Below are 56002 nucleotides of genomic sequence, written 5' to 3' on the forward strand. Positions count from 1 at the left end.
ACCGCATGGCAAGCAACTCGTTGCTGGAGTGTTTCGTCTACGCGCGCTCTGCGGCGGCCGACATCGTCGCCAAGCTGCCCGAGATCGCTCAGCCGCAAGACTTGCCGGCGTGGGACGCAAGCCAGGTTACCGACTCGGATGAAGACGTGATCATCGCGCACAACTGGGACGAGTTGCGGCGCTTCATGTGGGACTACGTCGGCATCGTGCGCACCAACAAACGGCTGCAGCGCGCGCAGCATCGGGTTCGGCTGCTGCTGGACGAGATCGACGAGTTTTACAGTAACTATAAGGTCAGCCGTGACCTGATCGAGCTGCGCAATCTGGCGCAAGTGGCCGAGCTGATGATTGCTTCAGCCATGGCGCGCAAGGAAAGTCGGGGCCTGCATTACACGCTCGATTACCCAGACATGCTGCCCGAAGCCGTCGACACTATTCTGGCGCCGCCCACCTACGTCGGCTGAACTTCAAGCGAAGACGCAGGCGCCGGTGCAAATCCGGCGCCATGGCGTCAGCCGGAATGCAGACACTTCGTACCCATCTGCGCGCCAGCCAATCCCCGCTCGTCATGCGGAACCTGAGCAGTACGATAGCCGGCAGCGCCATGCTGTCCGGCCGTAACTGCACCGGTTGCCATCCGCCGTGCGCATTCCACAGTTGCCAGCCAGAACCGTCACGCCGCAAGCGGGTGAAAGCATGTTCATCATTTAGCAGAATCGATCGCCGAAAGTGGCCAGCACCGTGCAACAGGCACAGTAAAACGCCGACCGTTCTGGCCCACGCCGGGATTTGAAGGAGAAGGATGGAAATCAGTGCCAGCAACTGGGCACCGAGATATGCCGTCAGCAGTGCTCGGGAGCGCTGCCAACGGCATTCGAAACGGTCATTTCGGCTGGACACGGTCCAGAATCATGCGAACCATGCGCTGCAGTTCGGGATCTTCCGATTCCCCGCGCTGCATGAACCAGACGAACATGTCCTGGTCTTCGCAGGTCAGCAGGCGGACATAGAGCGCGCGATCAACGTCATTGAGCGATGGATAGACTTCTCGGACAAACGGTACCAGCAGTACATCCAGCTCGAGCATGCCGCGGCGGCTGTGCCAAAAGAGGCGATTGAGTTCAACATCTTCGACCATGGGGCGCTCCTCAAATTTGCCGGCGAGTATACAGGCCAGTGCTCCCGAGGCGCATCCGCAGTTAGTCGCAGCGTTTTACGCAGTGTCTAAACCTGCCTTGCATATACCCATAAACGAGACAGAGCACTATGATGGTGCCCCAGACTTCTACCCACGCGATGACTCATGGCCGATTCAGCTTTTTTCTGCCCACTCTCCCACGAAGGTGTGCTTGCCGTTCGCGGCGTAGACGCCAGCAAATTCCTTCAAGGCCAACTGACCTGCAACCTGGATTACCTGAGCGAAGCCAAGGCCACGCTCGGCGCCCGGTGCACGCAGAAAGGCCGCATGCAGTCCAGCTTCCGCATTCTGCTGGAAGGCGATGGCGTGCTGCTGGCGATGGCCAGTGAACTGATCGAAGCGCAGCTGCTGGACTTGAAAAAATACGCGGTTTTCTCCAAATCTAAATTGACCGACGAGAGCGCATCCTGGGTACGTTTCGGCCTGAGCCACGGTGACGCAGCGCTGGCCAGCCTCGGTCTGGAACTGCCACAGGACACGGACTCTGTCGTGCGGGCCAACGATCTGATTGCCATCCGAGTCTCCCCTGCCCGCGCCGAGCTGTGGGTTCGTGCAGAACAGGCGGACGACATTCGCAACCTTCTGGCCGCACAGCTGCCAGAAGGTTCGCTGAACGACTGGTTGCTGGGCCAGATTCGCGCTGGCATCGGCCAGGTATTCGGCCAGACCCGAGAAGAATTCATCCCGCAGATGATCAACCTGCAGGCCGTGGGTGGCGTCAGCTTCAAGAAAGGCTGCTACACCGGCCAGGAAATCGTCGCGCGGATGCAGTATCTGGGCAAACTCAAGCGCCGCCTGTACCGCCTGACTCTGGCAGACAACGGTGTGCCGGAACCAGGCATTGAGCTGTTTTCTCCTGTTCACGCGAGCTCCGCAGGCAATGTCGTGCTCGCGGCCCGGACGGGGAGCGGAGTCGAACTGCTTGCGGTCCTGCAGGCCGACGCGGTTGAAAACGGCAATATTCGCCTCGGTAACCCTGAAGGCCAGGCCTTGCTACTGAGCGAACTGCCCTACACGCTTGATGCCAAGCTTGAAACCCAGCGTTGAGCCTTGGTTGAACGAGCGATTCAGACGTCAGCGTAGTTGCTTGCACCCCTCCCTTGTTCAAGGCTGGGGCGCAGGCCGGAATGCACTATCCAGAGATTCGATATGAGCAGCATGGCTGACGAAGTGCAGAGGGACCTTATCAAGGCGATCGACCGGGACGCCCTGTTTCTGCCAACGCTCCCTGAAGTGGCACTGAAAATTCGCCTGGCCGCGGAAGATTCGGAAATCACTATCGCAGCCCTGAGCAAGGTCATTGGCAGTGACACTGCGCTCTCTGCGCGCCTGATCAAAGTGGTGAACAGCCCGTTGTTGCGGCCGAACTTCGAAGTCAGTGACGTGCTGACCGCCGTTCGCCGTCTCGGCGTGAACTACAGCTGCAACCTGGCGATCGGTCTGGTGGTGGAGCAGATGTTCCACGCCAAGTCCGACGTGATCGAAACCAAGATGCGCGACATCTGGAAGCTGAGCCTGCAAGTTGCCGGTGTCAGCAGCCTGCTGAGCTTGCGCCGTGGCCACCTGAAAGCCGACAAGGCGACGCTGGCGGGGCTTATTCACCTGATCGGCGTGCTGCCGATCCTGACCTACGCCGAAGACAATTTCGAGTTGCTGGCCGATCCGATCAGCCTTAACCATGTGATCGAGCGCATTCACCCGATCATCGGCGAGCGTCTGCTGCGTTCGTGGGATTTCCCCGAGGCGCTGGCGATCGTTCCCAAACAGTTCCAGAACTTCAGCCGGGTTTCCGAGCAGGCGGATTATGTGGATCTGGTTCAAGTCGCAACAGTGCATGTGCACGAGGCGACTGGCCGCCCGTATCCGAACCTTGAGGTGCAGGCGATCCCTGCGGTCGCTCAGTTGGGGCTGAACATGGCGGAAGGATCGTTGATCAGCGAGATGAATGAGGCAATGACGCTGTTGTACTGACGTCAGACAGCGCCGGATTCCAGCGGGACGAAGGTCACCCTGACCCTCAGCCCCCGTTCTACGCCGTCATGCAAGGTGATCCTGGCCAGATGCGCGCGGCAGATTTCGCCGACAATCGCCAACCCGAGCCCCGAGCCAGTGCTTTGCTGGTTACGCCGATAGAAACGCTCGAACACTCTGTCACGCTCATGCAGCGGAATGCCGGGCCCGTCGTCTTCGACTTCCAGCACGCAGGGCGAATGCACCCGCAGCACCACGTTGCCGCCGGGAGGGGTGTGCGCCAGGGCGTTGTCCACCAGATTGCTCAGCAACTCGTTGAGCAATGTCGGCTCGCCGCGCATCCAGATCGGCTCCTCGGCTTCAAGCGCCAATGCCACACCACGAGCATGGGCCAGGGGCGCCATGGCCATCCCAAGCTCGCGCGCCAGTTGGCTGAGATCAAGCCGTTCTGCCCCGCCTTCGGCAATCGCCCGGGCGCCGTTTTCGATACGGGCCAAGGACAGTAGTTGATTGGCCAGATGAGTCAGTTTGTCAGTCCCCAGGGCGGCACTTTCCAGGGTGCTGCGCCAGGCAGCCGGTTCCGAATCGCGCAGGCCCAACTCGACCCGCGCCTTGAGCGCCGCCAACGGAGTACGCAGCTCATGGGCCGCATCGGCAATGAACTGCGCCTGACGCTCGAACTGCACCCGCAGGCGCTCGGTAAAGTGGTTGAGCGAGCTGACCAAAGGGCGCAGTTCGTGCTGCACCTCGACCATCGGCAATGGACGCAGGTCGTCCGGCTGACGCTCTTCCACCGCCGTACGCAAACGGTCCAGGGGCCGCAGCGCGGCACTCACGGTGAACCACACCAACAACAGCGCGCCACTGCCGAGCATGCCCAGACGCAGCAAGGTATCGGCCATCAGGCCTCGGGCCATGCTCACACGCTGTTCTTCAGTCTCAGCAACACGAATCTCGGCGATACCGTTCATGTTTGGCTCGCTGACGGCCTTGAGCAGGCTGACGACACGAACATCCTGGCCTTGATATCGAGCACTATAAAACTTTGCCAACGCAGGATAATCGTCGGTGCGCGGGGTGTTTGGCGGGGGCGCAGGCAGGTTTTCGTAACCGGAAATCAGCTTATGGTTGATGTCGTTGACCTGGTAGTAGATACGCCCTGCGCTGTCGTAGGCGAAGGTGTCGAGCGCCACGTAAGGCACGTCGGCGCTGAGGGTACCGTCACGCTCGGAGAGCCCGGCAGCGATGGTCCTCGCCGACGCCAGCAAGGTGCGGTCGTAGGCGGTATCGGCGGCCTCACGGCCATTCCAGTAAGCACTCATGCCGCTGGCGATCATCAGCACCACCAGCAGCAGCCCCAGATTCCACAGCAGGCGCCAGCGCAGGCTGTTTTCCGCTGAGGGGATCGGGTTAAGCATCACGGCTTTCCAGCAAGTAGCCCAGACCACGGAACGTCACGATAGCGATCGGGTGCCCGTCGAGTTTCTTGCGCAGTCGATGCACATAGATTTCGATGGCGTCGGCACTGGCCTCTTCGTCCAGCCCGAAGACCTGCGACGCCAACTGCTCCTTGCTCATCACCCGGCCGGGACGGGCGATCAGCGCCTCAAGCACCGCTTGCTCGCGGGAAGTCAGGGTCAGTACCTCGTCCCCCAGACTGAAACGTCGCGTGTCCAGATCGTAAACCAGCACGCCACAGCGTTGTTGTCGCTCGCCACCCAGCACACTGCGCCGCAACAGCGCCTTGACCCGCGCCTCCAGCTCCGACAGTTCGAAGGGTTTTGCCAGATAATCGTCGGCGCCCAGGTTCAGGCCGTGGACCCGGTCCTTGACGTCGCTGCGAGCGGTCAACATCAACACAGGGGTGTTCTTGCCCCGAGCGCGCAGACGCGCCAGAACTTCGAAACCGTCCATGCGTGGCAAGCCGACATCGAGAATCGCCACCGCGTATTCTTCGCTCCCCAGCGCCAGATCGGCTGCCACGCCATCGTGCAGGACATCAACGGTCAACCCGCTGCCCTTGAGCGCCAGCGCGACGCTTTCAGCCAGTTGCAGATGGTCTTCGACGAGCAGGACACGCATCGATTTCTCCCGATTGAGGCGTTTGGTGGGGGCGGAGTTTACAGGCGCAACGCCGTCTGTGAAGGCCTGAAACAATTCGAAAACAGCCAGCATGCGTCGATGTTGTGCTGGCGACAGCTTTATGAAAGGTAGTTGAAAGGTTGATGAAAGCTTCGCTGATTAGGATCCGGTTACGACTTGTTACGGCTGCGTCCCGCGCAGCGCCAGTGACACCCCTGGGTCGTGACGAAAAACGCCTCGATGCGTTTTCAACAATAAAAACAATATCGGAGTCATCGGTGATGTCCTCACTGCAATCCTCGGCCACCGTGCCGTCTGAATCCCGTCCTGTTTTCTGTTCGCCTCGCACCCTCGCTGCGCGGTGCATCGTCACGTCCCCGTTCCCGATCACTACCCGTTCAAGACGCCGTCGAACCATTGCCTGAACCAACACCTGAACGCACTTAAAAACAACAACTCCGTCGGAGACTGACCATGAACCTATCGTTGCGCCGTATCAGCGTCGCTGCCAGTTGCATGCTGGTGGCCACTCAATTGTGGGCCGCAGAACCCAACCGTCCTGAATGTATCGCCCCGGCCTCCCCCGGCGGCGGTTTCGACCTGACCTGCAAACTGGCGCAAAGCGCGCTGGTCAACGAGAAGATTCTGACCAAACCGATGCGCGTGACCTACATGCCGGGCGGCGTCGGTGCGGTGGCCTATAACGCGGTCGTCGCTCAGCGGCCGGCGGATGCGGGCACGTTGGTCGCCTGGTCCAGCGGTTCGTTGCTGAACCTGGCGCAAGGCAAGTTCGGTCGTTTCGATGAAAACGCCGTGCGCTGGCTGGCGGCCGTCGGCACCAGTTATGGCGCCATCGCGGTCAAGGCAGACTCCCCTTACAAGAGCCTCGACGATCTCGTCAAAGCCCTGAAGGCCGACCCGAGCAAAGTGGTCATCGGCTCCGGCGGCACCGTCGGCAGCCAGGACTGGATGCAGACTGCGCTGATCGCCAAGGCAGCCGGCATCAACCCGCGCGACCTGCGTTACGTGGCGCTGGAAGGCGGCGGTGAAATTGCCACCGCCTTGCTTGGCGGTCACATCCAAGTGGGCTCAACCGACATTTCCGACTCCATGCCGCACATCCTCAGCGGCGACATGCGTCTGCTGGCAGTGTTCTCCGAACAGCGTCTGGACGAGCCGGAAATGAAAAACATCCCGACTGCCAAAGAGCAAGGCTACGACATCGTCTGGCCGGTGGTTCGTGGCTTCTATCTGGGGCCGAAGGTCAGCGACGAGGATTACAACTGGTGGAAAGCGGCCTTCGACAAGCTGCTGGCTTCGGAAGACTTCGCCAAGTTGCGTGATCAGCGCGAGCTGTTCCCGTTCGCCATGACCGGCGAGGAGCTGGACAAGTACGTGAAGACCCGCGTGGCTGAATACAAAGTGCTGGCCAAGGAATTCGGCCTGATTCAGTAATCGAACTCGATTGATTGACTGAGGGTTGCGCCGCCTGCGCGGTGGCGCCACCCGGGAGTTTTCCATGGTCTTGCAACGAATTTTTGCCTTTGTGCTGCTGATGGTCTGCATCGGCCTGGCACTGATGGCATGGCCTTATCAGGCCCCCTTTTCTTACGAACCCGTCGGGCCGCGCGCCTTTCCGCTGCTGATGCTGGCGCTGATGGGCATCTCGCTGCTGTACATGGTGTTTCGGCCGACGCCGATCAAGCATTCCGAAGACGAGCCGCCACTGGACCGTCCGACGCTGATCAAGATTGCGGTCTGCACCGGGCTGCTGCTGATTTTTGCCGGCCTGTTCGAACCCCTCGGCTTCGTGCTGAGCAGCATCCTGATCGGCATCCCCATGGCACGCCTGTATGGCGGTCGCTGGCTGCCGAGCATCGTCATCATCACCCTGATGAGCATCGGTTTGTACCTGCTCTTCGACAAAGTGATGGATGTGCCTCTGCCCCTCGGCCTGCTCGACGTTCTGGAGAAATGATATGGATACTCTCGGCTATCTCGGCCAGGGATTCGGCGTCGCACTGACCCCGTACAACCTGGTCACTGCCCTTTCCGGCACTCTGATCGGCACCATCGTCGGCTTGCTGCCGGGCCTGGGCCCGATCAATGGCGTGGCGCTGCTGATCCCTATCGCTTTTGCCCTCGGCCTGCCGCCCGAATCAGCACTGATTCTGTTGGCTGCGGTTTATCTGGGTTGCGAGTACGGCGGGCGCATCAGCTCGATCCTGCTCAATATTCCGGGCGAAGCCTCCACCGTGATGACCACCCTGGATGGCTACCCGATGGCCCGTCAGGGTCTGGCGGGTGTCGCGCTGTCATTGTCGGCGTGGAGTTCGTTCATCGGCGCGCTGATCGCGACCTGCGGCATGGTGCTGTTCGCCCCGTTGCTCGCCAAGTGGGCGATTGCCTTCGGGCCTGCGGAATACTTCGTTTTGATGGTGTTCGCCATCGTCTGCCTCGGCGGCATGGCCGGAGATCGACCACTGAAGACGTTCATTGCAGCGTTGATCGGCCTTTTCCTGTCGAGCATCGGCATCGATGCCAACAGCGGTGTGTATCGCTTCACCGGCGACAATATTCACCTGGCTGACGGCATTCAGTTCGTGGTGCTGGTACTGGGCCTGTTCTCCATCAGCGAAATCCTGCTGTTGCTGGAGAAGACCCATCACGGTCAGGAAGCGGTAAAAGCCACCGGTCGCATGATGTTCAACGTCAAGGAAGCCAGTGCGGTATTCGTCGTCAACCTGCGTTGCGGTGTGATGGGCTTCATCATGGGCGTGTTGCCGGGTGCAGGCGCTACACTGGCCAGCGCCGTTGCCTACATGACCGAGAAACGCATCGCCGGTAAGGATGGCAAATTCGGACAAGGCGATATGCGTGGCCTGGCTGCGCCGGAAACGGCCATCGGCGGTGCCGCCTGTGGCGCACTGGTGCCGATGTTGACGCTGGGTGTACCGGGCTCGGGCACCACCGCCGTGATGATCGGCGCACTGTCGCTGTACAACATCACACCGGGGCCACTGCTGTTTCAGCAGCAACCGGATCTGGTCTGGGGCCTGATTGCCTCGCTGTTCGTGGCCAACGTCATGCTGGTGATCCTGAACATTCCGATGATTCGTGTTTTCACGCGGATTCTGGCCGTGCCGAACTGGGCGTTGGTGCCCGTGATTGCGATCATTACCGGGATCGGCGTCTATGCGGTTCACGCCACTACATTCGACCTGTTCCTGATGGTCGGCATCGGCATCTTCGGTTACATCCTGCGCAAGCTGGACTTCCCCCTGTCGCCGATTCTGCTGGGCTTCATCCTCGGTGGATTGATGGAACAAAACCTGCGTCGCGCACTGTCGATCTCCAACGGTTCGCTGGACATCCTCTGGTCGAGCCCGATCACACTGGGCGTATGGGTTCTGACCGTGATCATGCTGGCCTTCCCATTGCTGCGCATCTGGCGTAAGCGTGCACAGCGTCGTGATCTGGCGAATGTCTGATCGGCCCTACAAAACATGGTGGGGAACACCGCTGGTCGGCCTGCTGGGCGGATACCTCGCCAGTCAGGTCGGCTGGCCATTGCCCTGGATGGTCGGCTCGTTGCTGGCGATCATCCTGGTGCGCTGCCTGACCCCCTGGCAGCTGGCTGAAATCCCCGGCGGCCGCAAATGCGGCCAATGGGTGGTCGGCATCGGTATCGGCCTGCATTTCACTCCCGTGGTCATCGAACAAGTCCTGTCGCATTTCGGCCTGATCTTCATCGGCGCTCTGGTCACCAGCGTTTCCAGTGTGGTCGGCGTGTGGCTGATGCTGCGCACCGGAGAAGACCGCGCCACGGCGTTTTTCTCCAGCATGCCCGGCGGTTCGGGGGAAATGGTCAATCTCGGCGCACGTAACGGCGCCATCCTCAGCAACGTTGCAGCCGGCCAAAGCCTGCGCGTCCTGGCGGTGGTGTTGTGCGTTCCGGCGATTTTCAAATACCTGATGGGCAACGGCGCCCCGCCCTCTCACGCAACCCTCGTCGACTGGACGTGGCTGGCGTTGCTGTTTCCGCTGGGGGCTCTTGTCGCCTGGCTCTGGCAGCGGATGAAACAGCCCAACCCGTGGCTGTTCGGGCCGTTACTGGTCAGTGCAGTGATCAGCGTCAGTTTCGATCTGCACATCGGCCTGCCCAACGGCGGCAGTCAGATGGGGCAATGGCTGATCGGCAGCGGACTGGGCTGCCACTTCAATCGTGCGTTTTTTCGCCGTGCGCCGTCGTTCATTGGCCGAACGCTCGTGGGTACGGCGCTGACCATGAGTATCGCGGCGCTGTGCGCGTTGGCGTTGAGCACAGCGACCCATCTGGACCTGCGCTCGCTGACATTGGGCATGATGCCCGGTGGGATTGCGGAGATGAGCCTGACGGCCGAGGTGTTGCAGCTGTCGGTGCCATTGGTGACGGCGATGCAGGTGATGCGGTTGTTGTTCGTGCTGTTTCTGGCGGAGCCGTTGTTCAGGTACTGGAATCGGCAGCCTGCTACCTGAGCACACCAGGCTTTATTGTGGGGGCCACAATACCAATGCCATCCCCTGTAGCAGCACGGCCGGGCGGCTACAGGGGGTATCTGTCTTTCACAGAAGCATGTTCACTATTCAGTTCAGACTTGCGCTGGCAGCCGCCATTCAATCGGGGCGATGCCGTTTTCCTGCAGAAACTTGTTGGCCATGCCGAAATGCCCGCAGCCCAGAAAGCCCTTGTAGGCCGACAACGGCGACGGGTGCACGGAGGTCAGGATTTTGTGCTTGGTCGCATCGATGAGTTTTTTCTTGCTCTGCGCGTGAGCGCCCCACAGCAGAAACACCAGATGCGGCTGATGGGCGCTGACGGTTTCAATGATCCTGTCGGTGAAATGCTGCCAGCCCTTTCCGGCGTGTGACGCGGCGTTGGCGCGTTCGACGGTCAGCGTGGTGTTCAACATCAGCACGCCCTGATCGGCCCAGGACTGCAAATAGCCGTGGTTGGGAATGTCGATGTTCAGGTCGCGCTTCAGTTCTTTATAGATGTTGACCAGCGACGGCGGAGCGGGCACGCCGGGCTGCACCGAGAAACACAGGCCGTGCGCCTGATTCGGGCCGTGGTACGGGTCTTGACCCAGGATGACCACTTTCACGTTATCCAGCGGCGTTGAATTCAGCGCATTGAAAATCAACGGACCCGGCGGATAGATTTCCTTGCCCGCCGCATGCTCCTGGCGCAGGAACTCGCGCAGCTCACCCATGTAGGGCTTCTCGAATTCTTCGCGCAGCGCCTCTTTCCAGCTGGGCTCCAGTTTGATGCGGTCGTCGTTGGTCATGATGCATTCCGGCAGAAACAATGCGCGGACTTTAGGGGCTGTTGCCAATTATTTCCAGCGCAGTGCGTCCGGGCTTTCCTACACTCCTCTGCATCACCTGAGTGCAACTTCCCGGCATTCGAGGGACTCACAGCCTTGATGGATGCCCCGTACCACGAACAAGAGGTCACGATGAATCTGCAATTCGAAGAGCTCACCGGAACCGACGGAGCCCGGCTGGGCATTGCCACGCTGGACGCGGAAAAATCTCTGAACGCACTCTCCCTGCCGATGATTCTGGCGTTGCAAGACCGCCTGGACGCCTGGGCCAGCGACCCGCAGATCGTCTGCGTGCTGCTGCGCGGCAATGGCGAGAAGGCATTTTGTGCGGGCGGCGACGTGCGCGCGTTGGTCGAGGCCGGCCGCGGCAAGCCCGGAAAGGTCCCAGCCCTGGCCGCGCAATTCTTTGCCGCCGAATATCGGCTGGATTACACGCTGCACACCTACCCCAAACCGCTGATCTGCTGGGGGCATGGGTATGTACTTGGCGGTGGCATGGGGCTGCTGCAAGGCGCCAGCATTCGGGTGGTCACACCCAGCAGCCGGCTGGCGATGCCGGAAATCAACATCGGCCTTTATCCCGACGTCGGCGCCAGCTGGTTCCTGTCGCGGCTGCCGGGCAAGCTGGGGCTGTTTCTGGGCTTGACCGGATCGCACATCAACGGCCGTGATGCGCTGGATCTGGACCTTGCGGACCGTTTCCTGCTGGACGGCCAGCAAGAGGAAATGATTGATCGCCTGCTGCAACTCAATTGGCAGGAACAGACCGCCGTGCAGCTCAACAGCCTGTTCAAGGCGCTCCAGCAGGAGGCCGTGGGGCAACTGCCTGCCGCGCAGTGGCTGCCGCGTCGTCAGCAGATCGATGAACTGCTGGATGTCGCCGACGCCGCGTGCGCGTGGAATGCGCTCAAGCATCAACTGCATTCGAACGACGCTCTGCTGGCCAAGGCTGCGAAGACCCTGACCGAAGGCTGCCCGATGACCGCGCAACTGGTGTGGGAGCAGATCGAGCGGGCCCGGCACATGTCCTTGGCCGAAGTGTTTCAGATGGAGTACTGCATGAGCCTCAATTGCTGCCGGCACCCGGAGTTCGGCGAGGGTGTGCGGGCGCGTTTGATCGACAAGGATCACACGCCGCACTGGCACTGGCAGGACATCGCGAGCATTCCATTGGCCGTGATTGACGCGCACTTTGAAAAGGCCTGGGAAGGACGCCATCCACTGGCGGATCTGTCGGGATATTGATTTTTCTGACACCACCACACCTGTTGGCGTGTGTCCGTGAGATCAGGTGATACCGATAAAAAAACGGCGCTCCTGAGAGCGCCGTTTTCGTGTCGGCTTATCGGTTGCCGCCGCCGGGACCACCGTGGCCGCCTCGGCCGAAGTTGCCGTCCTGACGGAAGTTGCCTCCGCCAGAAGGTCTGCCCGGTGCGGGGCCACCGCCACCTCCTCCGCCACCGTGATTGCCATTCCAGCCAGGGCCGGGACCACCACCACCCGGTCTTGGCCCTTGGGGCGGTGGGCGATAACCATGGTCGCCACCACCGCCACCATTCCAGTGACCTCCACCGCCGCCGTAGCCGGGCCGCCCGTAACCAGGGCCGCCATAGCCTGGCCGTCCACCGCCGTATCCAGGCCCATAGTAACGCGGTGGCGGCGCGTAGTATCGGGGTGGTGAATAGTAGCGTGGCGCCGAGTAATAACGTGGGGAGGAGTAGTAAACCGAGGAGCCGCCATAAAAGCCGGTCGGCCCTACCGGGCGATAGCTGTCATACACGTATCCGCTGCTGTAGCCGCTGCTGTAGACCGGCTGCGTGTAAGTCTCAGATTCGTAATAGCCTCCGTAACATCCGGCGAGAGACAACGTCATCAATAAGGTGAGCAAGCTTCGTCGATACATGGCGGCCTCCTGGACCGCGATAGAGCTCGAACCAGCGGCGCTGGTCGGCGTTCCCGAAATTGCCGAGAACGTAACGTCAGACTGCAAAATCGCCTCCGAGTGCCCCAGCCCAAGCCTCAGCCGCCAGACGGCGCCCCGCAACAGTGCACATTGCTCGTCAACAAAAATCGCTGTTTACGTCGCACCCCAGACCGCACAAGGCCCGCAGCGACTTGGCACAACTCTCGCTTAACAAACCCCGTGCAGGAGTCAACTCAGGTTCGCGGCACCACAATTTGCAATAGCTGACTAGGGTTCCGGCTCGTTTGAAAAAGCGAGTGGCTGGTCCGAGAGTCGGCGACCTCCAGTAGAGGTTACACGGCGGGATAAAAGCCCGGGAGACAGGACACCAGTGGTGTCGCCGTACTCCTGACCGCCCCTTTTCGCTACTGGAGGTATTCAATGAAAAAGTCCCGTCTGGCCGGTCTGTTCACCGCTGGCCTCATCGCCGCTCTAAGCCTCTGCGCGACCGCCGCCCCGAAGAAAGATTTCAATGTCTGCTGGACCATCTACGCCGGCTGGATGCCGTGGGAATACGCCGGCACTCAAGGCATCGTCGACAAGTGGGCGAAGAAGTACAACATCAACATCAAGGTCACCCAGCTCAACGACTACGTCGAGTCGATCAACCAGTACACCGCTGGCCAGTTCGACGGCTGCACCATGACCAACATGGACGCCCTGACCATCCCGGCAGCGGGCGGTGTGGAAAGCACGGCGCTGGTGGTCAGTGACTTCTCCAACGGCAACGACGGCATCGTCATCAAGGGCGAGGGCAAGAAAGTCACCGACCTCAAGGGCATGGACGTCAATCTGGTCGAGTTGTCGGTCTCCCACTACCTGCTGGCCCGCGCGCTGGATTCGGTCGACCTGACCGAGAAAGACCTGAAAGTCGTCAACACCTCCGACGCCGACATCGCCGCCGCCTTCAACACCAGCGAAGTCAAAGCCGTGACCACCTGGAACCCGATGCTCTCGGAGATCAAGGCCAAGCCCGGCGTTACCGAAGTGTTCGACTCCAGCAAGATCCCCGGCGAGATCATGGACATGATGGTGGTCAACACCCAGACCCTCAAGGACAACCCTGCGCTGGGCAAGGCACTGACCGGCGCCTGGTTTGAAGTGGTCGCGCTGATGAACGCCAAATCCGCTGAATCGACCAAAGCCCTGGAACACATGGCCCAGGCCTCGGGTACCGATCTGGCTGGTTTCAAGTCGCAACTGGACACGACCAAGCTGTTCGCCACGCCGAAAGAAGCGCTCGAATTCGCCAACAGCAAGCAGCTGCCGAGCACCATGCGCAAGGTTGCTGACTTCTCCTTCGAACACGGCCTGCTGGGCGAAGGCGCCAAGGACTCCAGCGCCGTCGGCATGAGCTTCGCCAACAGCGTGACTGAAGGCGACAAGAGCAACCTCAAGCTGCACTTCGACCCGAGCTACGTGCAGATGGCCGCTGACGGCAAGTTGTAAATCCCGCTTTCGATAGGTCACTGCCATGCGCCTGATAAACCGCCGCCCGGATCGCGCCAGCCGATTGATTCTGGTGATCCTGCCGTTCGCCCTGTTGCTGTTCGCCTACTTTACGGGCTCGGCGACGCGGCTGACGGAAAATCCCAACGACAAGCTGCTGCCCAGCGCCGTGCAGATGACTGACGCAATCAAACGCGTGGCGATCGTGCCCGATCAACGCACCGGCGAGTACCTGCTCTGGCAGGACAGCGCATCGAGTCTGCAACGCTTGGCCATCGGCCTTGCGATCAGCGCTGTGGTCGGTCTGTGTCTGGGCATTGCATCGGGTGTGCTGCCGCTGCTCGGTGCGCCGTTGTCGCCCCTGTTGACCGTGTTGTCGATGGTGCCGCCATTGGCGATCTTGCCGATTCTGTTCATCGTCTTCGGGCTGGGAGAGCTGTCGAAAGTGATGCTGATCGTGATCGGCATCACGCCGGTGCTCGCCCGTGATCTGGAACAGCGCGCCCGGGAGATTCCGGTCGAGCTGCTGATCAAGGCGCAGACGTTGGGCGCCTCGACATGGACCTTGATCTTGCGCGTGGTGCTGCCGCAACTGCTGCCGCGCCTGTTGATCTCGCTGCGGCTAGTGCTGGGTTCGGCGTGGCTGTTCCTGATCGCGGCCGAAGCCATCGCATCCACCGACGGCCTGGGTTACCGGATCTTTCTGGTGCGCCGCTATCTGGCGATGGACATGATTCTGCCCTACGTGGTCTGGATCACCCTCCTCGCCTGGCTGATGGACTGGGGTCTCAAAACCCTGACCCGCAAGGCCTTCCCGTGGTACGAGGGAGCACGCCCATGAGCTTCATCACGGTCAATAACGTGTGGCAGCAATACGACGATCAAGTGGTGCTTGAAGGCTTGAACCTGAGCATTGCCGAAGGTGAATTCTGCACGCTGGTCGGTGCTTCGGGTTGTGGCAAATCGACCTTCCTGCGCCTGTTGCTGGGCCAGGAAGTGCCGAGTAAAGGCACGATCTTGCTGGACGGCCAGCCATTGGCGAAAGAGCCGGACGCCAGCCGTGGCGTGGTGTTTCAGCGCTACTCGGTGTTCCCCCACTTGTCGGTGCTCGACAACGTTGCGCTGGGTCTCGAGCTGCCGCGCTCGGCGCTGCTCGGGCGGTTATTCGGCAAGGCCAAGCGCGAGGCTCGCGATCAAGCCTCGGCGCTGTTGCACAAAGTCGGTCTCGGCCACGCACTGGACAAATACCCGACGCAACTTTCCGGCGGCATGCAGCAACGTCTGGCCATCGCTCAGGCACTGATCATGAAGCCCCGCGTGTTGCTGCTGGACGAGCCGTTCGGCGCGCTCGATCCGGGCATCCGCAAGGACATGCATGCCCTGCTGCTGGAGCTGTGGCGCGAAACCAAACTGACGGTGTTCATGGTCACTCACGATCTGTCCGAAGGCTTCAATCTCGGCACCCGCCTGTTGGTGTTCGACAAGGTCCGCATCGACCCGCACGCCCCCGGCGCCTATGGCGCCCGCATCACTTACGACATTCCCCTGAACAGCGATCGCCGGGCCGCGCGTGCGGCCATCGAATCGCTGCAAACGGCTTGAAGGATTCTCGACATGACTGATTCAACTGCTGTGTTTCCGGTATTCGCCGAAGAACTGCTGCCTGGTGGCGGCCACCTGTCGTTCGTGCTCAAGCGCGGCGAGTTGCTGCGTCTGACCGACCTCAGCGGCAACGCCAACGTCAGCCTGACGATGTTCAACGCCCATGAGAAAACCGAGCGTCTGAACCTGCCTGACAGCCTCAAGTGCCAACACACCGCCAAGCTCACAACCGGGCATTGCCTGTATTCGGACATGGGCCGCGTATTGGCGGCGATCACTGCCGACACCTGTGGCTGGAGTGACAGCATCGGTGGGGTGTTGTGCGCCGAGGAAGTCACCGAAAAATACGGCCAGGGGCGCTATCAGGAACTGCGCAACGGTTTCTTCCGCAACGGCACCGACAACCTGCTGGTGGAGATGGGCAAATGGGGGCTGGGCCTGTCCGATCTGCTGATGACGCTGAACCTGTTCAGCCGGGTCAACGTCGACGACAACGGCGCATTGGCCTTCGTCACCAATAACTCCAAGGCTGGAGACTACATCGAGCTGTACGCGCCGATGGACACGCTGGTGGTGCTCACTGCCCTGCAACATCCGATGGACCCGAATCCCGAATACGCCCCACAGCCGGTCAAGCTGAGCTGGATGAAGGCCGACGCCAGCGTCGCCGAACACTGCCGCACATCCCGTGAGGAAAACGTGCGCGGCTTCATCAACACCGATCGCCTGTTCGCATAAGGAGGCCTGACATGAGCACTGCACACACTTACAGCCAAAAGAACGCCCCCGTTTCCATTACTCACATCGCCGCAGGCGAGCCATCACTGACTGAACTCAAGGCCGGGCAAACCCTGCGTCTGCTCGATCTGGAAGGCAATCAGGCGGTCGACACGCTGTTCTACAGCCTCGCCAATCCACGTGAGCGCTACGACGTGCAGCGCACGCTGCGTCGGCAGAACAACGTCTACCTGAGTAAAGGCAGCGTGCTGTATTCCAACCTCGGCAAGCCGATGCTGACCATCGTCGAAGACACCTGCGGACGCCACGACACCCTCGGCGGCGCCTGCGCCCAAGAGAGCAACACCGTGCGTTACGCCCTGGAAAAACGCCACATGCACAGCTGCCGCGACAACTACTTGCGCGCCTGTGTGCATGACGGTCGTCTGGGCAAGCGCGACATCAGCCCGAACATCAACTTCTTCATGAACGTGCCGGTGACCGCTGAAGGCGAGCTGACCTTCGAGGACGGCATCTCGGGCGCGGGCAAATACGTCGAGCTGCGCGCGGAAATGGACGTGATCGTGCTGATTTCCAATTGCCCGCAATTGAACAACCCGTGCAATGGCTACAACCCGACGCCAGCTGAACTGCTGGTCTGGGATTGATCGTCACGCCCTCGGAAGAAGCGTTTTGGCGCGAGGGACGGCCTTCGTGCAACCAGTACTACAGCGGGACGGCCCGCTACCCAGTTTGAGATAGACGCAGGTCGGTCTCCGGGGTCAAAACCATGTTCGATAAACTGCTGATCGCCAACCGCGGCGCCATCGCCTGCCGCATCCTGCGTACCCTCCGCGCCTTGAACGTCGAAGGCGTCGCGGTCTATTCCGAGGCCGACGCAGCCAGCCTGCACATTCTGGAGGCCGATCAGGCCCACAGTCTGGGCGACGGTGGCGCGGGCGGGACCTATCTGGCGGTGGACAAGATTCTCGCCATCGCCCGCTCAACCGGCGCAAAGGCGATCCACCCCGGTTACGGGTTTCTTTCCGAGAACGCCTCCTTCGCCCAGGCCTGCGAAGACGCGGGCATCGCTTTCGTCGGCCCGACGCCTGAGCAACTGCGCGTGTTCGGCCTCAAGCACACCGCGCGCGCCCTCGCCAAACAGCACGGCGTACCGATGCTGGAGGGCACCGAGTTGCTGGATAGTGTCGAGTCCGCCCTGAGCGCTGCCGCAACGATCGGCTACCCGGTCATGCTCAAAAGTACCGCGGGAGGCGGTGGCATCGGCATGCGCGTGTGCCGCAGCGCGAGCGAACTGAGCGAGTCGTTCGACGCTGTGAAACGCCTTGGTCAGAACAACTTCAGCGATGCAGGCGTGTTCATCGAGAAGTACATCCAGCGCGCCCGCCATCTTGAAGTTCAGGTGTTTGGCGACGGTCGGGGTGAGGTCATTGCCCTGGGCGTGCGCGATTGTTCGGTGCAGCGCCGCAACCAGAAAGTCCTCGAAGAAACCCCAGCGCCGAACCTGCCCGAAGGCATGGCTGAAGAGCTGTGCGCCGCGGCGATCAAGCTGGCGAAAGCGGTCAGTTACCGCAGCGCGGGGACCGTGGAATTTGTCTTCGACAGCGACGATCAGCGCTTCTATTTCCTTGAAGTGAACACCCGCTTGCAGGTCGAACATGGTGTGACCGAACAGGTCTGGGGCGTGGATCTGGTGAGCTGGATGATCCAGCTGGCGGCGGGTGACTTGCCGCCGCTGGCTGAACTTCAAGCAAGCCTCAAACCGAGCGGCCACGCCATTCAAGCGCGCCTGTACGCCGAAGATCCGGGCCGGGATTTCCAGCCGAGCCCCGGCCTGCTGACCTCGGTTCAGTTCCCGCCTGCCAATGGCAAACACCTGCGGATCGATACCTGGGTCGAGGCCGGCTGCGAGATCCCGCCGTTCTTCGACCCGATGATCGCCAAGGTCATCAGTTGGGCGGCGGATCGCGAGGCGGCCAGCGCTGGTCTGGCGCAAGCGCTGAGCGACACTCGTTTGTATGGCGTCGAGACCAACCGCAACTACTTGCGTCAGATCATCGACGACGCCCCCTTCGCCAGCGGTCAGCCCTGGACCCGCTGCCTGGAGGGTCTGGTGTATCGCGCTGACACGTTTGAGGTGTTGAGCGGTGGGACGCAAACCAGCGTTCAGGACTATCCGGGGCGTTCGGGTTATTGGGCGGTCGGCGTGCCGCCTTCAGGGCCGATGGACAGCCGCTCGCTGCGTCATGGCAATCAGTTGCTCGGTAATCCACAGGGCTGCGCCGCGCTGGAAATCACCATGAGCGGGCCGATGCTGCGCTTCAATACCGATGCGGTGATTGCGGTGACCGGCGCGGTGATTCCGGTGACGCTCGATGGCGAAGCGCAGCCGATGAATCAATCGCTGTTGATCAGGGCAGGTTCGACCGTGGTGCTGGGTACGATTGCCGGCGCGGGTGCACGCAGTTATCTGTGCGTGCGCGGGGGGCTGGATGTGCCGGATTATCTGGGCAGCAAAAGCACCTTCACCCTCGGGCAGTTTGGTGGGCATGGCGGTCGTGCGCTGAGCGCAGGGGATGTGTTGCACATCTCGCCGCTGATGGACCGCAGTGTTGGTCAGCAGTTGTCTGTCGAGCAGGTTCCGGAATTGCCGGACGTGCGTGATATCCGGGTGATCTATGGCCCCCACGGCGCGCCGGAATACTTCAGCGAGAACTACATCGAAACGTTTTTCGCCACCCACTGGGAAGTGCATTTCAACTCTAGCCGCACCGGCGTGCGCCTGATCGGCCCGAAGCCTGAGTGGGTGCGCGCTGACGGTGGCGAGGCAGGGCTGCATCCATCGAACATCCACGATAACCCCTACGCAATCGGTGCTGTGGACTTCACGGGAGACATGCCGGTAATCCTCGGGCCGGACGGACCGAGCCTGGGCGGGTTCGTCTGCCCGGTGACGATCATCGAGGCGGATCTGTGGCAACTGGGGCAGCTCAAGGCCGGAGATAAGGTCAGGTTTCATCCGGTTGACCTGACCACCGCACGACGACTGGCTACCACCCCTCTCTGTGGGGACGCGACAACGCAACTCCCGGAACGATCACAAGTCCGTGGGAGGGAGCCTGTTCGCGAAGCGGGCGATACATCAAACGTGTTTTCTGCGTCTGACACTCAGTCTTCGCAAGCAAGCGCCCTGCCACAAAGAATGGGCGGCGCATCTGAAATCTCAGGCCAACTTTCATCCCTCCCACAAGGGCCCTGCATGGCCTCGCCGATTGTGTTGGACATCGGTGAGAACGACACCCGCCTCGTCGCCCGACTCTCCGGCGATACTCATCTTCTTCTGGAAATCGGCGCCCCTGAACTGGATCTGGTGCTGCGCTTCCGCGGCCACGCGTTGATGCAGGCACTGGAAAGCAAAAACCTGCAGGGTGTGATCGATCTGACGCCCGGAATTCGCTCGTTGCAAGTGCATTACCAGCCCGAGCAACTGCCCTTGGCCGATCTGCTGGAAATCGTCGCCGGCGAATGGGATGGCGTCTGCGCCAGCAAAAACCTCGAAGTGCCATCGCGCATCGTTCATCTGCCGCTGTCCTGGGACGACCCGGCGTGTCAGCTGGCAATCGAGAAATACATGACCACCGTGCGCAAGGACGCCCCTTGGTGCCCGAGCAATCTGGAGTTCATCCGGCGCATCAACGACCTGCCGAATCTGGACGAAGTACAACGCACAGTGTTCGACGCCAGCTATCTGGTGATGGGCCTTGGCGACGTCTACCTCGGCGCTCCGGTCGCGACGCCGCTGGACCCGCGTCATCGCCTGGTCACGACCAAATACAACCCGGCGCGCACCTGGACAGCGGAAAACTCGGTGGGCATTGGCGGCGCGTATATGTGTGTCTACGGCATGGAAGGGCCCGGCGGTTATCAGTTCGTTGGCCGCACGCTGCAGATGTGGAATCGCTACCGCGCCGTCGAAGCCTTCGATGGCAAACCCTGGCTGCTGCGCTTCTTCGACCAGATCCGGTTCTATCCGGTCAGCGCCGATGAACTGCTCAGGATTCGTCGCGACTTCCCCTTGGGTCGCTACCCGCTGCAGATCGAACACAGCACGTTGAATCTCGCCGACTATCAGGCGTTTCTCGCCAAAGAGGCCGACAGCATCGCGGCCTTCCGTAGCCAGCAGCAAGGCGCCTTCAATGCCGAGCGCGAACGCTGGATCGCCAACGGTCAGGCAACCTTCGAAAGCGACGAAGCCGTCGCCGAGTCGAGCGAAGAAGCTGCACTGCAAACAGGCCAGACCAGCGTTGACAGCCACATTGCCGGCAATCTCTGGCAAGTGCAGGTCAGCCTCGGCCAGCGCGTAGAAGCGGGAGAGACGCTGGTGATTCTGGAGTCGATGAAGATGGAGATTCCCCTGCTCGCACCCATCGCCGGAGTGGTCGCCGAGGTGCGCGTTCAACCCGGCTCGGCAGTGCGCGCAGGCCAACGGGTCGTCGTACTGGAATAGACCGACCGAACACCGCAAAAGATGTTTGGCGCTATATATAGGTAGCGCCATTCAGTCGCTTCACGACGCCATAGTGAGTGCTTCATTCACTTGGCGTTGTTTCTCCATGCCCCATAACAATCCCCCGCATCCCCATGCTGGCCTTGATCTGCCCGGCAACGACACTTTCCCCGTTGCCAGCGGCCCACAAACAGGTCCCTTCACCGATGAGCCCGAACCCGCACGGCCCATCGATACACCCACTGTCCAGCCCCGCACGTTGGCCCACAAACGTCTCGCGCAACGACGCAAAAGCCCGGTCGCACACCTGCTGTCCGGATCGTTCTGGATCCTCAAAGCCTGGCAGCTGGATATTGAATGTCCGGCGCCGTTGTCTGCGTGGCTTGACCAACGCCTGAGCGAGCATCTCAGCGAGAATTTCGGTATTACAGTGGACCTCGACGCCCTGCACATCGACTTGCGCACCGAACAGAATCCAGCGGTGGATATCAATGGCGATGAACATTTCGACCTGCGTTTGTCACTGCGACAACTGGTGCGCGCATCAACCCACGCGTCGAGCTTTATTGCGCTGCAACGATGCGCCGAACCGGAAGGACCTGTACACGGCGCGCCCGTCGAACTGACTGTCGAAAAACTGTTCAAGCTGCTGATGAACGCCAACTGGGTCGATGAACATGAAGCGCTGTCGGGCCAATTCTGGGTGCGCCATCTGGACACCTGGCAATTACTCGCCAGGCTGTCGTTCCTTGATCGCCTCAACCACCTCCAGCAACGCAAAAAGATTAGCGCCGACGGTTATCGGCTCGCCCTCGATGCAGTGGGGCTCACTGACTTTCCCAAGACACTCGAACAAGTGCATGACAACCCCCGCCCTCGTCGCTCGACACTGCGGGGTGTGACGCTCAACGACGTAGCCATTCCCGGTATCTTTCACGTACGGTCACACTTCGGGCACTGCTTCATCCACGTGCTGGGCGACCGGGCCTCTTGCTGCGAATACATCTGTGATGACGCCCCATGGCAGCCACAAAAGGTGCTGGACGCACTCAACGCCTCCCCTTGGCATCGCCAGCATCTGGATCTACCACACGCCCCGCCGCGCTTCGAACTCAGCGAACCGATAGACGACCTGTTCCTGTACCTGGGGAACGCACAGCAGCAATTTTCAAACGAACGCCTTTGGGATGCCGACCTTTTGGAGTTAGCGCAGGATATTTCCGCCGACGAGGAGGACCTCCTGCTTGCACCGATTCGACCAGCGCTGGCGCTGATCAGTGCGCTGGACCACTGGCACGACGAGGCCCAATTGCTGCATCGGATTCCAACGCTGCTGGGCAGCGCTGACAAACTCATGGGCAAATGGCTCCAACAGGAACATGCACTTGAGATCGACCCGCAGCAGGTTTTCGTCCGCTATCTGAGAGGCCATGCGATACGACCCTGGGGCCACCCGAGAATCCCGGCCAACCATGTCCTCGTTGTGCCTGACGAACAGCCCATCACCTTGGGCCAGGCGCTGGTGCAGAATTTTCGCGCACACAATCCCAGTGGCTATGAAGACCATGGCGGCCGCTGGGTCGTTTACAGCGATGGGAGCGGCGAAGGGATCTGGTCTGAGGAAAACGTACTTTCAGTCAGTGCCACGCAGGTCGAAGCGCAGATCCGGAGTGCGGATTTCCCAGGATGGATGGCTGATCGGCTCAGACGTTTTTGGGACCGCCAAGGTGCAGCCAGTGAGCAACGGCTGTGGACAACCTTTATTGGCCAGGCGTTGTTAAGCCTGAAAACCGGCGATCTTTCGGCCGCTGCTTTCAACCTGCTGGTGACAGCACTGGAAGAGGATCACCAGCCCGGCACGCCTCGCAAAACCTGTTGGAGCGCGTTGGGCTTTAATTTGCCGAACGGCCCGCTCGCCAGCGCGCACGGCCCGGCCTGCCCCGGGCTGCTCTTTTTGCGGCATCGAGATCAACCGGGCGGGGTGCTGTATCAGGCAGGCCAGCAACAGGCGTTCCTCGAGTTCTCTAGTCGGCAGCAGTTGATCGAACATCTTTGCCGCTGCGCTGCCAATGAGTACTGGCGCGAGACGCTGCTCAACTATATGCCGCTGCGGTTTCAGTCATCGCTCAGCTACATCCTTCAATTGTGGGGAGGCGTGAAGCGACCGCCGGAGCCTGTGTCGAGACTGCGACCCTGGACTGACATTATCTATACCGAGGCGGTGCACAAGGCCCGCGCACGGGAATTGGCCGAACACGACATTTGCGACTCGCCGATAGCCTTTCTGCTGAAGCATCTGCGACAAAACAGCCTCGATGACGCCGACGACAGCATCGTCACCGACCGCGAGCTTGTGATCGATTACTGGACGCAACAGGTCAACCGTCTGCAGGTGCTGCTGGCGCCGATGGCGTTTTTTCTGCCGCCAGCCGCCATCGCAACGCTGACCGCCAGCGCGGCGAGCCTGGCTCTGAATATTCAGGCCGCGAACCTGCCGGGTTACCGCGAGGCGGAACGTCGTCAGGTGATGGTCGCCATCCTCTCCCTGGGGTTGCTGCAACTGGCCCCCGCCACACCTCGCCTGTTGCGCGCCTTCGGCCGGTTCAGCGCACCTGACAACCTGTTGAAGGTGGCAAGCACCGTGACGCCGCTGCGCAACTTCGGCATATGGCTGCAGAGGACGACGCATTCGCGCAGAAGTTTTCTCGACCGGTTTTTCAACGGTGCCGGGCCACTGAAAAACTGGCATGTAGCGGGTAACGCGGTGTACGGCACCCAGCCGGTGAGGGTGTGGAAGCTGGGGAAGAAGTTTCTTCTGTGGACGTCGGATCAATCCCAGGCTCGCACACTGGTGGTGAGCAGCCACGGCTACTACCTGCCCTGGACGCGCACAACTGCGGTTCCCAATGGGACGGAACTCAGAACCTATGCTCCCCATGGTTATGAACTGATTGATCCGGGTTTGCACAAGGTCGCGAGTCAGGCGATCAAACCCTATGCGCTGTTGAACGGCGTGCAGTCTCGTCCGGGCCCCGGTATCGGCCCGTTCACCGATCTGAAAGAGGCAAACAGGTTGATGGCGGGCACGTCGTTGTCAGGTCAGATCAAGAACTACAGCGTGAGCAAATTCCAGAGCGATTCTTACGAAAGCTACCGGGATATCAGCCACATCGTGCGCAACACCCAGCAACCACCGCTGCCGTCTTCTCTACCTGCAGCGCCGATGGATGTGCTCACGGTGCGCAATCGCTTCGGCATGAGCAGCCCGACGCTGGAGGATCTGTTCGCCCAATTGCATCGCCATGGCATTCACTACGACAGGATCCTGCTGGTGCATTGCCGCTGCTCGGCAATCAGCTCGTTGCTGGGGCGCTCACCGAAATACGGCGCGGCGCAAGGTACGGCGCCGATTACGCCATGATCCAGTGGGCTGCAAACTATAAACGGCCATGGCGCAAAAGGGTGGCCGCAGGCTAGCATGTCGAAATTAATGGACTACTTATTCAATCGGACTGGTCATGCCCCTTCGCTCCACGCTCCACTCACAACGCTCCCTGCTGTTGACGTTGGTGATCCTTTTGGGGAGCGGCTTTCTGGCGACATCCTTGCTGAGCTATTTCGCCTCGCGGGACGCCATCCGCGACAGCATCGTCAACACCGAGCTGCCGCTGACATCGGACACGGTCTACTCCGAGATCCAGAAGGATCTGGTGCGGCCGGTGCTGCTGTCATCGATGATGGCCCGCGACACCTTCGTGCGTGACTGGGTCGTGGCTGGCGAAAACGACTCGCAGCAAATGACCCGCTACCTCAAGGAAGTCATGGATCACTACGGCGCCTACACCGCGTTTTTCGTGTCCGACCACAGCCACACTTACTACCAGGCCAGAGGCGTGCTGAAAAAGGTCAGCCCGGACGAGCCCCGCGACGTCTGGTATTACCGGGTGCGCGACATGCCCGAGTCGTACGAGATCAACGTCGATCCGGACCTGGCCAACAAGGACAACCTGACCTTCTTCATCAACTACAAGGTCTTCGACTACAACAACAACTTCATTGGTGCGACGGGCGTGGGCCTGACCGTGGACGCCGTCATCAAGCTGATCGACCGGTATCAACAGCGATACCAACGCAGCGTGTACTTCGTCGACACCTTCGGTCGACTGGTACTGACCGGCGCCGAGGGCGGCCCCAATGGCGCGAAGATCGGCCAGGTATTGCGCGAGCTGCCCAACCTGAAGGACTTGCAGGCGCAGATGCCCAAGCCACAGAGCGGCAGCTACCAATACGAGTCCCAGGACGACGCGCACTTTCTCAACGTGCGCTACATCCCCGAGCTGAACTGGTACCTGTTCGTCGACAAGCGTGAAGACGGCGCGCTCAACGAAATTCGTCAGTCGCTGTACCTCAATCTGTCAATCTGCCTGGCCGTGATGGTGCTGGTGCTGTACTTGCTCAACCGGGTGATCCGCCGTTTCCAGATGCGTATCGAATCCCAGGCGATGCTCGACAGTCTGACCGGCCTGCCCAACCGCCGCGGCTTTGACCGCATCGCCATGAACGCCATCGAAGACGCGCGCCGCGAGCACAAGTCGCTGTCGGCGATGTTGCTGGATCTGGACCACTTCAAGCGTCTGAACGATACCCACGGCCACCTTGCGGGTGACGAAGTGCTGACCGGTTTCGCCGATGACGTCAGACGCTGCCTGCGAGACAGCGACATCATTTGCCGATGGGGTGGCGAGGAGTTCATCATCCTGCTCAAGGACACCAACAGCAGCGGTGCCCGACGCGTCGCCGAAAAGATTCGCCTGCTGGCCGAGCAGCACACCTACGTGTTTACCGGCGCAGCCTTGCAGGTCACTGTCAGCCTGGGCCTGACCGAACTGCACCCCGGCGACACCCTGCAAAGCTTGATTGCCCGTGCCGACCAGGCGCTTTACAGCGCCAAGCAGAGCGGCCGCAATCGGGTCTGTACGGAAATGGCGGAACCGGCATGATCACTCCCCTTTCAGGCCCGGACACCTGTCCGGTCTGTGGCCAAAGCAATCGCTGCACCCTGGCCGACCCTCGAACGGTTGATCGACCCTGCTGGTGCTTTACCGAAACCATTGACCCGGCGGTGCTCGCGGCGTTGCCGCAGGAGCTGAAGGACAAGGCCTGTCTGTGTCCGCGGTGTGCGGGGTTGGTTGAAGCCCAGTCACTCACCAAATGATTGAGCACCTGTAGCAGCACGGCTTGCCGGCGGTGACATCCTTGCAATCGCCACCGCAAGGTCGACGGACGGACGATCAGGGACCCGCTGCATGAAGTACGCGAGTTCAGCCAGGTCATGTTCGACGACGAAACGCTCCAGACCGGCAAACCCACTCGCTACTTCATGCTGCACAAACCGCAAGGCTGCGTCAGCGCAACGGTCGACCCCCGACACCCGACTGTCCTTGACCTTCTCGATGAGCCGGACAAACACGACCTGCACATTGCGGGCCGTCTGGATTTCAACACCTCAGGCCTGATGCTGATCACCAACGACGGCCAATGGTCGCGCCGATTGACCCAGCCGACGACCAAATTGCCCAAGCTTTACTACGTCGAAACCGAGCAGGAAATCGGCGAGCACTACATTGAGAAATTCGCCGAAGGTTTCTATTTCGCGTTCGAAGATCTGACCACTCTGCCCGCCGAGCTGACTATCCTCGACAGTCACCATGCGCGATTAAGCATCGTCGAAGGCCGCTACCATCAGGTCAAACGCATGTTCGGTTTCTACGACAACAAAGTACTGCGCCTGCATCGCGAAAGCATGGGGCCGTTGGTGCTGGACCCCGCGCTAGAGCCCGGACAGTACCGTGCCTTGAGTGCTGAAGAGATTCAGCTGATCTGACGTCTTTCGACCGCCCGGCAGATCATGTAGGACAATTCGCGAACGGCACTTGCGGCATCTGCCATCCCCTGCTTGAATCCAATCGTCGGTCCACATGTGACCGGAGAGTCACGATCGCATTCTAAGAAACCTTTTGTCGTCACGAGCGCCTTCAGACGCCACGTTCGGCAAACCGCCCGCCAATAACAATACCTGTCGGACAGACTGTCCCGGACCGACATGGGCCCCCTTTCAAGGCATTGCCTACCTGTCACGAAACTCGTGCAACGTGGTTGCGCGCACACTGTTTTAACGTCAGGAGACATGGATATGAGGCCAGAAATCGCTGTGCTTGATATACAGGGCCAGTTTCGGGTTTACACGGAGTTCTATCGCGCAGATGCCGCAGAAAAGACCATCATCATGGTCAACGGTTCACTGGCCACTACAGCATCTTTCGCACAGACCGTCCGCAACCTGCATCCGCAATTCAACGTGGTGCTCTACGACCAACCGTACGCGGGCAAATCAAAGCCTCACAACCTTCATGAAAAACCACTGACCAAAGAGACGGAAGGCCGGATCCTGCTGGAGCTGATCGATCACTTCAATGCCGAACACATCATGTCGTTCTCATGGGGTGGCGCGGCAGCACTGGTGGCGTTGGCCCATCGGCCGAAACGCATCGAGAAGGCCGTGATCAGCTCGTTTTCACCGGTCATCAACGAGCACATGCGCGACTACCTCGAACGTGGCCAGCAACACCTGGGCGCCTTCGATCGCTTTGAAGTCGGCACGCTGATCAACAGCACCATCGGCAAACACCTGCCGTCGCTGTTCAAGCGTTTCAACTACAAACACGTCAGCTCACTGGACCTGCACGAATACGCGCAGATGCACCACCACATCAACCACGTACTAGATGTAAGCACCCACGGCCAGATCAAGGCCGCCAAGCGCATCAACGTACCGGTCATGTTCATGAACGGCGAATGGGACGAATACACCGCTGCCCCCGACGCCAGGCTGTTCGCCAATCACATCCGTGATTGCCACTTCACCACCATCAAAAGCGCTGGACACTTTCTGGACATGGAACACAAGGCAGCGTGCCTGGAATCACAGAACGCCTTGCTGAACTTCTTCACCCCGGCACCAGAACCCAGCCGAAACCGCTACCGACAGGTACAGACGCACCATGCATTTGCAATCTGACCGTGAAGGTCTCAAGGAACGGATTCATTCGCCAGCGCCCGTCCACCAGCAGTCGGCGAATGAATCCCGAACCTTCTCTTGCGTGCCCGACGCGCCCCACTGATTTTCCCCGCGCGGTATTTAACGCTTCAATTCGGCGCCGGCTTCTGGTACAAAGTCAGCCGCTGAAAGCGTCACAAGCGGGTGTCGTATAATGGCATTACTCCAGCTTCCCAAGCTGATAACGAGGGTTCGATTCCCTTCACCCGCTCCAGCTTCCCCCTCTCTCAAAAATTCTCGCTTTTCTCCCGACCAGTTCTCTTGAACCAAGCTCGTGCAGCCGCGTTTCCTGACGGGCGCTCAAGCCATTCACTTGCACCCAGGCTGATTTGGCGGGTCCATCGAGCAATAGATATTCGGTCCCTCCTGGTGTGATCTGTAAGGCACGGGTTGCGAGTACGCACTGCAGCCGGCCATAAACAACATCCCCATCACAATCATGATCTTCATCCACTGCATCTCCTTTGAAGCGTCGAGTCGGTCCGTTCGTTACACCGAGCTTATAAGCTGCGCGTTGACGCGAATAGTCGCTACCAAGCATATTTTCAACCTCAACCTATCTTTTTATAGATACCCCCCATCACTTCTTTTCGCTTCTTCAGATACCTTGCACGCAGGTACCGTAATCGCATGTGAACTCATCAGGCGACGAAGATGGAAAAGGCCCAGGCATCTGCCCGCGACGCGACCACTAACGATCACACCCACAACAGCAAATGGGGCATTGCAGCGGGGTTTTCGGCGAGTCTGGTCGGCATCGGGTTGGCGCGGTTTGCTTATACACCGTTGCTGCCAGCAATCATTGATGCAGGGTGGTTCGATTCTTCGAAAGCAGCCTATCTGGGTGCTGCGAATCTGGCGGGGTATTTGATCGGTGCGCTGACCGGGCGGGTGATGGCCGGGAAAACGTCTACCGCCTTCACTCTGCGCGCCATGATGCTGCTGGCGAGTGTTGCGTTTCTGGCCTGTGCATTCCCGGTTTCCTACCTTTGGTTTTTTATCTGGCGTCTGCTGTCGGGAATATCTGGCGGCGCTTTGATGGTCCTTGCTGCTCCAGCCGTGCTGGCGTATGTGCCGCCCTCAAAAAGAGGCCTGGCTGGTGGGGTTATTTTCATGGGGGTTGGCGTCGGAATCGCTGCTTCCGGAACCCTGGTGCCGCTGTTGTTGCAGCAAGGTCTGCAACAGACGTGGATAGGGCTGGGGATCATTTCACTGTTGTTCACGGCGATTGCCTGGAAGGGTTGGCCAACGCGGGAAGCTGCGCCCGCCAATCGGAGTCAGCATCCTCGCAAAACGAAGAATGGCACGCTCAAGGCGCTGTACATCGAATACGCGCTCAACGCAGCGGGCTGGGTGCCGCACATGATATTTCTGGTGGCATTCGTCGCTCACGGGTTGGGCAAAGGGCTTGAAGTCGGGGCTCAGTATTGGGTGCTGTTTGGCATTGGCGCGACGTTGGGCCCGTTATTGGCTGGGGTGCTGGCGGACCGAGTGGGGTTCGGCCGCGCACTGCGTTTGTCGTTCATTCTTGAAGGGATTTGTGTCTGCATCCCTGCGCTGACCGTTGGCACACCTTGGTTGATCGCTTCGAGCATCGTGGTTGGCGCATTCGTGACGGGGACAGTACCGCTGGTGCTGGGACGTGTTCAGGAATTGCTCGCCCATCATCCGGCGCAGCAGAGCGCTGCATGGCGCACAGCGACGGTCGGGTTTGCGCTGTTTCAGGCCGTCGCCGCGTATGGGTTTTCGTATCTGTTCACCTACAGCGGCGGCAGCTACGCGTTGCTGTTCATGCTGGGGACAGGCGCCATCGCGCTGGCGTTTTTGATCGACGTCGTGGCCACACGAAGCGCAAATTCTACGCCAGCTGTCTGACGTTCTGAGCGTGCGTTTCGGTCTCCCGGTGCACGCTTTCAAGGAAGGTCGCCAGTGCACTGGAAAAGTGACTGTCGACCCTGCGCACGAACACTGTCTCGACCTGAGAAAGCGTTGGCGGAATTTCATGGACGGCCACGAGTCCTTCCTGCCACGCGCGAGCGACAACCCCTCTTGGTAAAAGGGTGATACCGACGCCCGCTGCGACGCACGCAAGAATTCCATCAATAGAGCCGAACTCCAACGGCTCCGGCGCCAGCAACCCCATGCCCGACAGCAATGAATCCATTCGCTGGCGGTACGAGCAGCCGATGCGAAACACCATGGTCTTCAAATGGATAATGGCGCGGACGGCCTCAAGCGTACGAACAGCGCGTGAGGTGACGAGCACCAGTTCTTCCTGGAAAACCGTTTCGGCCTGCAACTCTGGATGATCGACCGGCCCTGCGACGAACGCACCCTCCAGCTTACAGTCGACGACTGCCTGAATCAGGCTCTGGGTAGTGCCAGTGCGCACGACAGGACGAACTTCCGGCCAAGCGCTAGCGAAGCGTGCGATCAGCAGGGGCAGGCGCAGCGCGAGGGTGGTTTCAAGGGTGCCGATTTCCAGCACGCCGGAGGGTTTGCCATCGTCGCGAGCGGCAGCCGAAGCATCTGAAAGCAATTTGGAGAGTCGTGCGGCATAGGGCAGGATGCGCCTGCCGGCCGGGGTGATCTGCACGCCCTTTGCGCTGCGCTGAAACAGTGACACGCCAAGCTCGTCTTCCAGCGAACGGATTCTGGAGGACACATTCGACTGCACAGTATTCAGCTCGACGGCTGCTTTGTTCATGCTGCCATGTCGAGCGACGGCGTCGACAACCTTCAGATCGATAACGTCCACCGAATCACCTGCTATCTCGAACCAAACGAACCTGACCGCCAGGTTATTGGTTTTCGAGATTATTCCTCAAGCAGTCCAGTGACAAGCGCACGCCCCCCGCAAGCGGAAAAATACAAAGCCCCGGGAGCAACCGAGGCTTCGTTTCTTCACGCATTTACTTTTTCGCTTTCGATTTGGCTTTAGACGCTCCTTTGTGAGCCTCGGCCGGCTTGGCTTTAGCGACTTGCGCGGGCTGCGCATTCATTGCGGTCCGCTCCCGATAGGCAGGCAGCGACGCAGCGAAAGCCATCGCTTCCTCACGCGAGCCGAACGAGCCTAGTCGATCGTGATGGGTGCAGACCCTCCATGGGCCATTGTTGACGTTGATCACGTCGTAGCCATTGAAATGCGTCTTGCTGAGCATCGCAGTGTGCATGGTTACCTCCCTCTCATTCAGAGAGTGTTATGGGTTTACCGACAGACCTTACACCCGGTCGCAGTCGTGCAAACGACCGTTGGACAGATGGTGTTCAAGGTTTGAGGGGCATTTCTTGGTCTTTCTCCGACAGGCTTTTACCGTCGTCCGGGTGCTTCCAGGTTTGCGGCGGTGGTGTTTCGCGCTCTTGCTCGTCCGTGTTTTCTACCCGTTCGAATTCGTCGACGGACTGCTCCAGGCGGTCACCGCGTGTCGTTTCCATGGGGCTGGGATGGGGACCGGGGCTTTGCGCCGCTGGTGTATTCACTGGGTTGGTTTTCATGATGACCTCTCAGCGAACCGGATTTGAGGTTCAAGCTTTAGAAATATGCTTTAAGCAGGGGTTCGAATTATTTTCCGGGCGGTTCGACCGGCATTCGGCGTTGACAACGTTGACCTGGCTTCCTATAAGTCCACTCCGTTCTGGCCCGTCGGTCAGCACCTGCTCACCTGAAAGCGAAGCGAGACGATGGAATTCACGGATTTTGATGCCGAACTTGCCGACTGGAACCAGTTGCAGAGCACCCACCCGTGCTCAGGCTTGCTGCTAGGCAACGGCGCGAGTCTCGCGGTGTGGAAGAATTTTGCCTACGACTCGCTGTTCGAGCTGGCGCAGACCACACGCAACAAACCGCTGAGCCCGACTGAGCTGGCGTTGTTCAAGTCCATGGACACCGAAAATTTCGAGCCGGTGCTCAGCGGCTTGAAGGTCGCGATGCGGGTGAATGCGGCGCTCACCATCAGCTCGTCATCGCCGCGCAACCGTTACTTTGCCATCAAAGAGGCGTTGATCCATGGCATCCGTTCGGCACACATCCCCTGGCGGCTGATGGCCCCCTCGACCATTGCTCATATCAGCAAGGCGCTGAGCCAATACAAAACGGTGTACTCGACCAATTACGACCTGCTGACCTACTGGGCCGTGATGCACGGCGCGCAGCCGTTTGACGATCTGTTCGATGATGACGCTCAGTTCAACCTGCACAGAACCGCCAGCCACGCCACGCGCATCCTTTATCTGCACGGCGGCATGCATCTGGTGAAAAACTTCGACGGCACGGCGCGCAAGCTGATGTCATCGGAAAGCACCCTCTTGGGAAGCTTCGCTGTCAACGCGCTGGAAGATGTGCCGCTGTTCGTCTGCGAAGGCCGCAGCAGCGACAAGATGAAGATCATCCGCGGCTCCGATTACCTTTCGTTCTGCCATGCCCAACTGGCGCAGCATCAAGGCTCGCTGTGCATCTTCGGTCATGCGCTGGGCAAGCAGGATCGGCACATTCTGGACGCCGTACTTCAAGCCAGGCCGAAAACCCTCGCTATCTCGATCCTCCCGCGCAGTGAAGCCTTCATCCAGCATCAGAAGCGGCACTACAGCGCGTTATTCGAAGGACAGAATATCGAGCTGAAATTTTACAACGCCAAGACCCATCCGTTGGGGAATCCGGAGTTGGCTGTGCCTGTGGCACGGTTGAAAGAAGCGGTGGAGATCAAGAGAGCTTAAAGACGACGGTCAGCGGTGCTCGTACTCCCATCCTCTGCACGCCAGCGCAACATGCTTGGGTATCAGCGCGGCACCACTGCTGTATGCAGTAATGGTTCGGCGCGTAAAACCCAGCTCGACAGCAGCAGCTGTCAGCGACAGGTTGTTTTTGGCCATCCATAGTTTGAAATCTCGGGTGGGCATGACTTCGCCGGATTGCTCCAGCGCCAGACGATGAAGCGTTGATGCAGCCAGCTCGAGGTTGTCTCCCCAGGTGACATCAAATCCCCATTCACCCACCGCCGCGTGGCTGAAAAACTTAGCGTCCTTTAGCGGCGCGAGGATCGGGAACTGTTCGATAAAGGCTGCCAGATCAACCGTGTGCCGTTTGCCGTTACTCCAGTCAATGATCAGCGCGTGCTGACCCGTCACCGGCTGCACTGCTGCAATACGTAGTTTGCTCGCCATTACTCAGGTCCTCCGATTCTGCTCGTACCATACCCGCCAAAGTTCAGCGCAATGAGATCGGGCCCACATCAAAGCGGCTTTAAGTGCTTTGGGTTCCGCGCCTTTACCCAGCACCATGAAACCATCGATCTGTACCAACGACTCCCCGTCCGGGGTTTGCACGTGAAAGTGCGGCGGCGCATGGTCGTCCGGATAGATCTTGATTTTCCAGTTGCGGTCGCTCTGTACGGTAGCCATGGGGCGGAATACTAGAGAAATTTTTTCTCTACCGCAATTGCCGGCTTTTAGCTCAAATAAAAACCGGACCTCTCAGGTCCGGTCTGTCTTCTGTACACCACCAACGCTCCCAATCTTCCCAGCGCTGCTTGCTTACTCGTTACTTTCCGACAACGCCCCCACCACCATCGCCCCGCCCTGCGCTTTTTTGTTGACGCTGGCAGCCACTGATTCGGTGGAGAGCCGGACGCTGCCGAGGGCGGCAAGGCGGTCGCTGCTCGTCGATCTGACGACGCTCGCTGACCATTGGCCCGCCATGGTCGCTATCCATGCGAAAAGGAATACCACGACACCTTGCAACGCCCACTTTCCGATGACCGACACGATTGTTCTCCCGGCTGAATTCGATGGCAGCAATTTGACCTTCAAACTGTTGCAGGAAGATTGCATTCAAGTTCTGCACCAAGATTGAGAGCCCTTACAGGGGTGGCCAAAAAATCCTCAACAACGGCATTTCCCCCCTGAACCCCAAGTGTACGGCTGATTCTGTCGGTATCTGTTAAGGGGCTTTGCGGGTGATCTGTGGCTGAATGAATGCCTTCTTTTCATCCAATAAGAACAAGGCAAGATTCGACATGTCCTCTCGCGAAAACACCGGAATGGCCCTCGGGCTGATCGGGGTGGTGATCTTCAGCCTGACCCTGCCCATGACCCGCATCGTCGTTCAGGAAATCCACCCGCTGCTCAACGGTCTGGGGCGAGCACTGTTTGCAGCAGTCCCGGCTGCGGCGTTGCTGTTATGGCGTCGAGAGAAGTGGCCGACTCGGGCGCAGTTAAAGGCCCTGATGGTGGTCTCGCTTGGCGTGATCATCGGCTTCCCGGTGCTCTCTGCCTGGGCGATGAAAACCCTGCCCGCCTCCCATGGTGCACTGGTCAACGGCCTGCAGCCGCTGCTTGTCGCAATATACGCAGCGTGGCTGTCCCATGAACGCCCTTCGAAAGCCTTCTGGCTCTGCGCGGCAATGGGCAGCGTGCTGGTCCTGGGGTATGCGCTGATCAGCGGCGCAGGCAATCTTCAAGCAGGGGACCTGCTGATGGTCGGCGCGGTCGCGATTGGCGGTCTGGGTTATGCCGAGGGAGGCCGGCTGGCCAAACAAATGGGCGGCTGGCAGGTGATCTGCTGGGCGCTGGTGATCTCGATCCCGGTACTGATCATTCCGGTGGGCTACCTGGCCGCGCAACACGAAGGGCCGATTTCAGCGGGCGCGTGGTGGGCGTTCGGCTACGTGTCGCTGTTCTCGCAGTTCATCGGGTTTTTCGCCTGGTACGCAGGCCTGGCCATGGGTGGCATCGCCCGTGTCAGTCAGATTCAGCTGGTGCAGTTGTTCTTCACCATGGCGTTTTCCGCGCTGTTCTTCGGTGAACACATCGACCCGATTACCTGGATCTTCGCGGCCGGCGTGGTGGTGACACTGGCCATCGGGCGCAAGACGGCGGTCATCGCACCCAAGCCTGTAGCCGCGACCCGGGTTTAACCGAGCAGACCATCCGCCTGGAGCAGCGTCTCCAGGCATTGCTCGTTGATGTTGTAGAAAGTTTTCAATTCCTGCATCTTCGCCAGCAGCTCGGTCGGGTCCGTTGGCGATGCGCGTTTGACCGCCAGGATCATCTTGTTCTTGTTGGTATGTTCAAGCGAAATGAACTCGAAAACTTTGGTTTCGTAACCGCAGGCTTCCAGCAACAAGGCGCGCAAGGCGTCAGTGACCATTTCCGCCTGCTGGCCCATATGAAGGCCGTATTGCAGCATCGGCTTGAGCAACGTCGGGCTCTGGATCTGCAGACGGATCTGTTTGTGACAGCATGGCGAGCACATGATGATCGACGCGCCGGAGCGAATGCCGGTGTGAATCGCGTAATCGGTGGCGATATCGCAGGCATGCAGCGCGATCATCACGTCCAGCTCACTGGGCGCCACGGAGCGCACGTCACCGCATTTGAAGACCAGCCCCGGATGCTCGAGTCGTGCCGCCGCGTTGTTGCACAAGGTCACCATGTCTTCACGCAGCTCGACGCCGGTCACATTGCCTTGGGCCTGCAAGGTGTTACGAAGGTAATCGTGAATCGCGAACGTCAGATAGCCCTTGCCGGATCCGAAGTCGGCGACGGTCACTGGTTGGTCGAGCTTGATCGGCGAAGTCGCCAAGGCGTGGGAGAACACCTCGATGAATTTGTTGATCTGCTTCCATTTGCGCGACATGGCCGGGATCAGCTCGTGCTGCTTGTTGGTCACGCCCAGATCGGTGAGGAACGGGCGGCTCAGCTCCAGATAGCGTTTTTTCTCCCGATCATGTTCGACGGAAGGCGCTTCACGCTGTTGCTGGGACTTGTTGCGGAACAGCGTGCTCTTGCCCTTTTTGCTGAACTCCAGCTGCACCTCATCGGTAAGCGACAGCAAGTGCGCGTTCTTGAACGAATCAGGCAGCAGGCTGCCGATCAGCGTCTGTGCTTCGGCAAGAGGATGATTCTTGGTAATGTCGCGGGTCTTGTAGCGATAGACGAAGGACAGGCAAGGCTGATCCTTGATCGTCGCAGGTTTGATGATGATTCGCTGCAGGTCCGCTTCGCTACCCACATATTTGGCCAGCACCAGTTTGATCAGCGAATTCTGCGTCAGGCATGTGTCGAGCAGGCTCAGGAACTCGGCGCGGTGGTCCTGCGCTGGCGTCGCGGTGGTGGCAGTAACGGACATCGGGTGCAGCCTCGGGAAGCGAAAAATGCGAGGCCGGTATTTTAGGCGGGTTGAGCGGCCGTGGTGGATTTAATTAATGACCACCACAAAGCCGTAGATCGGATTTCGCTAGTCAATCACCACCAGCCGATTCGGCAATTCGTTGCGCGCCTGGGTGACCGGCACCTGATCGCCGAGCACTTCTGCGCACGAACGAATACAGCCGAGAAAGCCCTCCAGGATCTTGCCGTCTGCCACCTGCCGAGTGAATACATCGACCATAGAACGCCAGACCATGTCGTCCACATGACGAGCGATGCCGTCGTCGACAATGATTTCAACATAGCGCTCGGCCTCGCTGACGAAGATCAACACCCCCGTACCGTTCGCCGTCGCGTGCAGGTTCTGCTCGAGAAACTGGCGCCGCGCCAGACTCCCCGCCCGCCAATGTCGCACCGAACCTGGCACCAACCGAGTGGTGATTGCGGGAAGACGGCACAACAGCGCCACCACGATAAAGGTCGCGATCTGCGTCAGCAGCAGCTCGTTGGCATTCAGCCAGCCGGGGTAAAAATTGATCAGGCCCGGCAACAGCAACGCGACCAGACCGGCCCAGATCAACGGCACGTAGGCGTAGTCGTCTGCGCTAGCAGCCAGGACCGTAACCAGTTCAGCGTCGGTCTGACGCTCCACGGCTTCGATGGCCTGGGCAACCTGCTTCTGTTCGTCTTCAGTGAGTAATGACATGCGCTACAACCCTTATTGAGCTATCGACTACCAGCCACCGGAGGCACCGCCGCCGCCAAAACTGCCACCGCCACCGCGCATTCCGCCGCCGCCCGAGCCTCCCGAGCCGAAGCCACCGCCGCCACCCGAACCGATGTAGCCACCGCCCAGACCGCCCAAAGCGCGGCCCCAGCGCATATTGATATAGATGAAAGCCACGAAAAGAATGAGAAACAGCAGGCTCATTTTCCAGTCGGTCACATCGTCGCCGCCGGACGCGCCCACCACAGGCTCGGCAAGCGGGTCGCCTCCCAGCACCTGCACGATGGCCTCGGTGCCTTTGCTGATGCCACCCACGAAATCACCCTGTTTGAAAGCCGGCGTGATGATCTGATTAATGATCACCGAGGACTGCGCATCGGTCAGCCTGTCTTCCAGGCCATAACCCACTTCGATGCGGACCTTACGCTCATCCTTGGCGACGATCAGCAGCGCGCCGTTATCCTTGCCCTTCTGCCCGATGCCCCAGAATCGGCCAAGCTGGTAGCCGAAATCCTCGATGGTCGAACCCTGCAGATCAGGCAGCGTGACCACCACGATCTGCTCGGTAGTGAGCTCTTCGTGGGCGCGCAGCATCTGCGACAGGCGCTCTTTGCTGTCGCTGTCGATCATGCCGGCAGTGTCCACCACCTGGCCGCTCAGGGCCGGGAACTTGAGCTCGGCCTGAGCGCATTGAGCGAACAGGCCAGCCCACAGCGCCAACAACGCGACCCACACGCCCCGCCGTGCGCGCTCCATCAGAATTTCACTTGCGGCGCTTTGTCAGCGTCAGCGGCAGTGGCTTCGAAGTTCGGACGAACCGGCAGATCGCTGTACATCACCGAGTGCCAGAGGCGACCGGGGAAGGTGCGAATTTCGGTGTTGTAGCGCTCAACCGAAGCAATGAAATCCCGACGCGCCACGGCGATCCGGTTTTCCGTGCCCTCAAGCTGAGATTGCAGCGACAGGAAGTTCTGGTTGGATTTGAGGTCCGGGTAGCGTTCGGACACGACCATCAGTCGGCTCAAGGCGCCGGTCAGCTGGCCCTGAGCATCCTGAAACTGCTTGAGTTTGGCCGGATCGTTGAGGGTATTGGCATCGACCTGGATCGACGTCGCCTTGGCTCGCGCCTCGATAACTGCGGTCAGGGTATCCTGCTCCTGCTTGGCGTAACCCTTCACGGTCTCCACCAGGTTGGGAATCAGGTCGGCACGCCGCTGATACTGGTTCTGTACCTGCGCCCAAGCCGCCTTCACCTGTTCGTCATAGGTCGGAATGTTGTTGATGCCGCAACCGGCCAGCAACGTGCTCAACAGCATCAGCAGCGTCAGTGACAAATTGTAACGACTGCCCCTAACGTGCCCGTAACGCTCTATTTGCATGACCCTTGCGCTCCTTGATGGTGTTCGATTGTCTTCCACGTCAGACATGACTTTAGCCAAATCGGACGATCCCCGGCATAATCTTGCCCCATCACGTTGTCAGGGCACTGGATTGCCGAACCGCAATCAGATAAAACTCGCTGCGCTACTGATGCCTGGATGCGTCGGGAGTTCAGCGACGCCCCCGTCCTGATGACAATAAAAACCAAAGGTTTCATACCAAAAACAAAGGCCGCCCGGTATTACACGCGAGTTGCCGGTCCACGCCTTGAGAAAATCATTCATGAATAAGCTGTGTTTACTGAGTCTTGTCATCGGTTTGGCCAGTCAGTCCGCCTGGGCCCAGACTGCCGCCAGCCCCGCCAGTAACGTTTCCACGCTGCAAGCCAAGAATGCATTCATCTCCAACCTGATGAAGCAGATGACCCTCGACGAGAAGATCGGTCAGCTGCGTCTCATCAGCATCGGCCCGGAAATGCCGAAGTCGGAAATCGTCAAGGAAATCGCCGCTGGCCGTATCGGCGGGACGTTCAACTCCGTATTGCTGCCCGACAACCGCGCCATGCAAGACGCCGCCGTCGCCCACAGCCGCATGAAGATTCCGATGTTCTTCGCCTACGACGTGGTTCACGGCCAACGCACGATTTTCCCGATCAGCCTGGGCCTCGCGTCAACCTGGGACATGGATGCCGTCACCCGCGCCGGTCGCGTTTCGGCGATCGAAGCCGCCGCCGATGGCGTGGACATGACCTTCGCACCAATGGTCGATATCACTCGCGACGCCCGCTGGGGCCGCAGCTCCGAAGGCTTCGGTGAAGACACCTATCTGGTTTCGCGCCTGTCAGCGACCATGACCCGCGCTTTCCAGGGCACCAGCACTCAGGCACCGAACAGCATCATGGCGGCGGTCAAACACTTTGCGCTGTATGGCGCAGTAGAAGGCGGTCGCGACTACAACACCGTGGACATGAGCCCGGTGCGCATGCAACAGGACTACCTGCCCCCTTACCGCGCTGCCATCGATGCAGGCGCGGGCGGCGTGATGGTCGCGCTGAACTCGATCAACGGCGTGCCCTCCACCGCCAACGCCTGGCTGCTGCAAGACGTGCTGCGCAAGGACTGGGGCTTCAAGGGCGTGACCGTCAGCGACCACGGCGCGATCAAGGAACTGATCGACCACGGCGTCGCCAAGGACTTCCGTGAGGCGGCGAAACTGGCCATCAAGGCTGGCGTCGACCTGAGCATGAACGACAAGGCCTACGGCGAAGAACTGCCAGCGCTGGTCAAGAATGGCGAAGTGTCGGTCAAGGAAGTCGACAACGCCGTACGTGAAGTGCTCGGCGCGAAGTGGGAAATGGGCCTGTTCGCCAACCCGTACCTGCGCATCGGCGCGGCGGTGGACGATCCAGTCGACCGTGATGCTGAAAACCGTCTGCACCGCACCGAAGCCCGTGATGTCGCGCGCCGCAGCATGGTGCTGTTGAAGAATGACAACAACACCCTGCCGCTGAAAAAACAAGGCACCATCGCCGTTATCGGTCCGCTGGCCAAGAGCTCGCTGGACATGCTGGGCAGTTGGTCGGCAGCCGGTCTGGCGCGTCAGACAGTCAGCGCCTATGACGGCCTGGCCAATGCGGTCGGCGACAAGGCCAAACTGCTTTACGCAGTGGGCACCAACGTCACCGACAATCAGGAAGCCATCACCTACCTGAACAAGATGGACGACCAGATTCACATCGATAGCCGCCCGGAACAGGACATGATCGATGAAGCGGTCAAGGTCGCGCAGCAGTCGGACGTCGTCGTGGCTGTAGTCGGTGAATCGCGCAACATGTCCCACGAAGCTGCCAGTCGTGTCGACCTCGTTCTGCCGGGTCGTCAACGTGATCTGATCAAGGCCCTCAAGGCCACTGGCAAACCGCTGGTGATCGTTTTGATGAACGGCCGCCCGCTGGCACTCGGCGAAGAAAACAAGCAAGCCGATGCGATGCTCGAAAGCTGGTTCCTTGGCACCGAAGGCGGCAACGCACTGGCTGACGTGCTGTTCGGCGACTACAACCCGTCAGGCAAGCTGCCGATGACCTTCCCGCGTTCGGTGGGTCAGGTGCCTGCCTACTACAACCATCTGAACACCGGTCGCCCTTACCGCGTGAACGATTCGAACTACACCTCGAATTACTTCGAAGAGCCGACCAGCCCGCTGTTCCCGTTCGGTTACGGCCTGAGCTATACCCAGTTCAACGTCTCGGACATCGTCCTGTCGGTCAACAAGATGACCCGCAAAGACAAACTGACCGCCACCGTCCAGGTCAAGAACACCGGTAAAGTGGCCGGTGAAACCGTGGTTCAGCTGTACCTGCGCGATGTCGCGGCCTCTATCAGCCGCCCGGTGAAAGAGCTGAAGAACTTCCAGAAAGTCATGTTGAAGCCCGGCGAAGAAAAAGCCGTGAGCTTTACCGTGACCGAGGAAGACCTTAAGTTCTTCAACCCTTCGCTCAAGTACGCGGCGGAAGCCGGCGAGTTCAAACTGATGATCGGCCTGGACTCCCAAGACGTAAAAGAAACGACATTCAATCTGCTGTAATGGCTGCAGGCGGCGCGGTCTGACAGGACCGTGCCGCAACACAACAGGCCACCCACCATGCCTCGCGCCGCCCGCCTCGTTTTTTCAACCCTGCTGATTCTCGCTGGCGCTGTGATCGTGGCGACACTGGCCATGCATCAGGCCCAGCGCCATTCCCTGGAAGACGACGCCGCTCGTGCCCAGGGCCAGCTTTCGCTTTATGCCAATACCCTGCAAACCCTGATCGAGCGCTACCGCGCCCTTCCCGCCGTGCTGGCGCTGGACCCACAGCTGCGAGACGCACTGAAGGGGCCGGTCAGCGCTGAAACCACTCAGGTGCTCAATCTGAAACTGGAGCAGATCAATGGCGCAGCGCAGTCCTCGACGCTGGAATTGCTCGACCGCGACGGTCTGGCGATTGGCGCCAGCAACTGGAAACTGCCCAGCAGCTATGTCGGCCATAACTACGGATTTCGCCCCTACTTCACTCAGACCAAAGCCAACGGCGTCGGGCGTTTCTACGCGGTCGGCGTGACCAGTGGGATTGCGGGTTACTTCCTCTCGAATGCAGTACGGGACGATGCCGGGCAGTTTATCGGCGCCATGGTCGTGAAGCTGGAATTCCCGGATCTCGAACACACTTGGGCCCAAGGCGAGGACCTGCTACTGGTCAGCGACGCGAAAGGCATCGTGTTCATTGCCAACCAACCCGGCTGGCGCTATCGCTCATTGCGTCCCTTGTCGGATCAGGACCGCAGCGAGCTGGGCAGCACTCGCCAATACGACAAACAACCCTTGGCGCCTCTCATTCAGCAGCCCCTACGCACCTTCAACGACAACAGCCATTTGACCAGCGTCGTGGCGCCCGACGGCACTGCGGATTACCTCTGGCAATCGCTGCCGCTGCAACCCGAAGGCTGGACCTTGCACCTGCTGCGCAAGCCTCAGCCCGCCACCGAGGACATTCGCAACGCCGCACTGGCCGCTGCCGGAATCTGGCTGACATTGGTGTTTCTCGGCCTGTTCCTCTATCAGCGGTGGCGGTTGGCGCGCATGCGTCAACGCAGCCGCGAGGAACTGGAACAACTGGTGGAAGAACGCACGCGAGACCTGCGGACCGCTCAGGACGGTCTGGTGCAATCGACCAAACTGGCCGCGCTTGGGCAGATGTCTGCGGCGCTGGCCCATGAAATCAACCAGCCGCTGACGGCACAGCGCATGCAACTGGCTACCCTGCGTCTGCTGCTCGATCATGGTCGTGTCGACGACGCCTACCAGGCACTGACCCCCATCGATCAACAACTCACGCGCATGGCCGCCCTCACCGGCCATCTCAAGACCTTCGCCCGTAAAAGCCCCAGTGGCCTGCGCGAGCGGGTTGACCTGGCCTGTGTGGTCGACCAGGCGCTGCTGCTGCTCGATGCGCGCATCCGCGAAGAAAAGGTCAGCTGTGTGCTAGACCTGACCCGCCCGGCCTGGGTCCGCGGCGACGCCATACGCCTGGAGCAGGTACTGATCAACCTGCTGCGCAACGCACTGGACGCCATGGGCGGAAAACCGCTCAAGCGCCTGGAGATCCGCGTCGAGAGCGAGGGAGATAGCTGGCGGCTGACCGTCGGCGACAGCGGGGGCGGGATTGCCGAAGAGCATCTGGCGAATATTTTCGATCCGTTCTTTACCACCAAACCTGTGGGCGATGGCCTTGGGCTCGGGCTTGCGGTGTCATACGCCATCGTTCATGAACTCGGGGGTCGCCTGGCCGCCGAAAACGTGAACAATGGCGCACTGTTCTTATTCTCTCTGCCCAAGGCTCCGGAGGCCGAAACCCCATGCTGAACTCGGTGATCGTGGTCGATGACGAGGCGCCCATCCGCGAAGCGGTGCAGCAGTGGTTGTCGCTGTCCGGCTTTGACGTGCAACTGTTCAGTCGCGCCGAGGATTGCCTGGCCCGTCTGCCCGAGCACTTCCCTGGCGTGGTGCTCAGTGACGTGCGCATGCCGGGCATGAGCGGCCTGGAGCTGTTGGAGCAACTGCACAAGCGCGATCCCGATTTGCCGGTGATCCTGCTCACCGGCCATGGCGACGTACCGATGGCGGTCGATGCCATGCGCGACGGCGCCTATGATTTTCTGGAAAAACCCTTCACTCCGGAAACGCTGCTGGGCAGCCTGCGCCGAGCACTGGAGAAACGCGCGCTGGTGCTGGAAAACCGCCGCCTCCATGAACAGGCTGACACCCGCTCCCGACTTGACGCCACTCTGCTGGGCCTCTCGCCCACGATGCAGACCTTGCGGCTTCAGGTTCAGGACCTCGCGCAATTGCCGGTCAACGTGTTGATCCGCGGCGAAACGGGCAGCGGCAAGGAAATGGTCGCCCGTTGTCTGCATGACTTCGGCCCGCGAGCAAAAAAACCGTTTGTGGCCGTCAACTGCGCGGCAATCCCCGAGCAACTGTTCGAGGCCGAGCTGTTTGGTCATGAAAGTGGCGCATTCACCGGGGCTCAGGGCAAGCGCATCGGCAAGCTTGAGTTCGCCGATGGCGGCACGCTGTTTCTCGATGAAATCGAAAGCATGCCGCTCGCCCAGCAGGTGAAACTGCTGCGAGTGATTCAGGATCGACGCCTGGAACGGTTGGGCTCCAATCAGAGCATCGAGGTTGACCTGCGCATCATCGCCGCAACCAAGCCTGATCTGCTCGAAGAGGCCAAGGCCGGACGTTTTCGCGAGGACCTGGCTTATCGATTGAACATCGCCGAGCTGCGTCTGCCGCCGTTACGTGAACGACGCGAGGACATACCCCTGTTGTTCGGCCACTTCTCCCGCCAAGCCGCAGAACGTATGGGGCGCAGCGCGCCAATCGTCAGCGGCGGGCAGTTGAGCCACCTGCTGAGCCATGACTGGCCGGGTAACGTGCGGGAGCTGGCCAACGCAGCAGAACGCCAGGTGCTCGGGCTGGACAAACCGGGCTCGGTGGATATGCCGGAGGGACAATCCCTGGCGGCGCAGCAGGAAGCCTTTGAAGCCCACTGCCTGCGTTCGGCGTTAAGCCGCCACAGGGGCGATATCAAGGCGGTGCTGCATGAGTTGCAACTGCCGCGTCGCACGTTGAACGAAAAGATGCAGCGCCATGGGTTGATCAGGGAGAAGTTTTTGCCCGACGGCAGCGCATGACACCTCGGGCATCGGCAACTTCTCGCTTACCCGATGAACGTCTATCGGCGGATTTCCGCTCATCGCATCAAGGCAAACCTTTCTAGACCGGGCCTCTCGGGGCTTGGCACACCTCCTGCTATCACAGTCGTCAGACCGCATCGCTGCGCTCCCTCTAAAAACAATGACTTGCAGGAAACCTTATGGCTATCCCCAACTCTGTGTCCACCGGATCGGCTGCGGCGCCTGTCGCCCAGAAGACCACCGGCAGCCGCCTGAAATCCATTTTCTCAGGCTCGGTCGGCAACATGGTCGAGTGGTACGACTGGTACGTCTACGCCGCTTTCTCCCTCTACTTCGCCAAAGTCTTCTTCCCCAAAGGCGATACCACCGCCCAACTGCTCAACACCGCCGCGATCTTCGCCGTGGGTTTCCTGATGCGCCCGATCGGCGGGTGGTTGATGGGCCTCTACGCGGACCGCAAGGGTCGCAAGGCTGCGCTGATGGCGTCGGTACTGTTGATGTGCTTCGGCTCGCTGATCATCGCCCTGACGCCAGGTTATGAAACCATCGGCGTCGGCGCGCCGATACTCCTGGTGTTCGCACGCCTGCTGCAGGGCCTGTCGGTCGGTGGTGAATACGGCACCTCAGCGACCTACCTCAGTGAGATGGCCACCAAGGAACGTCGCGGTTTCTTCTCCAGCTTCCAGTACGTGACCCTGATTTCCGGGCAGCTCATCGCGCTGGGCGTGTTGATCGTGCTGCAGCAGACCCTCACTACCGAGCAACTGAACGCGTGGGGCTGGCGTATTCCTTTTGCCATCGGCGCGCTGTGCGCGGTCGTTGCGCTGTTCCTGCGTCGCGGTATGGAAGAAACCGAATCCTTCACCAAGAAGAAGGAAGAGCCGAAAGAGAGCCTGATGCGCACGCTGATGCGTCATCCCAAGGAGCTGATGACTGTGGTCGGCCTGACCATGGGCGGCACCCTGGCCTTCTATACCTACACCACCTACATGCAGAAATACCTGGTGAATACCGTCGGCATGAGCATCACCGATTCCACCACTATTTCTGCGGCGACGCTGTTTCTGTTCATGGTGCTGCAGCCGGTGATCGGCGCGCTGTCGGATAAAATCGGCCGTCGCCCGATCCTGATCGCCTTCGGTGTGCTGGGTACGCTGTGCACTGTGCCGATTCTGACTACTCTGCACACCATTCAAACCTGGTGGGGCGCGTTCTTCCTCATCATGGCAGCGCTGATCATCGTCAGCGGCTACACCTCGATCAATGCCGTGGTGAAAGCCGAGCTGTTCCCGACAGAGATCCGCGCGCTTGGCGTCGGTCTGCCGTACGCATTGACCGTGTCCATCTTTGGCGGCACCGCCGAGTACATCGCCCTCTGGTTCAAGAGCGTCGGCATGGAGACGGGTTACTACTGGTACGTGACTGCCTGCATTGCCTGCTCGCTGCTGGTCTACGTATTCATGAAAGACACCCGCAAGCACTCGCGAATCGAGACCGACTGACCCGCGTCCGAACCAATGCTGCCCTGTAGCAGCACGGCTTGCCGGCGGTGACGGACTCGGAACCGCTACCGCCGGCGAGCCGGACTGCAGGAGGTCGGGAGCAAATCAGAGGGGCAGCCATGAGAGTGAGCTGCCCTTTTTTCCGCTGCAATGCCGGCTAAGTCGCTGAATCATCAGCGGCTTTTTGCAGTATCAATTTCAACGATGATCGCTACCAATGCGATTGACTTCTTAATAATCCAGAGCCGAGTAAAGTTAACTCCATACCGAGTTACCAACTAATCAAATCGATCTGGAGCAACTACCATGAAAACTAACAAACTGATCTTCGGCCTTGCTTTCTCTATCCTGGCTAGCAGTGCTTTCGCACTTCCAGCTGTAGATGCCAGCAACCATATCAATGCACCGGTAGTTGCTGAAAACGGTTCCTCCCACACCAACATCGGCCGCGTTGCTGCTGACGGTGCTGACCACGTAGGCGCCAACCGCCTTGCCGCTGACGGTGCTGACCACGTAGGTGCCAATCGCGTTGCTGCTGACGGCGCTGACCACGTAGGTGCCAACCGCGTCGCCGCTGACGGTGCTGATCACGTAGGTGCCAACCGCGTTGCTGCTGACGGCGCTGATCACGTAGGTGCCAACCGCGTTGCCGCTGACGGTGCAGACCATGTTGGTGCAAATCGTCTCGCTGCTGATGGTGCTGACCATGTCGGTGCGAACCGTCTGAGCTGATCGTTTTACGGTTTCTTCCCCAGCCCGGCCTTCGCCGGGCTTGATTTTTTCTGGCGCAATAATTCGTTACAAGCCCCGTATCTGCTGGCCCTCTTACTTTTGTCAGTCACCAAAACTCTCAAACTCTCCCATCTGCACCATGCATTCAGTGAATACTGGCAGATCACGCAAGCTGATGCGGAAAACTCTTAAATTCACACAATTCAACAGCTGTCAAGAAGTGAACCTGTCAGAGTTGACAGATTTTGCCCCATTTCAGATCAGAAACCGCTACAGCGCTTTAAAACCGGGCGTTTCAGCCAACTATCATTTTCAGCGATGGTCGTTAGCAACCTTGTTAACTTCTACTTAATGCACACGCGCGTAACATTAGCTCCATACCCAAGTTGAAAAATTATTGAACTTTGATGGAGCAAACATCATGAAAACTTCGAACATTATTTTTGGCCTTAGTCTTTCCATCCTGGCATCGAGCGCATTCGCTCTGCCTGTTTCGGACACCCACTCTGTATTGAACGGAAGTGCGGTAGCCGAGGGTGGTTCTTCTCACACCAACGCTTCACATACCGGCTCTTATCGTCAGGCTTCCGATGGTTCTGATCACGTCGGTGCAAATCGTCTGGCCGCTGACGGTTCCGAACGTTCTTCGCAGTTCCGCCAGGCTGCCGATGGCGCTGACCATGTCGGTGCAAACCGTCTGGCCGCTGACGGCTCCGAACGTTCGTCGCAGTTCCGCCAGGCCGCCGATGGCGCTGACCACGTCGGTGCAAACCGTCTGGCCGCTGACGGTTCGGAACGTTCTTCCCAATTCCGCCAGGCTGCCGATGGTGCTGACCACGTCGGTGCAAACCGTCTGGCAGCAGATGGTGCTGATCACGTAGGCGCCAACCGCGTCAGCTGATTCAACTGATACCGCTTCAAGGTCTACCGCTTCACACGTTTCACCTCCCGAACTCCCTTTGTAGCCCGGCTTATGTCGGGCTTTTTTTTGCCTCGGGATCGGCGGGGTCTGGAAACCTCAAGTAATGCCTTGCACTATGACGGCCTTCATTCTGTACAGACAGCCGTCGCTTTTGAGCTCTGTCGCTTACATCTATCCAGGAAATGCGCCATGTCAGACGATATTCATTTCTACGAGCCTTCCCAAGGCCATGGGCTGCCTCACGATCCGTTCAACGCCATTGTCGGTCCGCGCCCCATCGGCTGGATTTCGTCGCAGGATGCCCAAGGCAAACTCAATCTTGCGCCGTACAGCTTCTTCAATGCCTTCAACTACATACCGCCGATCATTGGTTTCTGCAGCATCGGGCGTAAGGACAGCCTGAACAACATTGAACAGACCGGAGAGTTCGTCTGGAACCTCGCGACTCGGCCTCTCGCCGAGCAGATGAACATGAGCTGCGCCCCCGTGGCGGCCGACGTCAACGAGTTCGAACTGGCCAACCTTACGGCCGAACCATCGCGCATCGTCTCGGTGCCAAGGGTGAAAGAAACGCCGGTAGCGTTCGAGTGCAAGGTGACGCAAATCATCCAGCTGCAGCGCGCCGATAAAGAAGTGGTGCCGAGCTGGTTGATTCTGGGGGAAGTGGTGGCGGTTCATATCGCCAAGCGGCTGCTCAAGGATGGGGTCTATGACACCGCGGCAGGTGAGCCGATCCTGCGCGGCGGTGGCCCGGCAGATTATTTCCAGCTGGGCCCTGAGTCGTTGTTCAAGATGTATCGGCCAAAAGCCTGATCAGTCCTGCGCGAACATCAACTCACCTTCGGATGTCACGTCGATCAGCCGCTCCAGCTCCTGGGCAGCGGCCTGATCGGCTGCCAGTGCAGTCTTGAATTTTTGATCATCGAGGACGCGATGAAAAGCCGGCGCACCGCCCGCTCCCAAGCCCTTGACCGCAATCGCGGCGCTATAGCCTCCCTCACCGGGAACAGCAGCAGAAACGGCTTCGTGGTGCTGGAATTCTTTGCGTGCCATGGGAGGACGGTCCTGCCTTGAAAAGGGAAAGGCGAGGATTTTAAACAGTCACGGGCAATTTGGCTAAACGAGGGTTTTGATCTGCTGCGGGTAAATCGAGCAACTCACCCCGCCTTGCGCACATCAGGCAAGCCATAAGCCCGTTCAGCCTGAGCCTGGGTAACGTTAGCGAAGGTCTGGAAGTCGAGGCTGCTCACCAGCAACTCGGTGACCAGTGCAGTAAAGATGTTCAGCTCTGGGGTCGCGAACCAGTCGTTCATCGCCGACTTGTCAGCCCAAAGCCCGAAGAGGACCCACACATCATCTTCGGTCATGGAGCGGTGCAGGGCGAAATGCAGGCAGCCCGCAGCATTGGAGGACGGTACGATCAACGTGCTCAAGCGTGCGCCCAGTTGCGCACTGTGTCCGGCTCTGGCGCGCAGAGTGACTTGATGGCTCACGACGGAAGTGCTTTGCATGGTCCTGCTCCTTTGGTCGCTTTGAATCAGCCGGGATCGGAAGGGCATAGCGGCTGGAATTGAAGATTAGGGGCTGGGGCGCAAATGCCGGTAGCCGATTACTGCCCCGTTATTGCCTGATTCTGCGCGGATGCTGCTCATACGCCCGTCATGGAAACGCTGGATCGAGGAGCGGGATGTGGGACTTTCAAGCAACCAGGCCAGCCAGACAGCGCGTTTCGTCGCTCAAAACGTGAACCCGCTGCAGAATCAGGCAATCATCCGGCAGGATTCGCCTAACGCCTGCGATTGCACAAAAATAAGCTGTGCCACATCGATGCTTCGTCAGAGGACTTTCCCATGTTGCCTACCGCCGTTGAGCCCGCCGTGCCAGATCTCCGGCCTACGCCCGAACTGAGCGCGCAGATGGAGCAGCAGCGCGCCGAACTGGCGGAGCTGATCCGACGCCACGCCCCTTCTGACGGTAGTTTTCAGACGCTGATCAAGCCGCTGTTCATGGTGCGTCACGACCACCCGCTGCAGTCGGTACCCGGTCTGGTGCAGCCGGCGCTGTGCATCATGGCGCAGGGCCGCAAGGACGTGACGCTGGGCGGCGAGCTGTTCACGTACGACCCCCTCAATTACCTGGTGCTGTCGGTCGCGCTGCCGATCAGTGGCAAAGTCATCTACGCCACGCCGGAAGACCCGCACCTGGCGATGCGTCTGGATATCGACCCCGCGGACATCAACGCGCTGATTGCCGAAGCAGGCCCCATGAGCGTGCCGACCCGCCCCAGCGGACGCGGCATGTACGTCGAGCGTATCGATTCGCAGCTCCTGGATGCGGTCATCCGTCTGATCCGCCTGCTGGACAGCCCGAAAGACATTCCGATGCTCGCACCGTTGATTACACGCGAGATCCTTTATCGCCTGTTGCGTGGGAGTGAAGGTTATCGGTTGTACGAGATTGCCATTTCAAACTGCCAGACCCATCGCGTGACTCAAGCGATCAAGTGGCTGAACGACAATTTCCAGCAGCCTCTGCGCATCGAAGAGCTGGCGCGGGAAGTGAATCTCAGCGTCTCGACCCTGCATCATCGTTTCAAGGCTGTGACCGCAATGAGTCCGTTGCAGTACCAGAAACAGCTGCGCTTGCAAGAAGCCCGTCGACTGATGCTCTCCGACGGAATCGAAGCTTCGGCTGCCGGGTACCGGGTCGGCTATGAAAGCCCTTCCCAGTTCAGCCGCGAATACAGCCGCTTGTTCGGCGCGCCACCGTTGCGGGACCTGGCGCGCCTGCGCAAAACACTCTGAAGATTGACTCACAGCTGCGCCTGTCAGGCGCTCAGCACCCGACACGCCTCAGCCGGGATAGTTACCGACACCGGATGCCCGACGTTCAACCCAAGGCTCTGATTCGGTGTGCTCAATGCGGTCAGTGAAACCCCGCCACAATCCACCGTGGTTTCGATGGTCGCGCCAATGTCGCGAATGAAAGTGACCGTGCCATTCAGACGGTTGGCTGCTGCCGCTTCGGAGCGCGACAACTGCAGATCTTCTGGCCGAACCAGCATCCTGATCTCGGCCCCGGCCTTGATCGTGTCGCTGATCGGGACGTCGAGCGCATCCCCTGCAGGCAACTGCACGCGCCCTCCTCCCAATGCCTTGGCCGCAAAGATGTTGCCTGAGCCGATAAAATCCGCGACGAAGGCATTGGCCGGATTGCGATAGATCTCGATAGGCGTGCCGACCTGCTGCACACGGTGCTCACCCAGAACCACGACGATGTCTGCCATGGTCATGGCTTCGCGCTGGTCGTGGGTCACCAGAATGGTGGTGATGTTCAGCTGTTTTTGCAGTTGGCGGATTTCCACCTGCATCGATTCCCGCAGCTTTGCATCCAGCGCCGACAGCGGCTCATCGAGCAACAGCAGCTTGGGGTGCGAAGCGATTGCACGGGCGATGGCGACACGCTGACGTTGCCCGCCGGACAGTTTCGCCACCGGGCGATCGACCATCTGTTGCAGCTGGATCATCGCCAGCAACTCGGTGACGCGGGCCCTTTGCGCGGCCTTGTCGACACCCCGCAGCTTCAATGGGTAGGCGATGTTTTCGCCCACCGTCATGTGCGGGAACAGCGCCAGGGATTGAAACACCATGCCGAAATTGCGCTCATGGGCCGGGGTGTGGCTGACGTCCTCGCCATCCAGGCGGATTTCGCCGCTGGTGATGGTTTCAAGGCCGGCGATCATGCGCAGCAGCGTGGTCTTGCCACAGCCCGAAGGCCCGAGAAAACAGACGAGCTTGCCTTGCGGCAGGTGCAGATTGACGTCGGTGACGGCGCAGGCCGAGCCGTAGAATTTTTCAACGTTTTCCAGAATCAGTCCGGTCATTTCTTCACACCTCAAATCAGAACGAAACGCCACCTTCACCGACGAGCTTCTCCAGCGCCCAGATCAGGACGAAGTCGATGAGCACGATCAGCACGGCGAACGAGAAAACGGTGGGGTCGAGCGAGGAGACGGTGCGGCTGTACATCCAGATCGGCACGGTCATGACGTCGATGTTGTACAGAAAATAGGTCACCGTGAACTCGTTGAACGAGACGATGAACGCCAGCAGCATCCCCGCGAGAATCCCCGATTTCATCAATGGCACGACCACATCGACGATGGCGCGGGTCGGCGAAGCGCCCAGCATTTGGGCGGCCTCTTCGACTTCGCTGCCAATCGTCATCATCGATGCGGTGCAGTTCTTGATCACGAACGGCAGCGCGAGAATCACGTGGGCGATGACCAGCCGCGAGGTGTTCAGATGGAACGGCAGGCTGTCGAATACCAACAGCAAGGCCAGCCCCAGGACCACCATCGGGAAGACCAGCGGCAATGACATCAGCTGCATGGCAAACGCCTTGCCACGGAATTCGCAGCGGGTCAGCGCATAGGACGCCGGGACCGCGATCAAGGTGGCGAAGATCATCGTCAGGCACGCCACCATCAGGCTGGTGGTCATGGCCTTGCCAAGGCTCAACACATCGCTTTCATCCGGTGACACAAAAGTCTGCCACGCCGCCTTGTACCACTGCAGGCTGTAGCTGCTGGGCGGAAAGTCGAGATTGGCCGAGCCACTGAATGACATGACGATCATGGTCAGGATCGGCGTGACAGCGAGGAATAGAATCACCCCCGACAGAATGGCCGCGAAGCGCCCCGTTTCTCCCGGTAATAACGGCTGGGAACGCCGTATTTTCTGGCTCATTGCGAAGCCTCCAGCATGCGCCGACGGCGACCGGTGACGAATTCGGAAAGGGTCATGATCGCCAGTGTGGTGACGATCAGTACGACACCTGCCGCCGAAGCCGCAGGCCAGTTCATCAATGGTGCGATCTGATCGTGAACCATGACCGCGAGCATCGGCACCCGACGCCCCCCCAGCAGCAGCGGCACGACAAAGCTGCTGGCGTTGTAAGCGAAGACCAGCGTCGCACCGGTAATGATCCCCGGCAGGCTCATCGGCAGAATCACCTGGCGAAACACCTGGAAACGACTGGCGCCCAGCGTCGCGGCGGCCTCTTCATAACTGCGGGAAATGCCGCGCATGGCGCTGGCAATTGGCAGCACCGCCAGCGGAAACGCAGTTTGCACCAGCCCCATCAGCACCCCGTTCTGGTTGTACAACATCATGATCGGACGCGTGATCAGGCCCAGTCCCTTGAGCGCCTGGTTGAGCATGCCCGCCGGGCCGAGAATCACCAGCCAGCCGTAGCTTTGCAGCAGCAGGTTGACCAGCAGCGGCAGCAACACTGCAGCGAGGAAGATGCGCCTGACGAAGGGCGACTTCAGGCGCGCCATGGTGTAACCCACCGGGATCGCGAGGATCACGGCAATGACCGCGCTGATCAGCGCGAGTCGCAGGGTCAGTAACAGGGATTTCAGGTAGTAGGGTTCGAACAACTGCGCATAGCTGTCGAGGCTGAAACCGCTCCACTCAGCGCCTTTGGTGCCGACGCTCATGCGCAGCACCAGCAGGCTGGCGACGATAAGTACAGCGAGAAACAGCATGGACGGAGTGAGGAACAACCAGGCGCGAGCCGTGGGCGAGAGTGGCCGGTTTCGACGCGGTTTGGCGGCGTCTTCCTGGCGCGTTATAGGAGGGTTGTGCATGTGTTTGATCTCGGATTAAGCGGTGAGTCAGAGATGCATCTGTTGCCTGTTACAGCCATTTCGCGAGCAAGCTCCCTCCCACAGGCACAGTGGAGGTGGTAAAAAACGGCGTCACACTTGGAGATTCTGGCGGACCTAAGCCGCAGAATAAGCATGCGCCGCCGCCCCCCGTGGGAGGGAGCCTGCTCGCGAAGACGTAGCGGCATACACCCAGTAAGCATCTGCCTGCTGCCATTTCATGAGCGCAGAATCAGGACGAGAAAATCTCGGTATATCGACGAATCCACTGGTCATGCACCGTCGCCAGGAAGGCGTTGTCGTGCATGATCGCTTTGTCGGCGATCTGCTCAGGGGTGAGAATGTACGGGCTCTTGCGCGCTTCGGCGGAGATCACCGCCTTGGCATTGACCGGGCCGTTATAGATGTCTTCGGCCATCTTGCCCTGCACTACCGGGTCCAGGGAGTGGTCGAGGAAGGCGTAGGCCAGATCCGTGTCGCCAGGACGATTCTTCGGCATCACCGATTGCATCAGGTCGGTGTAGAAACCTTCCTTCATCCCGAACGTAGCACCCAGACCGTAGTTAGGGTCGCGGATCTGTTTCGGGAAGAACGCAGGGGCGTAAAGGCCACCCATGTCCAGCGAGCCGGTGCGGAAGAGTTCGGCAATCTGATTCGGGTTTTCGCCCAGAGTCACCACGCGATCCTTGAGCTCAGCCAGCTTCTTGAAGCCCGGCTCGATGTTGTGTTCATCACCACCGGCCAGCTTCGCGGCGATGATGATCAGGTCCATGGCTTCGGTCCAGTTCGGTGGCGGCAGGAAGATGTTCGGCGCCATGTCCTTGTCCCACAGCGCGGCGTAGCTGTCCGGCGCCTCCTTGAGGGTGCGGGTGCTGTAGACCAGGCTGTTGCACCACAGCAGATAGCCGATGCCATGCCCGTCTGCGCCGGTACGGTATTTCTCCGGGACGTCGACGATGTTGGGAATGCGGTTCAGGTCTGGTTTTTCCAGCAGACCGGCCGCCGCCAGCCCTTCGGCGCCGACGCCGGCCAGGGTGATGATGTCGTACTGAGGACGATCGCCACCTGCCTTGAGTTTGGCGACCATTTCCGAGGTGCTGCCGGTGCGGTCGGCGATCACTTTGGCGCCGGTCTTGGCTTCGAAGGTCGCGGCGATATTGCGCAGCGCCGCAAGGCCGGTGTCATCCGACCAGGTCAGCAGACGCAAGGTCTTGCCTTGAAACCTGCCATCGCTGGCACTCGCCCGGATGAAGGGCATGGACATGGCCGCCGCGCCCACTGATGCGACGCCCACTGCCTTGATGAATTGCCGTCTGTTCAGATCATGTTTGCCCACGTCGGACTCCATTGTTTTTCTGTCGCATGGTTGAGGGAAATCGCACCGCAGCGCGCAAGCTGGCTTGGCTACAGGCCCCGATTGGCGGGGTGTTCAGCAAGTCAGCGAGGTCATCCTGCGGTGGTGCAGGTTCCTCAACAATCGAAAGTTTTTCATTGGAGCCATGTGCCCGACGCATGCCTTGTTCAGAGGCATGCGTGAGCCATTTTCGACCAGGTCAGACGCCGCGAACGACGTGCTTGATTTCCTGAAACGCTTGCATGCCCCAAGGGCCTAACTCTCGGCCCAGGCTGCTTTGCTTGTAACCGCCCCAGGCGGCTTGCGGGAAGATCACCTGCGGGGCGTTGATCCACACGAGCCCCGCCTGCAGCGCGTTGGCGACGCGTTCGGTGGTCTCGGTATCTCGACCGACCACACTCGCCACCAGGCCGAACTGGCTGTCGTTGGCCAGGGTAATTGCCTCGCCTTGCGAGCTGAAACCACGCACGCACAGTACCGGGCCAAAAATCTCCTCACGCCACAGTGCACTGTCCAGGGGCACATGGCTGAAGACCGCAGGCTGCAAGAAATATCCGCGAGGCTGATCGGACGGGCGTTTTCCACCGCACAACAGCTGCGCGCCGGTGTCTTTTCCGGCTTCGATATGAGCGATTACCCGCTGATACTGTGCCTGATTGACCAGCGGCCCCATCTCGGCGTCGTCGTCCTCAGGCCCGCCGACCTTGATCGATTGCGCCTTGGCAACGATGCGCTCAAGGAAGGGCCCTAGCAGTTCATTGGCAACCAGTACGCGGCTGGTCGCGGAGCACATCTGGCCCGCGTTGAAATAGCCGCCCCCACTCGCAAGCTCGACGGCCAGATCCAGATCGGCATCGGCCAACACAATCAGGGAAGACTTGCCGCCCAGTTCCAGGCTCACGCCCTTCACGGTTTCCGCCGCACGCTGCATCACCTGAACGCCCACCGCGTTGCTGCCGGTAAACGACACCTTGGCAATGCCCGGATGTGAAGAGATCGGCGCGCCGACTTCCAGACCGGTGCCGCACACCACGTTGAATACGCCGGTCGGCAAGCCGCTGTCAGCGATGATCCGAGCCAGTTCCAGCTCGGCCAATGGCGTCACTTCGGACGGTTTCAGAACCACACAGCAACCGGCAGCCAGCGCGGGGGCAAGCTTCCAGGCGGTGGTGACCATCGGGAAATTCCACGGCACGATCAGCCCGACCACGCCGCAAGGCTCGCGACGCAGACGTGCGGTGAAGTCCTCGCTCGGCAACTCGACTGCGCGGTTTTGCTGACCGTCAGACGCCTGGGCCAGATCGGCGTAATAATTGAAGGTGCCGATGACATCGTCGACATCGATCGCCGCCTCGAAACCCGGCTTGCCGTTGTTGCTCGACTGCAACGCAATCAACTTTTCACGCCGCGCCGCCACACCACTGGCGATCTTGCGAAGGATGATCGCCCGCGCCGCGCCGGTGGTTCTCGACCACGCATCAAAGGCTGTACGCGCCGCCCGAACCGCGTCATCCACCGCCCGCGCATCGCCACCCGTGACGATGGCCAGGCGCTCTTCGGTCGACGGGTTGATCACCGTCAGTTGCTCCCCGCCCGAGCGCCACTGCCCTTCGATGTACAGACCTGCCAAAACCGGGTTCACCACAGTCGCCTCATTCACGATGCTTTCAGTCCATTCATCCAGCTGCGCTGGTCGATTTCGATGACCGTCGGGCCCTGACGATCGTTCGCCGCATTCAGCGCCGCTTTCAGCTGCTCAACGCCGCTGACCGCCTCAGCCGCGCAGCCCAACGCTTTGGCGACGCCGATGAAATCCGGGGTGTAGATATCCACGCCGACCG

Annotated in this window: 53 protein-coding genes, 1 tRNA gene, 2 pseudogenes and 1 riboswitch (2 of these 57 running past the window's edge); of the genes and pseudogenes, 31 read left to right on the forward strand and 25 right to left on the reverse strand. The window is 60.0% G+C overall.

From position 1 onward, the window contains the following. A protein-coding gene (gene nadB / locus BWR59_RS22665; RefSeq protein WP_081567855.1) for an L-aspartate oxidase crosses the window boundary here: on the forward strand, positions 1 to 464 show its 3' end. 1153 nt of this gene lie to the left of the window's left edge; only the last 464 of its 1617 coding nucleotides appear in the window; its start codon lies beyond the left edge, outside the window; the stop codon is at positions 462 to 464. Here nadB and BWR59_RS32915 read toward each other — a convergent pair. Beyond that, a complete protein-coding gene (locus tag BWR59_RS32915; RefSeq protein ID WP_081567856.1) occupies positions 433 to 900 on the reverse strand; it encodes a protein YgfX in 468 nt (155 codons plus the stop codon). The two genes, nadB and BWR59_RS32915, sit on opposite strands and share 32 nt — an antisense overlap. After that, positions 884 to 1138: a succinate dehydrogenase assembly factor 2 gene (locus tag BWR59_RS22675; RefSeq protein ID WP_081567857.1), complete on the reverse strand. Its 255-nt coding sequence runs from the start codon at positions 1136 to 1138 to the stop codon at positions 884 to 886. The genes BWR59_RS32915 and BWR59_RS22675 overlap by 17 nt, the downstream gene beginning before the upstream one ends. A gap of 165 nt (positions 1139 to 1303) precedes the next feature. Here BWR59_RS22675 and BWR59_RS22680 point away from each other — a divergent pair, with 165 nt between their 5' ends. Then, a complete protein-coding gene (locus BWR59_RS22680; RefSeq protein ID WP_081567858.1) occupies positions 1304 to 2245 on the forward strand; it encodes a folate-binding protein YgfZ in 942 nt (313 codons plus the stop codon). 102 nt (positions 2246 to 2347) lie between these two features. Next, entirely contained in the window at positions 2348 to 3169 is an 822-nt protein-coding gene (locus tag BWR59_RS22685; protein WP_081567859.1) for an HDOD domain-containing protein, read from the forward strand. 2 nt (positions 3170 to 3171) lie between these two features. Here BWR59_RS22685 and BWR59_RS22690 read toward each other — a convergent pair whose 3' ends face one another. Next, positions 3172 to 4587, reverse strand: coding sequence for a sensor histidine kinase (locus BWR59_RS22690; RefSeq protein ID WP_081567860.1), 1416 nt, complete (start codon positions 4585 to 4587; stop codon positions 3172 to 3174). Then, the gene (locus BWR59_RS22695) at positions 4580 to 5251 is read right to left on the reverse strand and encodes a response regulator (RefSeq protein ID WP_081567962.1); all 672 of its coding nucleotides are present in this window, start codon (positions 5249 to 5251) and stop codon (positions 4580 to 4582) included. The genes BWR59_RS22690 and BWR59_RS22695 overlap by 8 nt, the downstream gene beginning before the upstream one ends. A gap of 468 nt (positions 5252 to 5719) precedes the next feature. Here BWR59_RS22695 and BWR59_RS22700 point away from each other — a divergent pair, with 468 nt between their 5' ends. From BWR59_RS22700 to BWR59_RS22715, 4 genes are all read left to right on the forward strand, one after another. Continuing rightward, positions 5720 to 6706: a tripartite tricarboxylate transporter substrate binding protein gene (locus tag BWR59_RS22700; protein WP_168184525.1), complete on the forward strand. Its 987-nt coding sequence runs from the start codon at positions 5720 to 5722 to the stop codon at positions 6704 to 6706. Positions 6707 to 6770: 64 nt separating this feature from the next. Next, entirely contained in the window at positions 6771 to 7229 is a 459-nt protein-coding gene (locus BWR59_RS22705) for a tripartite tricarboxylate transporter TctB family protein (RefSeq protein WP_081567862.1), read from the forward strand. Position 7230: 1 nt separating this feature from the next. Beyond that, a complete protein-coding gene (locus BWR59_RS22710) occupies positions 7231 to 8742 on the forward strand; it encodes a tripartite tricarboxylate transporter permease (protein WP_081567863.1) in 1512 nt (503 codons plus the stop codon). Next, positions 8735 to 9769, forward strand: coding sequence for an AbrB family transcriptional regulator (locus tag BWR59_RS22715; RefSeq protein WP_081567864.1), 1035 nt, complete (start codon positions 8735 to 8737; stop codon positions 9767 to 9769). The genes BWR59_RS22710 and BWR59_RS22715 overlap by 8 nt, the downstream gene beginning before the upstream one ends. A 113-nt stretch (positions 9770 to 9882) precedes the next feature. On the opposite strand, the gene ung is transcribed toward BWR59_RS22715, so the two are convergent. Next, a complete protein-coding gene (ung, locus tag BWR59_RS22720; protein ID WP_168184526.1) occupies positions 9883 to 10581 on the reverse strand; it encodes a uracil-DNA glycosylase in 699 nt (232 codons plus the stop codon). 168 nt (positions 10582 to 10749) lie between these two features. Between ung and BWR59_RS22725 the strand changes: the two genes are divergently transcribed. Further along, entirely contained in the window at positions 10750 to 11862 is a 1113-nt protein-coding gene (locus tag BWR59_RS22725) for an enoyl-CoA hydratase/isomerase family protein (RefSeq protein ID WP_081567866.1), read from the forward strand. 97 nt (positions 11863 to 11959) lie between these two features. Here BWR59_RS22725 and BWR59_RS22730 read toward each other — a convergent pair whose 3' ends face one another. Further along, positions 11960 to 12520 carry a hypothetical protein gene (locus BWR59_RS22730; protein WP_081567867.1) on the reverse strand — a complete coding sequence of 187 codons (561 nt, stop codon included), beginning with the start codon at positions 12518 to 12520 and terminating at the stop codon, positions 11960 to 11962. A gap of 277 nt (positions 12521 to 12797) precedes the next feature. After that, positions 12798 to 12902: riboswitch (guanidine-I (ykkC/yxkD leader) on the forward strand. Between the two features lie 59 nt (positions 12903 to 12961). On the opposite strand from BWR59_RS22730, the gene BWR59_RS22740 reads away from it, so the two are divergent. From BWR59_RS22740 to BWR59_RS22795, 12 genes and pseudogenes are all read left to right on the forward strand, one after another. Beyond that, positions 12962 to 14029, forward strand: coding sequence for a putative urea ABC transporter substrate-binding protein (locus tag BWR59_RS22740; RefSeq protein WP_081567868.1), 1068 nt, complete (start codon positions 12962 to 12964; stop codon positions 14027 to 14029). A gap of 25 nt (positions 14030 to 14054) precedes the next feature. Continuing rightward, on the forward strand, positions 14055 to 14870 hold the full coding sequence (locus BWR59_RS22745) for an ABC transporter permease (protein WP_081567869.1): 816 nt from the start codon (positions 14055 to 14057) through the stop codon (positions 14868 to 14870). Beyond that, the gene (locus tag BWR59_RS22750; protein WP_081567870.1) at positions 14867 to 15631 is read left to right on the forward strand and encodes an ABC transporter ATP-binding protein; all 765 of its coding nucleotides are present in this window, start codon (positions 14867 to 14869) and stop codon (positions 15629 to 15631) included. The genes BWR59_RS22745 and BWR59_RS22750 overlap by 4 nt, the downstream gene beginning before the upstream one ends. Positions 15632 to 15643: 12 nt before the next feature. Next, positions 15644 to 16369, forward strand: coding sequence for an urea amidolyase associated protein UAAP1 (locus tag BWR59_RS22755; protein WP_081567871.1), 726 nt, complete (start codon positions 15644 to 15646; stop codon positions 16367 to 16369). 11 nt (positions 16370 to 16380) lie between these two features. Beyond that, positions 16381 to 17016 (forward strand): urea amidolyase associated protein UAAP2, encoded by a 636-nt coding sequence (locus tag BWR59_RS22760; RefSeq protein ID WP_081567872.1) that lies wholly within the window; start codon positions 16381 to 16383, stop codon positions 17014 to 17016. A gap of 122 nt (positions 17017 to 17138) precedes the next feature. Continuing rightward, entirely contained in the window at positions 17139 to 20876 is a 3738-nt protein-coding gene (locus BWR59_RS22765; protein ID WP_081567873.1) for an urea carboxylase, read from the forward strand. A gap of 106 nt (positions 20877 to 20982) precedes the next feature. Beyond that, positions 20983 to 24297, forward strand: coding sequence for a DUF6543 domain-containing protein (locus BWR59_RS22770; protein ID WP_143490907.1), 3315 nt, complete (start codon positions 20983 to 20985; stop codon positions 24295 to 24297). 97 nt (positions 24298 to 24394) lie between these two features. After that, positions 24395 to 25876 (forward strand): sensor domain-containing diguanylate cyclase, encoded by a 1482-nt coding sequence (locus BWR59_RS22775; RefSeq protein ID WP_081567875.1) that lies wholly within the window; start codon positions 24395 to 24397, stop codon positions 25874 to 25876. After that, positions 25873 to 26091, forward strand: coding sequence for a cysteine-rich CWC family protein (locus tag BWR59_RS22780; RefSeq protein ID WP_081567876.1), 219 nt, complete (start codon positions 25873 to 25875; stop codon positions 26089 to 26091). Before BWR59_RS22775 ends, BWR59_RS22780 begins: the two co-directional genes overlap by 4 nt. A 60-nt stretch (positions 26092 to 26151) precedes the next feature. After that, positions 26152 to 26760, forward strand: a pseudogene (locus tag BWR59_RS22785) (16S rRNA pseudouridine(516) synthase); the annotation flags it as partial. A gap of 309 nt (positions 26761 to 27069) precedes the next feature. Next, positions 27070 to 27954, forward strand: a complete 885-nt coding sequence (locus BWR59_RS22790; protein ID WP_081567878.1) for an alpha/beta hydrolase — start codon at positions 27070 to 27072, stop codon at positions 27952 to 27954. A gap of 179 nt (positions 27955 to 28133) precedes the next feature. Next, a tRNA-Gly gene (locus BWR59_RS22795) sits at positions 28134 to 28207 on the forward strand. On the opposite strand, the gene BWR59_RS32105 is transcribed toward BWR59_RS22795, so the two are convergent. Beyond that, complete coding sequence (locus tag BWR59_RS32105; protein WP_143490908.1) at positions 28196 to 28447, reverse strand: hypothetical protein; 252 nt, start codon at positions 28445 to 28447, stop codon at positions 28196 to 28198. The genes BWR59_RS22795 and BWR59_RS32105 overlap by 12 nt on opposite strands. A gap of 200 nt (positions 28448 to 28647) precedes the next feature. Here BWR59_RS32105 and BWR59_RS22800 point away from each other — a divergent pair, with 200 nt between their 5' ends. Beyond that, positions 28648 to 29868, forward strand: a complete 1221-nt coding sequence (locus BWR59_RS22800; RefSeq protein WP_081567879.1) for a YbfB/YjiJ family MFS transporter — start codon at positions 28648 to 28650, stop codon at positions 29866 to 29868. Here the strand turns inward: BWR59_RS22800 and BWR59_RS22805 are convergent. The 3 genes and pseudogenes from BWR59_RS22805 to BWR59_RS32110 form a co-directional block, all read right to left on the reverse strand. Then, positions 29852 to 30751, reverse strand: coding sequence for a LysR substrate-binding domain-containing protein (locus tag BWR59_RS22805; protein WP_081567880.1), 900 nt, complete (start codon positions 30749 to 30751; stop codon positions 29852 to 29854). The genes BWR59_RS22800 and BWR59_RS22805 overlap by 17 nt on opposite strands. Positions 30752 to 30998: 247 nt before the next feature. Beyond that, a pseudogene (locus BWR59_RS32920) lies at positions 30999 to 31166 on the reverse strand (SPOR domain-containing protein); the annotation flags it as partial. Positions 31167 to 31260: 94 nt separating this feature from the next. After that, entirely contained in the window at positions 31261 to 31488 is a 228-nt protein-coding gene (locus BWR59_RS32110) for a hypothetical protein (RefSeq protein ID WP_143490909.1), read from the reverse strand. A gap of 186 nt (positions 31489 to 31674) precedes the next feature. On the opposite strand from BWR59_RS32110, the gene BWR59_RS22815 reads away from it, so the two are divergent. Next, positions 31675 to 32706 carry a DUF4917 family protein gene (locus tag BWR59_RS22815; RefSeq protein WP_081567882.1) on the forward strand — a complete coding sequence of 344 codons (1032 nt, stop codon included), beginning with the start codon at positions 31675 to 31677 and terminating at the stop codon, positions 32704 to 32706. Between the two features lie 9 nt (positions 32707 to 32715). On the opposite strand, the gene BWR59_RS22820 is transcribed toward BWR59_RS22815, so the two are convergent. From BWR59_RS22820 to BWR59_RS32115, 3 genes are all read right to left on the reverse strand, one after another. Then, on the reverse strand, positions 32716 to 33153 hold the full coding sequence (locus BWR59_RS22820) for a DUF2442 domain-containing protein (protein ID WP_081567883.1): 438 nt from the start codon (positions 33151 to 33153) through the stop codon (positions 32716 to 32718). A gap of 3 nt (positions 33154 to 33156) precedes the next feature. Then, entirely contained in the window at positions 33157 to 33390 is a 234-nt protein-coding gene (locus BWR59_RS22825) for a DUF4160 domain-containing protein (protein WP_081567884.1), read from the reverse strand. A 132-nt stretch (positions 33391 to 33522) separates the two neighbouring features. Then, positions 33523 to 33753 carry a hypothetical protein gene (locus BWR59_RS32115; RefSeq protein ID WP_143490910.1) on the reverse strand — a complete coding sequence of 77 codons (231 nt, stop codon included), beginning with the start codon at positions 33751 to 33753 and terminating at the stop codon, positions 33523 to 33525. 251 nt (positions 33754 to 34004) lie between these two features. On the opposite strand from BWR59_RS32115, the gene BWR59_RS22830 reads away from it, so the two are divergent. After that, positions 34005 to 34904 carry a DMT family transporter gene (locus BWR59_RS22830; protein ID WP_081567885.1) on the forward strand — a complete coding sequence of 300 codons (900 nt, stop codon included), beginning with the start codon at positions 34005 to 34007 and terminating at the stop codon, positions 34902 to 34904. Here BWR59_RS22830 and BWR59_RS22835 read toward each other — a convergent pair. The 4 genes from BWR59_RS22835 to BWR59_RS22850 all read right to left on the reverse strand — a co-directional run bounded on the left by BWR59_RS22835 (position 34901) and on the right by BWR59_RS22850 (position 38244). Further along, on the reverse strand, positions 34901 to 36118 hold the full coding sequence (locus BWR59_RS22835; RefSeq protein WP_081567886.1) for an SAM-dependent methyltransferase: 1218 nt from the start codon (positions 36116 to 36118) through the stop codon (positions 34901 to 34903). The two genes, BWR59_RS22830 and BWR59_RS22835, sit on opposite strands and share 4 nt — an antisense overlap. 108 nt (positions 36119 to 36226) lie before the next feature. Beyond that, the gene (locus tag BWR59_RS22840) at positions 36227 to 36844 is read right to left on the reverse strand and encodes a hypothetical protein (protein ID WP_081567887.1); all 618 of its coding nucleotides are present in this window, start codon (positions 36842 to 36844) and stop codon (positions 36227 to 36229) included. A gap of 27 nt (positions 36845 to 36871) precedes the next feature. Further along, positions 36872 to 37621, reverse strand: coding sequence for a TPM domain-containing protein (locus BWR59_RS22845; protein ID WP_081567888.1), 750 nt, complete (start codon positions 37619 to 37621; stop codon positions 36872 to 36874). Then, complete coding sequence (locus tag BWR59_RS22850; RefSeq protein ID WP_081567889.1) at positions 37621 to 38244, reverse strand: LemA family protein; 624 nt, start codon at positions 38242 to 38244, stop codon at positions 37621 to 37623. Before BWR59_RS22850 ends, BWR59_RS22845 begins: the two co-directional genes overlap by 1 nt. A 283-nt stretch (positions 38245 to 38527) precedes the next feature. Here BWR59_RS22850 and bglX point away from each other — a divergent pair, with 283 nt between their 5' ends. From bglX to BWR59_RS22885, 7 genes are all read left to right on the forward strand, one after another. Next, positions 38528 to 40828: a beta-glucosidase BglX gene (bglX, locus tag BWR59_RS22855; RefSeq protein WP_081567890.1), complete on the forward strand. Its 2301-nt coding sequence runs from the start codon at positions 38528 to 38530 to the stop codon at positions 40826 to 40828. Between the two features lie 57 nt (positions 40829 to 40885). Then, positions 40886 to 42643, forward strand: a complete 1758-nt coding sequence (locus BWR59_RS22860) for an ATP-binding protein (RefSeq protein ID WP_081567891.1) — start codon at positions 40886 to 40888, stop codon at positions 42641 to 42643. Continuing rightward, the gene (locus BWR59_RS22865) at positions 42637 to 43977 is read left to right on the forward strand and encodes a sigma-54 dependent transcriptional regulator (RefSeq protein WP_081567892.1); all 1341 of its coding nucleotides are present in this window, start codon (positions 42637 to 42639) and stop codon (positions 43975 to 43977) included. The genes BWR59_RS22860 and BWR59_RS22865 overlap by 7 nt, the downstream gene beginning before the upstream one ends. A 182-nt stretch (positions 43978 to 44159) precedes the next feature. Further along, entirely contained in the window at positions 44160 to 45482 is a 1323-nt protein-coding gene (locus tag BWR59_RS22870; RefSeq protein WP_081567893.1) for an MFS transporter, read from the forward strand. A 306-nt stretch (positions 45483 to 45788) separates the two neighbouring features. Continuing rightward, positions 45789 to 46214 (forward strand): hypothetical protein, encoded by a 426-nt coding sequence (locus tag BWR59_RS33155; RefSeq protein WP_081567894.1) that lies wholly within the window; start codon positions 45789 to 45791, stop codon positions 46212 to 46214. Positions 46215 to 46635: 421 nt separating this feature from the next. Further along, positions 46636 to 47115, forward strand: a complete 480-nt coding sequence (locus BWR59_RS32930; RefSeq protein WP_081567895.1) for a hypothetical protein — start codon at positions 46636 to 46638, stop codon at positions 47113 to 47115. 210 nt (positions 47116 to 47325) lie between these two features. Beyond that, positions 47326 to 47949 (forward strand): flavin reductase family protein, encoded by a 624-nt coding sequence (locus BWR59_RS22885; protein WP_081567896.1) that lies wholly within the window; start codon positions 47326 to 47328, stop codon positions 47947 to 47949. On the opposite strand, the gene BWR59_RS22890 is transcribed toward BWR59_RS22885, so the two are convergent. Both BWR59_RS22890 and BWR59_RS22895 read right to left on the reverse strand, forming a co-directional pair. Then, positions 47950 to 48189 (reverse strand): hypothetical protein, encoded by a 240-nt coding sequence (locus tag BWR59_RS22890; protein WP_081567897.1) that lies wholly within the window; start codon positions 48187 to 48189, stop codon positions 47950 to 47952. A 104-nt stretch (positions 48190 to 48293) separates the two neighbouring features. Continuing rightward, entirely contained in the window at positions 48294 to 48647 is a 354-nt protein-coding gene (locus BWR59_RS22895) for an antibiotic biosynthesis monooxygenase family protein (RefSeq protein ID WP_081567898.1), read from the reverse strand. 405 nt (positions 48648 to 49052) lie between these two features. On the opposite strand from BWR59_RS22895, the gene BWR59_RS22900 reads away from it, so the two are divergent. Further along, positions 49053 to 49940 (forward strand): AraC family transcriptional regulator, encoded by an 888-nt coding sequence (locus tag BWR59_RS22900; RefSeq protein ID WP_081567899.1) that lies wholly within the window; start codon positions 49053 to 49055, stop codon positions 49938 to 49940. 23 nt (positions 49941 to 49963) lie between these two features. Here BWR59_RS22900 and BWR59_RS22905 read toward each other — a convergent pair whose 3' ends face one another. The 6 genes from BWR59_RS22905 to BWR59_RS22930 form a co-directional block, all read right to left on the reverse strand. Next, complete coding sequence (locus BWR59_RS22905) at positions 49964 to 51019, reverse strand: ABC transporter ATP-binding protein (protein WP_081567900.1); 1056 nt, start codon at positions 51017 to 51019, stop codon at positions 49964 to 49966. Between the two features lie 16 nt (positions 51020 to 51035). Further along, complete coding sequence (locus tag BWR59_RS22910) at positions 51036 to 51884, reverse strand: ABC transporter permease (protein WP_081567901.1); 849 nt, start codon at positions 51882 to 51884, stop codon at positions 51036 to 51038. After that, complete coding sequence (locus tag BWR59_RS22915) at positions 51881 to 52789, reverse strand: ABC transporter permease (protein ID WP_081567902.1); 909 nt, start codon at positions 52787 to 52789, stop codon at positions 51881 to 51883. Before BWR59_RS22915 ends, BWR59_RS22910 begins: the two co-directional genes overlap by 4 nt. 250 nt (positions 52790 to 53039) lie before the next feature. Beyond that, entirely contained in the window at positions 53040 to 54143 is a 1104-nt protein-coding gene (locus BWR59_RS22920; RefSeq protein ID WP_081567963.1) for an extracellular solute-binding protein, read from the reverse strand. Positions 54144 to 54360: 217 nt separating this feature from the next. After that, positions 54361 to 55821 carry an aldehyde dehydrogenase family protein gene (locus tag BWR59_RS22925; protein ID WP_081567903.1) on the reverse strand — a complete coding sequence of 487 codons (1461 nt, stop codon included), beginning with the start codon at positions 55819 to 55821 and terminating at the stop codon, positions 54361 to 54363. Then, positions 55818 to 56002 carry the end of a 5-guanidino-2-oxopentanoate decarboxylase gene (locus BWR59_RS22930; RefSeq protein WP_081567904.1) on the reverse strand. The gene runs 1453 nt beyond the window's last position, so the window shows 185 of its 1638 coding nt (coding positions 1454–1638); its start codon lies off the right edge, out of view; it ends in the stop codon at positions 55818 to 55820. Before BWR59_RS22930 ends, BWR59_RS22925 begins: the two co-directional genes overlap by 4 nt.

This window comes from Pseudomonas sp. Bc-h (genome assembly GCF_002080045.1).
GTDB lineage: Bacteria > Pseudomonadota > Gammaproteobacteria > Pseudomonadales > Pseudomonadaceae > Aquipseudomonas.

Excerpts from the sequence above, each read along its gene's own strand:
- BWR59_RS22845 (WP_081567888.1), bottom strand. The coding sequence starts at position 37,621 with ATGGAGCGCGCACGGCGGGGCGTGTGGGTCGCGTTGTTGGCGCTGTGG.
- BWR59_RS22820 (WP_081567883.1), bottom strand. The coding sequence starts at position 33,153 with ATGGCGAGCAAACTACGTATTGCAGCAGTGCAGCCGGTGACGGGTCAG.
- BWR59_RS32110 (WP_143490909.1), bottom strand. The coding sequence starts at position 31,488 with ATGAAAACCAACCCAGTGAATACACCAGCGGCGCAAAGCCCCGGTCCC.
- BWR59_RS22900 (WP_081567899.1), top strand. The coding sequence starts at position 49,053 with ATGGAGCAGCAGCGCGCCGAACTGGCGGAGCTGATCCGACGCCACGCC.
- BWR59_RS22905 (WP_081567900.1), bottom strand. The coding sequence starts at position 51,019 with ATGACCGGACTGATTCTGGAAAACGTTGAAAAATTCTACGGCTCGGCC.
- BWR59_RS22865 (WP_081567892.1), top strand. The coding sequence starts at position 42,637 with ATGCTGAACTCGGTGATCGTGGTCGATGACGAGGCGCCCATCCGCGAA.
- BWR59_RS22675 (WP_081567857.1), bottom strand. The coding sequence starts at position 1,138 with ATGGTCGAAGATGTTGAACTCAATCGCCTCTTTTGGCACAGCCGCCGC.
- BWR59_RS22840 (WP_081567887.1), bottom strand. The coding sequence starts at position 36,844 with ATGTCATTACTCACTGAAGACGAACAGAAGCAGGTTGCCCAGGCCATC.
- BWR59_RS22835 (WP_081567886.1), bottom strand. The coding sequence starts at position 36,118 with ATGTCCGTTACTGCCACCACCGCGACGCCAGCGCAGGACCACCGCGCC.
- BWR59_RS22815 (WP_081567882.1), top strand. The coding sequence starts at position 31,675 with ATGGAATTCACGGATTTTGATGCCGAACTTGCCGACTGGAACCAGTTG.
- BWR59_RS22690 (WP_081567860.1), bottom strand. The coding sequence starts at position 4,587 with ATGCTTAACCCGATCCCCTCAGCGGAAAACAGCCTGCGCTGGCGCCTG.
- BWR59_RS22870 (WP_081567893.1), top strand. The coding sequence starts at position 44,160 with ATGGCTATCCCCAACTCTGTGTCCACCGGATCGGCTGCGGCGCCTGTC.
- BWR59_RS22695 (WP_081567962.1), bottom strand. The coding sequence starts at position 5,251 with ATGCGTGTCCTGCTCGTCGAAGACCATCTGCAACTGGCTGAAAGCGTC.
- BWR59_RS22890 (WP_081567897.1), bottom strand. The coding sequence starts at position 48,189 with ATGGCACGCAAAGAATTCCAGCACCACGAAGCCGTTTCTGCTGCTGTT.
- BWR59_RS32930 (WP_081567895.1), top strand. The coding sequence starts at position 46,636 with ATGAAAACTTCGAACATTATTTTTGGCCTTAGTCTTTCCATCCTGGCA.
- BWR59_RS22825 (WP_081567884.1), bottom strand. The coding sequence starts at position 33,390 with ATGGCTACCGTACAGAGCGACCGCAACTGGAAAATCAAGATCTATCCG.
- BWR59_RS22760 (WP_081567872.1), top strand. The coding sequence starts at position 16,381 with ATGAGCACTGCACACACTTACAGCCAAAAGAACGCCCCCGTTTCCATT.
- BWR59_RS22750 (WP_081567870.1), top strand. The coding sequence starts at position 14,867 with ATGAGCTTCATCACGGTCAATAACGTGTGGCAGCAATACGACGATCAA.
- BWR59_RS22885 (WP_081567896.1), top strand. The coding sequence starts at position 47,326 with ATGTCAGACGATATTCATTTCTACGAGCCTTCCCAAGGCCATGGGCTG.
- BWR59_RS22895 (WP_081567898.1), bottom strand. The coding sequence starts at position 48,647 with ATGCAAAGCACTTCCGTCGTGAGCCATCAAGTCACTCTGCGCGCCAGA.
- BWR59_RS22730 (WP_081567867.1), bottom strand. The coding sequence starts at position 12,520 with ATGTATCGACGAAGCTTGCTCACCTTATTGATGACGTTGTCTCTCGCC.
- BWR59_RS22800 (WP_081567879.1), top strand. The coding sequence starts at position 28,648 with ATGGAAAAGGCCCAGGCATCTGCCCGCGACGCGACCACTAACGATCAC.
- BWR59_RS22770 (WP_143490907.1), top strand. The coding sequence starts at position 20,983 with ATGCCCCATAACAATCCCCCGCATCCCCATGCTGGCCTTGATCTGCCC.
- BWR59_RS22910 (WP_081567901.1), bottom strand. The coding sequence starts at position 51,884 with ATGAGCCAGAAAATACGGCGTTCCCAGCCGTTATTACCGGGAGAAACG.
- BWR59_RS22850 (WP_081567889.1), bottom strand. The coding sequence starts at position 38,244 with ATGCAAATAGAGCGTTACGGGCACGTTAGGGGCAGTCGTTACAATTTG.
- BWR59_RS22755 (WP_081567871.1), top strand. The coding sequence starts at position 15,644 with ATGACTGATTCAACTGCTGTGTTTCCGGTATTCGCCGAAGAACTGCTG.
- BWR59_RS22790 (WP_081567878.1), top strand. The coding sequence starts at position 27,070 with ATGAGGCCAGAAATCGCTGTGCTTGATATACAGGGCCAGTTTCGGGTT.
- BWR59_RS22705 (WP_081567862.1), top strand. The coding sequence starts at position 6,771 with ATGGTCTTGCAACGAATTTTTGCCTTTGTGCTGCTGATGGTCTGCATC.
- BWR59_RS22860 (WP_081567891.1), top strand. The coding sequence starts at position 40,886 with ATGCCTCGCGCCGCCCGCCTCGTTTTTTCAACCCTGCTGATTCTCGCT.
- BWR59_RS22715 (WP_081567864.1), top strand. The coding sequence starts at position 8,735 with ATGTCTGATCGGCCCTACAAAACATGGTGGGGAACACCGCTGGTCGGC.
- BWR59_RS22740 (WP_081567868.1), top strand. The coding sequence starts at position 12,962 with ATGAAAAAGTCCCGTCTGGCCGGTCTGTTCACCGCTGGCCTCATCGCC.
- BWR59_RS22915 (WP_081567902.1), bottom strand. The coding sequence starts at position 52,789 with ATGCACAACCCTCCTATAACGCGCCAGGAAGACGCCGCCAAACCGCGT.
- BWR59_RS22685 (WP_081567859.1), top strand. The coding sequence starts at position 2,348 with ATGAGCAGCATGGCTGACGAAGTGCAGAGGGACCTTATCAAGGCGATC.
- BWR59_RS22765 (WP_081567873.1), top strand. The coding sequence starts at position 17,139 with ATGTTCGATAAACTGCTGATCGCCAACCGCGGCGCCATCGCCTGCCGC.
- BWR59_RS22680 (WP_081567858.1), top strand. The coding sequence starts at position 1,304 with ATGGCCGATTCAGCTTTTTTCTGCCCACTCTCCCACGAAGGTGTGCTT.
- BWR59_RS22780 (WP_081567876.1), top strand. The coding sequence starts at position 25,873 with ATGATCACTCCCCTTTCAGGCCCGGACACCTGTCCGGTCTGTGGCCAA.
- BWR59_RS22775 (WP_081567875.1), top strand. The coding sequence starts at position 24,395 with ATGCCCCTTCGCTCCACGCTCCACTCACAACGCTCCCTGCTGTTGACG.
- BWR59_RS22745 (WP_081567869.1), top strand. The coding sequence starts at position 14,055 with ATGCGCCTGATAAACCGCCGCCCGGATCGCGCCAGCCGATTGATTCTG.
- BWR59_RS22710 (WP_081567863.1), top strand. The coding sequence starts at position 7,231 with ATGGATACTCTCGGCTATCTCGGCCAGGGATTCGGCGTCGCACTGACC.
- BWR59_RS22830 (WP_081567885.1), top strand. The coding sequence starts at position 34,005 with ATGTCCTCTCGCGAAAACACCGGAATGGCCCTCGGGCTGATCGGGGTG.
- BWR59_RS22725 (WP_081567866.1), top strand. The coding sequence starts at position 10,750 with ATGAATCTGCAATTCGAAGAGCTCACCGGAACCGACGGAGCCCGGCTG.
- BWR59_RS33155 (WP_081567894.1), top strand. The coding sequence starts at position 45,789 with ATGAAAACTAACAAACTGATCTTCGGCCTTGCTTTCTCTATCCTGGCT.
- bglX (WP_081567890.1), top strand. The coding sequence starts at position 38,528 with ATGAATAAGCTGTGTTTACTGAGTCTTGTCATCGGTTTGGCCAGTCAG.